At 37.1% G+C, this 57,671-nt stretch carries 52 protein-coding genes and 1 other annotated feature (1 of these 53 cut by a window edge); of the genes, 18 read left to right on the plus strand and 34 right to left on the minus strand.

Features of this window, described 5'->3' with window-relative positions:
• A protein-coding gene (gene ezrA / locus QNH24_RS19580; RefSeq protein ID WP_283869171.1) for a septation ring formation regulator EzrA crosses the window boundary here: on the minus strand, window positions 1-1,201 show its 5' portion. Its footprint begins 500 nt before the window's first position; the window shows 1,201 of its 1,701 coding nt (coding positions 1-1,201); its start codon is at window positions 1,199-1,201; its stop codon lies beyond the left edge, outside the window.
• A 254-nt stretch (window positions 1,202-1,455) separates the two neighbouring features.
• Between ezrA and hisJ the strand changes: the two genes are divergently transcribed.
• Both hisJ and QNH24_RS19590 read left to right on the plus strand, forming a co-directional pair.
• Complete coding sequence (gene hisJ, locus QNH24_RS19585) at window positions 1,456-2,250, plus strand: histidinol-phosphatase HisJ (protein ID WP_283869172.1); 795 nt, start codon at window positions 1,456-1,458, stop codon at window positions 2,248-2,250.
• A 24-nt stretch (window positions 2,251-2,274) separates the two neighbouring features.
• Window positions 2,275-2,754 carry a GAF domain-containing protein gene (locus tag QNH24_RS19590; RefSeq protein ID WP_283869173.1) on the plus strand — a complete coding sequence of 160 codons (480 nt, stop codon included), beginning with the start codon at window positions 2,275-2,277 and terminating at the stop codon, window positions 2,752-2,754.
• A gap of 323 nt (window positions 2,755-3,077) precedes the next feature.
• Here QNH24_RS19590 and QNH24_RS19595 read toward each other — a convergent pair whose 3' ends face one another.
• Window positions 3,078-4,964 (minus strand): sensor domain-containing diguanylate cyclase, encoded by a 1,887-nt coding sequence (locus tag QNH24_RS19595; RefSeq protein WP_283869174.1) that lies wholly within the window; start codon window positions 4,962-4,964, stop codon window positions 3,078-3,080.
• A 468-nt stretch (window positions 4,965-5,432) separates the two neighbouring features.
• Here QNH24_RS19595 and rpsD point away from each other — a divergent pair, with 468 nt between their 5' ends.
• Window positions 5,433-6,035: a 30S ribosomal protein S4 gene (gene rpsD, locus QNH24_RS19600; protein ID WP_054770899.1), complete on the plus strand. Its 603-nt coding sequence runs from the start codon at window positions 5,433-5,435 to the stop codon at window positions 6,033-6,035.
• 649 nt (window positions 6,036-6,684) lie between these two features.
• Here the strand turns inward: rpsD and QNH24_RS19605 are convergent.
• The 3 genes from QNH24_RS19605 to QNH24_RS19615 form a co-directional block, all read right to left on the minus strand.
• Window positions 6,685-7,317, minus strand: a complete 633-nt coding sequence (locus QNH24_RS19605) for a hypothetical protein (protein ID WP_283869175.1) — start codon at window positions 7,315-7,317, stop codon at window positions 6,685-6,687.
• A gap of 83 nt (window positions 7,318-7,400) precedes the next feature.
• Window positions 7,401-7,955, minus strand: coding sequence for a hypothetical protein (locus QNH24_RS19610; RefSeq protein WP_283869176.1), 555 nt, complete (start codon window positions 7,953-7,955; stop codon window positions 7,401-7,403).
• 154 nt (window positions 7,956-8,109) lie between these two features.
• Window positions 8,110-8,853, minus strand: a complete 744-nt coding sequence (locus QNH24_RS19615) for a helix-turn-helix domain-containing protein (protein WP_283869177.1) — start codon at window positions 8,851-8,853, stop codon at window positions 8,110-8,112.
• A 210-nt stretch (window positions 8,854-9,063) separates the two neighbouring features.
• Here QNH24_RS19615 and QNH24_RS19620 point away from each other — a divergent pair, with 210 nt between their 5' ends.
• Window positions 9,064-9,276 carry a helix-turn-helix domain-containing protein gene (locus QNH24_RS19620; RefSeq protein ID WP_008179076.1) on the plus strand — a complete coding sequence of 71 codons (213 nt, stop codon included), beginning with the start codon at window positions 9,064-9,066 and terminating at the stop codon, window positions 9,274-9,276.
• 612 nt (window positions 9,277-9,888) lie between these two features.
• On the opposite strand, the gene QNH24_RS19625 is transcribed toward QNH24_RS19620, so the two are convergent.
• A complete protein-coding gene (locus tag QNH24_RS19625; RefSeq protein WP_283869178.1) occupies window positions 9,889-10,029 on the minus strand; it encodes a hypothetical protein in 141 nt (46 codons plus the stop codon).
• 118 nt (window positions 10,030-10,147) lie between these two features.
• Here QNH24_RS19625 and QNH24_RS19630 point away from each other — a divergent pair, with 118 nt between their 5' ends.
• The 3 genes from QNH24_RS19630 to QNH24_RS19640 all read left to right on the plus strand — a co-directional run bounded on the left by QNH24_RS19630 (window position 10,148) and on the right by QNH24_RS19640 (window position 11,811).
• On the plus strand, window positions 10,148-10,282 hold the full coding sequence (locus tag QNH24_RS19630; RefSeq protein ID WP_283869179.1) for a hypothetical protein: 135 nt from the start codon (window positions 10,148-10,150) through the stop codon (window positions 10,280-10,282).
• 76 nt (window positions 10,283-10,358) lie between these two features.
• Window positions 10,359-11,069, plus strand: coding sequence for a hypothetical protein (locus tag QNH24_RS19635; RefSeq protein ID WP_283869180.1), 711 nt, complete (start codon window positions 10,359-10,361; stop codon window positions 11,067-11,069).
• A 169-nt stretch (window positions 11,070-11,238) separates the two neighbouring features.
• Window positions 11,239-11,811 (plus strand): hypothetical protein, encoded by a 573-nt coding sequence (locus QNH24_RS19640; RefSeq protein WP_283869181.1) that lies wholly within the window; start codon window positions 11,239-11,241, stop codon window positions 11,809-11,811.
• A gap of 415 nt (window positions 11,812-12,226) precedes the next feature.
• Here QNH24_RS19640 and QNH24_RS19645 read toward each other — a convergent pair whose 3' ends face one another.
• From QNH24_RS19645 to QNH24_RS19680, 8 genes are all read right to left on the minus strand, one after another.
• Window positions 12,227-13,099 carry a DUF3775 domain-containing protein gene (locus QNH24_RS19645; protein ID WP_283869182.1) on the minus strand — a complete coding sequence of 291 codons (873 nt, stop codon included), beginning with the start codon at window positions 13,097-13,099 and terminating at the stop codon, window positions 12,227-12,229.
• A 124-nt stretch (window positions 13,100-13,223) separates the two neighbouring features.
• On the minus strand, window positions 13,224-14,486 hold the full coding sequence (gene ltrA / locus QNH24_RS19650; protein WP_283869086.1) for a group II intron reverse transcriptase/maturase: 1,263 nt from the start codon (window positions 14,484-14,486) through the stop codon (window positions 13,224-13,226).
• Window positions 14,487-15,125: 639 nt separating this feature from the next.
• Window positions 15,126-15,629 (minus strand): hypothetical protein, encoded by a 504-nt coding sequence (locus QNH24_RS19655; RefSeq protein ID WP_283869183.1) that lies wholly within the window; start codon window positions 15,627-15,629, stop codon window positions 15,126-15,128.
• A 19-nt stretch (window positions 15,630-15,648) separates the two neighbouring features.
• Window positions 15,649-17,490 (minus strand): hypothetical protein, encoded by a 1,842-nt coding sequence (locus QNH24_RS19660; RefSeq protein ID WP_283869184.1) that lies wholly within the window; start codon window positions 17,488-17,490, stop codon window positions 15,649-15,651.
• A gap of 219 nt (window positions 17,491-17,709) precedes the next feature.
• Window positions 17,710-18,351: a hypothetical protein gene (locus QNH24_RS19665; RefSeq protein ID WP_283869185.1), complete on the minus strand. Its 642-nt coding sequence runs from the start codon at window positions 18,349-18,351 to the stop codon at window positions 17,710-17,712.
• A gap of 11 nt (window positions 18,352-18,362) precedes the next feature.
• Window positions 18,363-18,677 (minus strand): hypothetical protein, encoded by a 315-nt coding sequence (locus QNH24_RS19670; protein WP_283869186.1) that lies wholly within the window; start codon window positions 18,675-18,677, stop codon window positions 18,363-18,365.
• A gap of 91 nt (window positions 18,678-18,768) precedes the next feature.
• Window positions 18,769-19,620 (minus strand): CPBP family intramembrane glutamic endopeptidase, encoded by an 852-nt coding sequence (locus QNH24_RS19675; protein ID WP_283869187.1) that lies wholly within the window; start codon window positions 19,618-19,620, stop codon window positions 18,769-18,771.
• A 2-nt stretch (window positions 19,621-19,622) separates the two neighbouring features.
• Entirely contained in the window at window positions 19,623-20,210 is a 588-nt protein-coding gene (locus QNH24_RS19680) for a TetR/AcrR family transcriptional regulator (protein WP_283869188.1), read from the minus strand.
• 169 nt (window positions 20,211-20,379) lie between these two features.
• Here QNH24_RS19680 and QNH24_RS19685 point away from each other — a divergent pair, with 169 nt between their 5' ends.
• From QNH24_RS19685 to QNH24_RS19695, 3 genes are all read left to right on the plus strand, one after another.
• Window positions 20,380-20,754 carry a hypothetical protein gene (locus QNH24_RS19685; RefSeq protein WP_283869189.1) on the plus strand — a complete coding sequence of 125 codons (375 nt, stop codon included), beginning with the start codon at window positions 20,380-20,382 and terminating at the stop codon, window positions 20,752-20,754.
• Window positions 20,755-21,141: 387 nt separating this feature from the next.
• Window positions 21,142-22,347 (plus strand): iron-containing alcohol dehydrogenase, encoded by a 1,206-nt coding sequence (locus tag QNH24_RS19690; RefSeq protein ID WP_283869190.1) that lies wholly within the window; start codon window positions 21,142-21,144, stop codon window positions 22,345-22,347.
• A gap of 381 nt (window positions 22,348-22,728) precedes the next feature.
• Window positions 22,729-23,538, plus strand: a complete 810-nt coding sequence (locus tag QNH24_RS19695; RefSeq protein WP_283869191.1) for a cobalamin-binding protein — start codon at window positions 22,729-22,731, stop codon at window positions 23,536-23,538.
• Window positions 23,539-23,728: 190 nt separating this feature from the next.
• Here the strand turns inward: QNH24_RS19695 and tyrS are convergent, their stop codons facing one another.
• Window positions 23,729-24,997 carry a tyrosine--tRNA ligase gene (gene tyrS, locus QNH24_RS19700; RefSeq protein WP_283869192.1) on the minus strand — a complete coding sequence of 423 codons (1,269 nt, stop codon included), beginning with the start codon at window positions 24,995-24,997 and terminating at the stop codon, window positions 23,729-23,731.
• Window positions 24,998-25,067: 70 nt separating this feature from the next.
• Window positions 25,068-25,276 (minus strand) — a binding site (T-box leader).
• A gap of 102 nt (window positions 25,277-25,378) precedes the next feature.
• Here tyrS and QNH24_RS19705 point away from each other — a divergent pair.
• Together QNH24_RS19705 and QNH24_RS19710 are read left to right on the plus strand one after the other, a co-directional pair.
• A complete protein-coding gene (locus QNH24_RS19705; protein WP_283869193.1) occupies window positions 25,379-28,453 on the plus strand; it encodes a transglycosylase domain-containing protein in 3,075 nt (1,024 codons plus the stop codon).
• A gap of 171 nt (window positions 28,454-28,624) precedes the next feature.
• On the plus strand, window positions 28,625-29,506 hold the full coding sequence (locus tag QNH24_RS19710) for an NAD-dependent epimerase/dehydratase family protein (protein ID WP_283869194.1): 882 nt from the start codon (window positions 28,625-28,627) through the stop codon (window positions 29,504-29,506).
• Window positions 29,507-29,574: 68 nt separating this feature from the next.
• Here QNH24_RS19710 and argD read toward each other — a convergent pair whose 3' ends face one another.
• The 4 genes from argD to argC form a co-directional block, all read right to left on the minus strand.
• Window positions 29,575-30,705 carry an acetylornithine transaminase gene (argD, locus tag QNH24_RS19715; RefSeq protein ID WP_283869195.1) on the minus strand — a complete coding sequence of 377 codons (1,131 nt, stop codon included), beginning with the start codon at window positions 30,703-30,705 and terminating at the stop codon, window positions 29,575-29,577.
• A gap of 36 nt (window positions 30,706-30,741) precedes the next feature.
• A complete protein-coding gene (gene argB / locus QNH24_RS19720; RefSeq protein WP_283869196.1) occupies window positions 30,742-31,530 on the minus strand; it encodes an acetylglutamate kinase in 789 nt (262 codons plus the stop codon).
• The gene (gene argJ / locus QNH24_RS19725; RefSeq protein WP_283869197.1) at window positions 31,493-32,725 is read right to left on the minus strand and encodes a bifunctional glutamate N-acetyltransferase/amino-acid acetyltransferase ArgJ; all 1,233 of its coding nucleotides are present in this window, start codon (window positions 32,723-32,725) and stop codon (window positions 31,493-31,495) included. The genes argB and argJ overlap by 38 nt, the downstream gene beginning before the upstream one ends.
• A gap of 101 nt (window positions 32,726-32,826) precedes the next feature.
• On the minus strand, window positions 32,827-33,861 hold the full coding sequence (argC, locus tag QNH24_RS19730) for an N-acetyl-gamma-glutamyl-phosphate reductase (RefSeq protein WP_283869198.1): 1,035 nt from the start codon (window positions 33,859-33,861) through the stop codon (window positions 32,827-32,829).
• Window positions 33,862-34,121: 260 nt separating this feature from the next.
• On the opposite strand from argC, the gene QNH24_RS19735 reads away from it, so the two are divergent.
• Window positions 34,122-34,487 carry a hypothetical protein gene (locus QNH24_RS19735; protein WP_054771388.1) on the plus strand — a complete coding sequence of 122 codons (366 nt, stop codon included), beginning with the start codon at window positions 34,122-34,124 and terminating at the stop codon, window positions 34,485-34,487.
• A 71-nt stretch (window positions 34,488-34,558) separates the two neighbouring features.
• Here the strand turns inward: QNH24_RS19735 and acsA are convergent, their stop codons facing one another.
• On the minus strand, window positions 34,559-36,286 hold the full coding sequence (gene acsA, locus QNH24_RS19740) for an acetate--CoA ligase (RefSeq protein WP_430674208.1): 1,728 nt from the start codon (window positions 36,284-36,286) through the stop codon (window positions 34,559-34,561).
• Window positions 36,287-36,632: 346 nt separating this feature from the next.
• On the opposite strand from acsA, the gene QNH24_RS19745 reads away from it, so the two are divergent.
• From QNH24_RS19745 to QNH24_RS19755, 3 genes are read left to right on the plus strand one after another with little or no spacing between them, the layout of a single operon-like run.
• Window positions 36,633-37,265, plus strand: coding sequence for a GNAT family N-acetyltransferase (locus tag QNH24_RS19745; protein WP_283869199.1), 633 nt, complete (start codon window positions 36,633-36,635; stop codon window positions 37,263-37,265).
• Between the two features lie 24 nt (window positions 37,266-37,289).
• Entirely contained in the window at window positions 37,290-37,940 is a 651-nt protein-coding gene (locus QNH24_RS19750) for an acetoin utilization AcuB family protein (RefSeq protein WP_283869200.1), read from the plus strand.
• A complete protein-coding gene (locus QNH24_RS19755) occupies window positions 37,937-39,097 on the plus strand; it encodes an acetoin utilization protein AcuC (protein WP_283869201.1) in 1,161 nt (386 codons plus the stop codon). The genes QNH24_RS19750 and QNH24_RS19755 overlap by 4 nt, the downstream gene beginning before the upstream one ends.
• A gap of 207 nt (window positions 39,098-39,304) precedes the next feature.
• Here the strand turns inward: QNH24_RS19755 and ccpA are convergent, their stop codons facing one another.
• Both ccpA and QNH24_RS19765 read right to left on the minus strand, forming a co-directional pair.
• On the minus strand, window positions 39,305-40,309 hold the full coding sequence (ccpA, locus tag QNH24_RS19760) for a catabolite control protein A (RefSeq protein WP_049667456.1): 1,005 nt from the start codon (window positions 40,307-40,309) through the stop codon (window positions 39,305-39,307).
• 182 nt (window positions 40,310-40,491) lie between these two features.
• The gene (locus QNH24_RS19765; RefSeq protein WP_283869202.1) at window positions 40,492-41,577 is read right to left on the minus strand and encodes a bifunctional 3-deoxy-7-phosphoheptulonate synthase/chorismate mutase; all 1,086 of its coding nucleotides are present in this window, start codon (window positions 41,575-41,577) and stop codon (window positions 40,492-40,494) included.
• A 173-nt stretch (window positions 41,578-41,750) separates the two neighbouring features.
• Between QNH24_RS19765 and QNH24_RS19770 the strand changes: the two genes are divergently transcribed.
• Complete coding sequence (locus QNH24_RS19770; RefSeq protein WP_283869203.1) at window positions 41,751-43,904, plus strand: cell division FtsA domain-containing protein; 2,154 nt, start codon at window positions 41,751-41,753, stop codon at window positions 43,902-43,904.
• A 60-nt stretch (window positions 43,905-43,964) separates the two neighbouring features.
• Here QNH24_RS19770 and QNH24_RS19775 read toward each other — a convergent pair whose 3' ends face one another.
• From QNH24_RS19775 to QNH24_RS19815, 9 genes are all read right to left on the minus strand, one after another.
• Window positions 43,965-44,465 (minus strand): YtxH domain-containing protein, encoded by a 501-nt coding sequence (locus QNH24_RS19775; RefSeq protein WP_283869204.1) that lies wholly within the window; start codon window positions 44,463-44,465, stop codon window positions 43,965-43,967.
• Window positions 44,466-44,597: 132 nt separating this feature from the next.
• Window positions 44,598-45,092 (minus strand): DUF948 domain-containing protein, encoded by a 495-nt coding sequence (locus tag QNH24_RS19780; RefSeq protein ID WP_283869205.1) that lies wholly within the window; start codon window positions 45,090-45,092, stop codon window positions 44,598-44,600.
• 111 nt (window positions 45,093-45,203) lie between these two features.
• Window positions 45,204-46,517, minus strand: a complete 1,314-nt coding sequence (gene murC, locus QNH24_RS19785; protein WP_283869206.1) for a UDP-N-acetylmuramate--L-alanine ligase — start codon at window positions 46,515-46,517, stop codon at window positions 45,204-45,206.
• A gap of 229 nt (window positions 46,518-46,746) precedes the next feature.
• Complete coding sequence (locus QNH24_RS19790; RefSeq protein WP_283869207.1) at window positions 46,747-49,857, minus strand: DNA translocase FtsK; 3,111 nt, start codon at window positions 49,855-49,857, stop codon at window positions 46,747-46,749.
• Window positions 49,858-50,294: 437 nt separating this feature from the next.
• The gene (ytpR, locus tag QNH24_RS19795) at window positions 50,295-50,909 is read right to left on the minus strand and encodes a YtpR family tRNA-binding protein (protein WP_283869208.1); all 615 of its coding nucleotides are present in this window, start codon (window positions 50,907-50,909) and stop codon (window positions 50,295-50,297) included.
• Complete coding sequence (locus QNH24_RS19800; protein ID WP_283869209.1) at window positions 50,906-51,730, minus strand: DUF1444 domain-containing protein; 825 nt, start codon at window positions 51,728-51,730, stop codon at window positions 50,906-50,908. The genes ytpR and QNH24_RS19800 overlap by 4 nt, the downstream gene beginning before the upstream one ends.
• Before the next feature lie 130 nt (window positions 51,731-51,860).
• Window positions 51,861-52,379, minus strand: coding sequence for a hypothetical protein (locus QNH24_RS19805; RefSeq protein WP_283869210.1), 519 nt, complete (start codon window positions 52,377-52,379; stop codon window positions 51,861-51,863).
• 95 nt (window positions 52,380-52,474) lie between these two features.
• Window positions 52,475-52,996, minus strand: coding sequence for a DUF84 family protein (locus tag QNH24_RS19810; RefSeq protein WP_283869211.1), 522 nt, complete (start codon window positions 52,994-52,996; stop codon window positions 52,475-52,477).
• Between the two features lie 61 nt (window positions 52,997-53,057).
• The gene (locus QNH24_RS19815) at window positions 53,058-54,134 is read right to left on the minus strand and encodes a M42 family metallopeptidase (RefSeq protein ID WP_283869212.1); all 1,077 of its coding nucleotides are present in this window, start codon (window positions 54,132-54,134) and stop codon (window positions 53,058-53,060) included.
• A 164-nt stretch (window positions 54,135-54,298) separates the two neighbouring features.
• Between QNH24_RS19815 and QNH24_RS19820 the strand changes: the two genes are divergently transcribed.
• A complete protein-coding gene (locus tag QNH24_RS19820; protein ID WP_283869213.1) occupies window positions 54,299-54,613 on the plus strand; it encodes a hypothetical protein in 315 nt (104 codons plus the stop codon).
• 53 nt (window positions 54,614-54,666) lie between these two features.
• Here the strand turns inward: QNH24_RS19820 and QNH24_RS19825 are convergent, their stop codons facing one another.
• The 3 genes from QNH24_RS19825 to trmB form a co-directional block, all read right to left on the minus strand.
• On the minus strand, window positions 54,667-55,893 hold the full coding sequence (locus QNH24_RS19825; protein WP_283869214.1) for a carboxylate--amine ligase: 1,227 nt from the start codon (window positions 55,891-55,893) through the stop codon (window positions 54,667-54,669).
• A 221-nt stretch (window positions 55,894-56,114) separates the two neighbouring features.
• A complete protein-coding gene (locus QNH24_RS19830; RefSeq protein WP_283869215.1) occupies window positions 56,115-56,978 on the minus strand; it encodes a YtnP family quorum-quenching lactonase in 864 nt (287 codons plus the stop codon).
• A gap of 11 nt (window positions 56,979-56,989) precedes the next feature.
• Complete coding sequence (trmB, locus tag QNH24_RS19835) at window positions 56,990-57,637, minus strand: tRNA (guanosine(46)-N7)-methyltransferase TrmB (protein ID WP_283869216.1); 648 nt, start codon at window positions 57,635-57,637, stop codon at window positions 56,990-56,992.
• Window positions 57,638-57,671: the final 34 nt, after the last annotated feature.

Here is a 57,671-nt window from a genome sequence, read left to right on the forward strand (position 1 = left end):
ATAAATGCCCTTGTTCCTCATGAATTCGTTCAAGCTCATCACTAATTTCAATTAATTCCTCCTGCAAGCTTGAGTAAGCAGACTTCTCCTCTTTCACACGCATTGCAAGTAACTCATAACGTCGCTGTAATGCCTCTAATTGCTTTAAAGCCGCTTTTGGAATCTCAGCATCTTTTTCATTTAAATGATAGCTTTGTTGCACATAAGTCGCTTCATCACTAACCAATCTTGTTGAAGTAATAACATTGGTAATTGAACTTAGTAAGCGATCACAATTTTGGTCAACATAGTTTTTAGCGATAACCTCTTTTTCCAGTAAATCGTAGAATCGATCAATTTCTTCATTTATTTCAGCAACACGCGGCTTAACATCTGTCAAATTAAGCTCCGCTAACTCGTTTTTTAATGTTTTAAATTCTTCTTCAAACTTATTTAGTGCCTCTGCTAGCTCCAAATGCTGTAAATAATAGGATTGATCCTCCATTTCACGCTGACCACTACGCAATTCCTGTACAGCTCCAGGTAGCTTTACTTGCAGCTCTGTTAAAATCGTTGGTACATCATTGATATAGTCAAATGTTTGTTGCGATTCATGGTTTAGGCTAATTACAATCTCCCTTGCCTGCAAATAATTCCCTTCGCTTGTCAGTACATCAAATTCATCAAACTTTTGAACGAATGTCTCCAGTCTATTTTCTAATGCTGGTAAAGCTACACCAAATGAATGTTGATGGGCTAACAAGGTTTTACGCGCAGAGCGATAATATTCTTTTAATTGTTCAATTTCTATACGGTTTTTTTCTTCGCTGCCAATTAATTCATTTAATTCTTCTAAAATTTTATCTTTATCCTGTTCACACTTTTGAATATAATCCTCTATCTCACGTTCAATGAGTGTTGCTTTTTTAAAACGCAGTCTATTTATTTGGTCCTCTGCATCAAATAACAGCGAATCAATTTTTGTCATATGTACATCGATGACTTCATCCCAGCTATTACGCCATCGTTCAAACATCTCTTCTGTTTCACCGTTCATATTCAAAGATTTTACTTTGGAAATTTCCTCGTTTATGGGGTTATTTTGTATTTGTAATTTTTCATTTTCAAGCTTTGCAATGATTGTTGTATGTTTTCGTCGCATCATAAATCCCACTATAGCTAAAATTAATAGTAGGACAACCGGAATGATGATATACTCCATCGTAAGCCTCCTATTCTACAATAAACGAATTGGCTAGTTGTATTTATTATATACTATGTTTTCGCCTTTTGTACTAAAATTTAAGCGTTTTTCGGAAAAGTGTATGACAACGCTCAGGTATAATCAATTTACGCCATAGTATTAATAACGTTCGGATTTTTTCGAGCTCGCTTGAAAAGCTTCTCTTCAAAATCCTTAACATCTGCTGGGGGCTTTAATCTTGATTGATTAAAAACACAGGGAGTGGTAATTTAATGAAACGAGACGGACACATTCATAGTCCTTATTGTCCACATGGTACTACTGATACATTTAAGCAATATATTGAGAAAGCAATTGCTAATTGCTTCACTGATATTACGTTTACGGAGCATGCGCCTTTACCATCAGGTTTTATTGACCCTACACCAGAACAAGATAGTGGTATGAATCCAGAATTTCTAATGTCTTATCTTAACGATCTGCAGTGCCTGCAAAAGCAATATGCACGAGACATTCGTATTCATATTGGATTAGAGGTTGACTACATTCATGGCTTTGAACAAGAAACACGTGAATTTTTGGATACATATGGACATTATTTAAATGACTCTATTTTATCAGTCCACTTTTTATCATGGCAAAATACATTTGAATGTATCGATTATTCTCCAGAAAGCTTTATCGATTTTTCTAAAAAAGTAGGCTCTGTTGAACAGGTTTATCATTTATATTATGATACGGTTCTACAATCCATTAAAGCAGATTTAGGAAAATATAAGCCTAAACGTATCGGACACCCCTCACTTGTTCACAAGTTTCAGCTAGCACATAAAGTAAAAGTTGATGACATTGAGAGGATTCGAGAAGTTTTAGATTGTATGAAGCTAGATGGCTATGAGCTAGATATAAATAGTGCTGGTTTAAGTAAAGCACATTGTCAGGAACCTTATCCACCATTTGCCTTTATTGAATATAGTAAATCTATAGGATTGCCTGCTGTTTTTGGTTCAGATGCGCACAGTGCCAGTGATTTACATCAACACTACCATGTTATATTTCCAAAATAAATAACTTTTAAACGAGGTGCTAGTATGTTTACGAAAATTCATTATGATGGCCCTATCGCTGAACAATATCATTCATTGACTAAACAATTGGATGCCCTACTTACAGGAGAAACAGATCGCATTGCCAATTTAAGCAACGCCTCTGCATTATTGAATCAATTTTTAACTAACATTAACTGGGTTGGTTTTTATATCTTACAAGGAGACGAGTTAGTGCTGGGTCCATTCCAAGGCTTACCTGCCTGCGTTAGAATTCCTACTGGGCGCGGTGTTTGCGGAACAGCTGTAGCTCGAAAGGAAACAATCGTTGTTAAAGATGTACATGAATTTCCAGGACATATTGCCTGTGATGCGGCATCACAATCAGAAATCGTTATCCCTTTAATAAAAAGCGGAGAAGTGATAGGTGTTCTTGACATCGACGGTCCAATTGTTAATCGATTTTCAAAAGATGATCAAGACGGATTAGAGTTATTCGTCCATACGCTACTTCTACATTTATAAAAAGCATCAATTACACCCCAGCGTAAGTATGTCCAGGTTTTTTTATAAAAGCTCCTATTTAAAATTTGTGACTCATCGGGGGCTTTAGGCTACCACGATGGATGTCACTCAGGCGTTTTTACAGGATGTGAAGATTTTAGTTGAGTTCCTCTATTACAACGAATTTACTGTACCTGACGCTTCACTCTCGGTACAAAAATATTTGTGGCTTTCACACAGTAAAGATTTACTGAAATCAAAATAAAAATTGCCCTGAAATGGTTTAACAATTGTCATTTCAGGGCAATTCATTTATATAGAAAGGATGCAATGTGTTATTCCATTTAAACATTGGTTTTTACGGATTCGCGGTCATGAATACAGAAACGATTTTTACCACTATTTTTTGCTTGATATAATGCAGTATCAGCATGTAAAAATACAGATTGAAACGCAGGGCGATATTGTTCATCCCAAGTAATAAGACCTGCCGAAATAGTCACTTTTGGATCTGTAGCTTTGGGAATGACTGCAACAATTGTTGCTGCCAATTCTATGGCGTCTTTTTCATTAATATTTGGCACATAAACGGACATTTCTTCTCCACCCCAGCGCGCACAAATACCTCGCGTGCCAATTGTTTCTTTTAATTGTACCGCAATTTGTATAAGAATCTTATCACCAATTTGATGACCGTACGTATCATTAACACGTTTGAAGTTATCAATATCAATCAGCAAGAACATTCCGGATTTATCGTTCTTAAGCGATTTTTCAACATACTGATCTAAATAACTTCTTGCATATAATTTTGTTAGATGATCCAAATCTACCATTTCTTGAAGTTGATTTCGTAAAATTGAGTTTGCAATTGCTAAAGACGAATGATGAATTAAAGATTGCATTAATTTAAAGCTATCAAATGAAAAGAAATAAGGCTCTTTGTGTAATACAATACTAAAGCCATTTATTTTTTCCTCCATTAAAATTGGGATTGCCATAATTGATCGATATTCAGTTTGACTAGGGGTTAATCTGCTGAAATCAGCAATAAATAGTGGATCATTGGTATGCTCAAAATGTTGTTCAACATGTTTGATATATGTTATACCCTCTTGTGAGTTAAATAATGCTGTACTAGCGCCAGTCACTTCAAAGGTTTCATTATTTTTAAATGCAAAACAGACTTCCATTGGCTGAAAAGATTTCATTAACTGTTTTTGTAGGAAAAGTAACATTTCATGAATGTCAATCCTCATGTTTAATCGATGTGATGTTTCATTGATGAGTTGTAAGTCACTTACGAGGCGGTGCGATTGATGATATAATTTTGCATTTTCGAGTGCATTTCCTGATGCTTGTGCTAGCATACGCACAAAATCCTTTTCGGTCGTTGAAAAAAGATATGTTGTAGGTGCACTTACTTGTAATATGCCATAAATTGCTTGTCTCCCTTTTATAGGAGCATTCAATAATCGACAATTCAAATCGCCTGCAAGTTCCGTTGTCAATTCTCCTGATACAAAAGCCTCAATCGTTGCTGGCCTTTCAGATAAATAATCAAAAAGCTTAATCTCGATAGTCGTATGGCGGTCCTGATCATTCGATAAAATAAGCTCTACATTAAATTCTGGGAAATTATCCTTAATATTCTTCAAGACATTTTCCAAAATTAAATCAATATCCATCGTGGAATGAAACAAATCAGTCATATTATATAATTTTCTATACTGATCTTCATTCACTTTTACTTCTAGATTCTCTCTAATCATCTGTAAAACCTTCGTAAGCGTTTCCACACATTCATCCCCGTAATCCGAGGACATAAAGTCTGTCCAAGCATCTGTTGCCTCAACGAGTAACACCCCAATTGGATTTTTGCCATCTGCTTGAAAAAGCACCATATCTGTCATCATCGCATAGGCTTCTTTTTCTTTTAATATATAAGGAATTTTCACCACTTTTTGTTGATAAAAGCTAGCTTCAATCATTAACCATGACACAGCATTTAGTTTTGTTTCAATCGTCAAAGCAGCCATTTCTTCGACTGGTATTAAGGAATTACCCTCGAAACTGAGAAAAGCTGCATTAGCAATTTGCAAGTGCTTCTTTAGACACTGTTTTAATGGATAAAAGTACTCATTAAAACCGGCTTGTTCTTCCTTCGAACTCACCCAAAAGCTCAAAACATCTGATTTTATATATTTTAGCGTTTGTAAATGGTCTGTCATGAAATCACCTTTTCTATATAACGTCCAAATCAATTACTATTAACTTATAATATATTATACATAATTTGTGTCATTTTGACTATGTAATTCTGTTTTACTTTTACATTTTACATTTCTCACCGTATCTTTAACTATTTTGGGATAGTGTAAAATGTATAGAGAGGAATTTTCTACTATATGACCACTTTAAAAATAGTTTGTCTAATAATTGACGTCAATGCCAATAGCAGTTACAATGTAGGTTGTGTAAAATAAACGCAGCAGTGGTATAAGCTTATACCTGTATTTTATTCCTCTATTAAGTGGTGTATAACTTCTTAGTTCACATAACAACAAAATAGATGGTGTATTGTGTAACCTAACGGCTGCATAGGCGAAAGTACATGAAAATAAAATGCATATAGGAATGGGTACTACTGGTTTTTGTTTTACAACAAAAAAACCAAATTTAAAGGAGGAGACAACATTATGTCTCGTTATACAGGTCCATCTTGGAAATTATCACGTCGTCTTGGTATCTCACTAAGCGGTACAGGTAAAGAAATCGAAAAACGCCCTTACGCACCAGGTCAACACGGTCCTAACCAACGTAAAAAATTATCTGAATACGGTTTACAACTTCAAGAGAAGCAAAAACTTCGTCACATGTATGGCATGAACGAACGTCAATTCCGTACTCTATTTAACCGCGCTGGTAAAATGAAAGGTGTACACGGTGAAAACTTCATGATCCTTCTTGAAACTCGCCTTGATAACCTTGTTTACCGTTTAGGTTTATCACGCACTCGTCGTGGTGCACGTCAATTAGTAAACCACGGTCACATCTTAGTAGATGGCAAACGCGTTGATATCCCATCATACAGCGTAAAACCAGGTCAATCGATTTCTCTTCGTGAAAAATCTCAAAACCTTGCTGTAGTAACAGAAGCAATCGAAGTAAACAACTTCGTACCTGATTACTTAACTTTTGATGCTGACAAAAAAGAAGGTACATTCACTCGCCTTCCAGAACGTTCTGAATTATCAGCTGAAATCAACGAAGCATTCATCGTAGAGTTCTACTCTCGTTAATAAAAATTCGTTGCATTTAGCAACACAAAAAGCCTTAGAAACCTTGTTAATTCAAGGATTCCGAGGCTTTTTTCTTTTATCGTACCTTGCATTAAAACGCATTAAAATTCTTTTCGCTAGGGTTTGATTAGGGTTGAACCCTAACTATAAAAATAAGCTTGGCGGCGCTTGTATAGAAATGTGTGAGTTATTTAGATTGAGGCTAATGCTTCAATCTTTTTTATTTGTCCTTTAGGGAGACAAGACCAAATTGAGCAGAATCCAAAATTGGATTTTGTTCTAGTATAAAAGCCCTCCCCAATAAGCTATGGAAGACAAATTCCCAAGCGTTTGGTAATTTAACAATGAAAATAATGTAGCTCTTCCATAGCCTTGATAAGTTTTTTCTATGAGATGGGCGCAATTTTGAGCTCATCTCTAATTTTCATTTTACTCAAAGCAAAATTGCGTTCACCTCCTAACTCCTCATTTGAGGACTGGGGTAAATTCCCCTCACCTAAATTATTACCCTCACTGTAATATTCTTTTTGTACTAATCGCTAAATCTAAAGACAAATAATGATAGGCTGAATTTTCAGCTCATCTAAATTTCCGATAATCATTCAAAACAAAAAGCACCCACACTCTTTTTTGTGGATGCTCTCATGACCTATTTAACAATATGCAAATGCTGCTTCTTGTTGAGCTTCAACTTGATAGGCTTGCCATGCCTTACATACATTACCTCGCCTTTGCCGTTTCTGAACGTGTTCTCGGTGTCCATGCCCTGTGAAGCCATAAACTCTTCCATCAAGTTTAAATGACCGTCAAAACGCCTCATAGCACTCATGGCTACCATGCCTTGTACAGCAAAATCCATAATGTCACGATTCATATATTCCATGATTAGTTTCAGGATGTTTTCACCTATTTTTTCATGTGGCTTTAGCTTTAATTCGTTGATGGCTTCGATTGTTGAATAGTAGTCCTTCATTTCATATTTAGCACCGTCATACACCTTCTCAATGGGAAATAGATTCATAAACTCATGCAGCGTTAAGAGACCCATGATCCCCTTTAAGCCTGATATAAACTCAAAGCAAGTTTTAGCTTCATCTGCAGTAATTAATTTTGGGTATGTGCCAACTGCCTTCACCCCATAATACACAATCTTTGGTATGTGCTTTGATTGGTCTGCCCCTTCTTCTGTCGGACATGCTTTTAATGAGCGGATATAAGCTTTTATATAAATTCTATGTTTATTCATTTCTTCTATTGATTGTGTTTCTGGCACGTATTGCATGTTTCATCACTCCTGTTTATATGATTTTAAAAATAAGAAGCAGCCACAATAATGGTTGAAGCTGCTCGTTGTTTTTGATATAGTCAATTTGCGATATTTTCTTGAGTCACTGTTCCAGCAGTGGCTTTTTTATTTTCCTCGCCTTTCCACACAACTTTCGCTACTGTTTCAGTAATATACGTTAACACTTCCTCAAAGCTTTCTGGTTCTCTACCAAATTCTTTAGTGAATGTTTTTATGTTGCCTTCCATGGCAAAAGCGTTCCAACCTACCTTACTGTTGATATCAAGTTTATTAGCTGCATCAGTCGATTGCTCTGATTCACTTCTAACCACTATCTGATATAATTCATCTGCATGTATGTTAAGGGTATTAACTTCTTCTGTAATATTTTTGAACAATGGATGGAAAGCCATATCAATTAAACGAACTGTATCTTGAATTTGTAAAATAGACATATAAGCCATTCCCCTATCCTCATGCCAACCGTTTTCCGTTATTTCATCAAGTTTATTTAGTAATTGCGCTACAGCACCTTGTACTACTTCTAATTGAATCATTTGCGCTGATAATCCATAAACACTGTGGCTATTTTCTTGAACAACTGTTTCTAATGTGTGCTGTGTATGTTGCTGCATATTTTCATTCTCCTTTTTCGTCTATGTTTTATTTAGTTGCGACTGCATTCAAAAGTAATTGTTTGTTATGATCAGACATTACACACCATTCTTTAACCGTTACTTTCATTTGCATTCACTTCCTTTCTTATTAAAATAATATTGATGGTCCATCTCATTCAGTTAGCCAGTTATAGAAAGGCACTGGAGGCTCATTTACATGCTTTTGAACTATCTTTGGTGTATGTCTATCTCTACGTTGTAATGCCTTCTTATGAGCCCCTATGAATATGGCTCGTATTGTTTTAGTGACCGTCAGCACACCATCTTTAATATCGTTGGCCATTTTAAAAATGATGTTCTTTGCCTTTATGAATTCTTGAATGCTGCTTACATTAGATGCTAATACCACTTTATGCAGATCATCCTTAAAGTTATCCGGAAGAGGTAACAAATACATAAAGTCATATAACATCACTTGATAATCATTCATAAATTCTTTGCATGCTTTCCTATCAGCATGAACATGGTTATAGACTTCTTGTAATGGAACAACCTCAAAAGGCTCATAATGACTTTCAAATGTTTCAGATTGGACTGGCAAAATAATATAGATGTTTGCGCCTCTACCTCCCTTTTCCTTAGTAGTTGTTTGTTTCTTGATAATACCTAGTGATTCTAATTTCTTGATAGCACGATAAACCGTCTTTGTACTGATCTCTAAGCTCTCAGCAATTGTGGAAGCTTTCAGGTGACACACTCCAGGATAATTAAGAGAGTGTGAAGCAAGCTTGAAAACGATGGCACGTTCCGATTCTGTTAAATCATAGTAGTGTTGCTGGAGATGCTCCTTCACATGCTGGTCCATATCGGCTATTGAATCGAATGTTGTATATTGTGCTAAGTATTTAAATGCCATCGTTATCCCCCCTTTCCCAGCAACCTGTCGGCTATTTCTTGTCCATTCACCGACTAACCTTTGATGGTCTTCCAAACACTTCCTAAACTATAAGTTCAACTTTGTGAACTAATAATACAACTTAATAAACATCAAGTCAACTATTTATGAATAAAAAGTTTAACTTCATGAACTTTTAGTTTATAATATTTACAGAAAGGGGTTTATGTTATGTCATTCGATTACAAACCGTTTTTTAAGACACTTATCGACAAAGAAGTAACAAGAGAACAAATAAAAAAGGATCTTCAATTGTCTCCAGCAACAATGGCTAAGTTAGCAAAAGGAGAAAATGTCTCCATGAGTGTGGTAGACAAATTATGTGATTATTTAGAGTGCGAGGTAGAGGATATAATCTCTCATGTAAAATCGAATAAAGAATAAACAAGAAAACACTTCCGGCTCATCGTGCAGCTGAAAGTGTTTTTCTTTTGTCCAAAATAAAAGCAACCACATTTCTGTAGCTGCTTGATTATATATATTAATTATTAATAGCATGTTTTAAAAGATTAAAAGAAATAATGATTAAGATTTGAATTTGCTTGATTCATACTTACTCACACAAAGGATTTAAGCATTTCAACGGTAAGACATTGCAGTGGGACATTACTAGCATATCAACTATTATTGCCACCCATCACAGAGTGGTCTTTTTTATTTATTCATCTGAAGCCTTCTGTTAATTTAAGTGCAAGGTTTCACAATCTTTTTTATTCAGTGGGTTCCAGCATAGCAGCACGTTAGAGCTAAGATAAAAATAAAAGTTAAGACTGCTCCTAAAACGTTTTGGTTATGAGTACTTTTTCCATTCTTTAAGTTCTTCAATAAAGTAGTAAAATTTAAAAACCATAAAACTCCTAATAAAGGTATGACAAGCAAAAGCATAAATAACATAAATTATTCCTCTCCTTCACATTTACAAAATTTTATTCAACAAACTCGCCCTGTTCGTTTAATAATACCTAATAAAAAAATAATTTGAACAAATATTTCCATTTACCATTCAAGCCAATTTTCTATGTTTGGTCCACTACATATTTCTGAGAAACTATCTCTTTCCTTTAGCCAGTTATAGAAAGGTACTGGACGTTCTTTATAAGGAGTTTCTTCTATATGTGATGATTTACTAGACTTCATATTGGTACGCTCCAAAGCCTTACTATATGCCCCTGTGAATACGACTCTTTTGATATTTCTAGCAAACTTCAATATTATTAATGTTGCAGATAGATAAAATATAAATGGGGATTTCAAAATGAACAAACTAGAACAAACAACTCAAGAATTACTGGAAGCTGGTTATACGATTGAGGAAATTAAAGCAGCTTTTGAGGAAGTTATTGAACAACAGGCTAAACAGTCCAGTACAGATCGTGAGACAGATAACTAATATTGGTTGTCTGTTTTTTTGTATATACTTTTAACTCTCAATTTCCTAAAATGGAAATATAGAGGGGGATGTAAAATTGAAGAAAAAATTAGTATTTAGTGCAGCGTTAGTTTTAAGTTTAGGTTTAGGTGCATGTGGTGAAGAAAAACAAGATAATGATAAGGTAAATGCAGATAGTGAAATAGTAGAAGCATATAGTCGTGAAATTACAGCAGAAGAACAAGAATATATTCAATTAGTTATAAATGACGATTTCGATACTCTAATTACTAAAACAGAAGGAAAAGCAAACGAAATACAACAAGATTATAATAATCTTGGATTAGCATTTGAAAAATTCAATGGTGTAGACGAAAACCTACCGAGGGTATTCACATCTGCAACTCTATTAAAATATGAATACGTACTTAAGAAACTTGAAGAGATAAAATATATACCAGATGAGATTAAAGAAAAAGTTAATGAGTTAATAATTGTTGCAAAAGAGAAAGAGGAAAAGTGGATTAAGAAATCAGAAGAAAATCAAGCTATATACGAAGCAGAAGATGAAAAAAGGGAACTTGAATTTAAAAAAAGCGAACTTGAATTTAAAATTAATAAGAGAACTATGAATCCTAAAGCAGTTTACATTGGAATGACAAAAGAAGAAGTTTTGGTAGACGGATGGGGTAAACCTATAGATATTAACAGAACAACTACTACATATGGTGTAAGTGAACAATGGATTTATGAAGATTATAAATATCTATATTTTGAAGATGGAATTTTAACTACTATTCAAGATTAATCAAAGGAGCACTTGAGAAAATCATGGTAGCCCTGGATGTAAAGAACTTAGGTGAGTTGCTACAAAGTATAGATGAGGAAACAGATAACTAACAAAGTTGTCTGTTTTTTATTATGTTCATTTGGATTCTAATTACCTAAAATGGAAATATAGAGGGAGGAATGAGCTAATGAAAAAATTATTATACATAGGAGCTATGTCAGCATTACTACTTGCTGCTTGTGGTGAGGAAAAAGCTGAAAAAACAGATGCTGCTCAGGAAGAATTAGATAAAGCTAAAGAAAAAGAGGCTGAACAAGCTAAAAAAGATGCTGAGTTAAAGGCGAAAGAAGAGGAAGAACGAAAAGCTAAAGAAGCTGAGGAAAAGGCTCTTGCTGAGCAGAAAGCCAAAGATGAAACTGGAGACAAAGTAAATAAAGAAATTGCTGTAAGTGAAGTGAAAGAAATAGTCGAAGATTGGCTTGGTGAGAATGATAAATTAATTAGTTTAACTATCGAAAATGATGAGATTAAAGCAGTAATAAAATTAGGACCTAATAGATTCAATATACCAGCAGAAAACATGGCTGTAACAAGTTATAGTAGCGTAGCTGATGATTTACTATTAGAGGAAGGTTGGAACACATTAACAATTGAATATGTTGATGTCGGAACGGTATCTATGAATATATCCGAAAAAGAAACGAATGAAATTGGTTCGCCTTATTTCCCTGTAGCAGTTATAACAGAAAGGTTGAAGTAATAATTTTAGTCACTCAAATGAGTGGCTTTTTGTTTGCCATTTCTTTAGTATAAATTTTAATTTGCTATCAGCAAATTAATAACTAAAGTAGCAACACCTCCTCCATTTGTTCAAACATTGTTCATCTCTCCACAATTATTTTCATAGTTGGAATATAATTTACCCTCACCGCACAGAATATTTTTTAACTGAATAAAAAGGTGGTGAGAATATGAAAGTTGAATTAGAGCTCACTTGTTCTGAATTACTTTTGGTTTTCTTCGTACTTGAAAAAATCTTCTTCTAATTAAGAAGGTGACAATGCTAAAAGAAAAGGCATTGTCATACGGTTTAATTAACAAAATACATAAAAGCATTTTTCTTTAATTACAAACACATAATAAAAAGCCACACCATGTAAGATGTAGCTTTAATTTTAGAATGGTAAATCATCTTCATCTACTGTTACAGATGCAGTTTCTTTGATGTTAGATTCTTCTTTTTTCTCGCTTGAAGGATCAACATATATATAGTTGCCATTTTTATTCTTTAATACATTTACATAATTATTTAAAAAATTTACTGTTTCATTTTTGGGGTGATTCCCCAAATAAAACGATTCTTCCCTTAAACCTTGTGGATCTAATCCTTCTTTTTCACACAGTCGCTTCTTAAGTTCTTCAAATAATTCTAATTCCTCATATTTATCTATTATCCCCTTTAAATCAGCGATATAAGAATTGATAGGGTATCCCATATGATATGAAACGGATATCTCTCCATAACTTGATAATTCCCTAGTTGTATCTATAAGTACCCATCCTTTTTCTAAATATGAGTTTACAAATCTCGCGCCAACCACTTCGATTTTATAGTATTGTGACATATAATTAGCCTCCTTTTGGTTGTTTACATGTATTTGTTCATTTTCAATGTTTAAATTGTTATTATCACAACTTAGTTGAGTATCAAGATTTTTTACTATTTCTAAGCCTTTTTGAAGATACTCATCTAAAGGGGTTTTTGCAATAATATGATCAGCTTCTAGCTCTCTTTTACTCCAAGATTTCCTTTCAAGATAACGTTTTTGGCTCTCAAATAATTCCCTATTAGAATATTTCAAACGTTCTTCATCTTTTGTATCTCTTCCTAAATACATTATTGTTTGAATAAACTTTATTTCATCAAATGTTAGTTGATACATATAATTTTCTAATTGTTGAATAGCTTCAACACTGTTACTGGTCTGTCTATTACAAGCGAGTTGATACACTTTTTTTGTGACATTAATAAAATGAGAATAATTCATTTATATCCCTCCCTATCCACTTACTATTATTATATATCAATATCTAACAAATCGAGTAGGAGGGGGTGACTAACCCCCGACCTCTCTCACCACCGTACGTACGGACCCGTATACGGCGGTTCAATTAAGATGAATAACGCAAGATTTCATAACGAGCTTGCAGACTTTTGAGCCCTTGGTTACTCCAATAAGAGTTACCAAGGGTTCTGTGTAATATTGGACTTTTCGAAATACGCCAGTAACTCTTGCGAGTATTGCCCCATTCGTAAGCCTTCCAGTCTGGAACTCCTAAGCGAATGAGGTTGCGCACTTTCGTACGAGGCTTCTTCCAATTCTTCCATAAACACATGCGAAGTCTTCTTCTAATCCATCCATCCAGTGATTCAAATACTGATTTCGTATCCGCTAATGCAAAGTAGCCACACCACCCAATTAAGTATTGATTCAATTGTTGAATTCGGTACTCCATTGGAAATGGCTTCTTTCTAGCTGTTAATTCCCGAATTTTATTCTTCATTCGCTTTATGCTCTCTTTCGCAATTCGAACTTGTGGTTCTTTGCGGGAGGTAAAGCTAAATCCTAGGAATTTACGTTGCCAAGGACGAGCCACTGCGGATTTCTTCTCATTTACTTTCAATCGTAGCGTCTTCTCAATAAAGGTTTTGATACTTGCCATCACTCGTTCTCCTGCTCGTTTTGTTTTCACATAAATATTGCAGTCATCGGCGTAACGGACAAATTTATGACCACGTTTCTCTATCTCTTTGTCTAATTCATCCAGGACAATGTTTGAGAGGAGTGGACTCAGTGGACCCCCTTGGGGTGTTCCTTCATCTGTATCATAAACGACACCATTTATCATGACACCCGATTGTAAGTATCTACGAATCAGCTTGAGTAGAGGTTTATCAGAAATTTTCTTCGCTAATGTACTCATTAGACGGTCGTGGTTTACTTTGTCGAAGAATTTCTCTAAGTCCATATCTATTACCCAGCGGTATCCTTCTTTTATATAGCCTTTGGCTTCTCGGATTGCATCGTGAGCACTTCGTTTTGGTCGAAATCCGTAACTATGATTCGAGAAGTTCAGGTCGTATAGGTTGGATAGCACTTGGGCAATCGCCTGTTGAATGAGTCGGTCTGTCACGGTTGGGATTCCTAATAGTCGCACACCGCCGTCAGGTTTCGGGATTTCGATTCTGCGGACTGGTTGTGGTTGGTAGGTTCCCTCAAGAATTTGCTTCTTAATCGTTAGCCAGTTTTCGACTACATGCTGTCGTAGGAATTTTACGGGCATTTTGTCTACTCCATGACTCCCTTTGTTTCGTTCCACCCGTTTGAGTGCGAGAAGCAGATTCTCCCGTGATAATATTTGATTCATTAACATCTCGTTCGATTCCTCCGTGAATAGCTTGTCTTTTTATAACAGTTTCTACTGCACCCGCTCAATGTCCCTCATGGGATTCACCATTACCTCCATTAAGTCGGTCCTTTTGGATTTTCTGTGTTTATCATAGAAAACTGCATGCCAAGGGCTATTTTCTCCGAATTGTTCGGTCCTTCCCCTTCATTCTAGAAGTGAATGGTACTATGACCTCTGCTGACTTCTGATGGTTCAGCTACCTATCGCTAAGTAGGTTACAAAGTGTACTTTGCGTTTCCATCAGACCTCCCCGGGTAAGCGCATGCACTTTCACACCATCTATCCGCCTCATTTACTCGATATGACCTTCGACAGAAAGGACTTTGTGTTGTTAAGCACACTCATCCAATCATACCTAGCCTTCTATGAGATTCGTGTTCCTCGGACCGGTGTTTTGCCTCCAGCTTCCTTCAGATTCCGCGTCGCCACGGACACCCTTGCTCTTGGCTAACCTCTACTTCTGTCTTCGGGGTTCGGGACTTGCACCCTATAGTTCATACGCATGCCGGGCGCACTTAAAAAAACACCTACCCAAAGGTAAGTGTTTTGATAATGCCTATTTATTGCCACCCATAAGAGTGGTCTTTTTTATTAATCATCACATTATTTCAATGCATCTTTTAATAAATTCTTTTCATGTTCTACTATACTACTAATTATAATGCCACAAACCATTTTATCGTTGTCTATAGCAAATCCTACATTATCATTTTGTACAATTGACATAATTTCATTTTCTGAAAATGATATCAATACTTTATCATCTCCTATATAAACATTCAATTTGCCCTTTTCATCCATATATGTCTTATTAATAGATTCTTCAATTTGAAAAATAGGTAAACCTTCAATATAATTAATATCTTTAAAATTGAAATTTTCCGTATGGTGTACATGCTCACACAAAGTTAGTGTAATGGAACGAATTTTACCTGTATATTTCCCTACTCCTATTTCAACTAAAGATTTCTTAAAATCCCCAGTTCGCCAATATATTGTTGGTTCCTTTGTAATATTCCAAGTACCGAATTCTATATTAATCGGTATATATAAATCAAATTCAATATTTACAGTCTGTCTCTCTTCGTACTCTATTACTTGTAACATAAAACATATCTCCTTCAAGCTACGGCATATAAACGGCATGCTTTATTACTGGTAGTAATCCATCTTCACGTGGCTTACTAAATATTAACTCCCAATTGCCTATATTCATAATTTCTTCATATTTAATGCCTTCCTTAACTGCACCTTTAACAGAATTATGGAAACTGGTCAATAAAGTTTGGCTATTTATCGGCATACCATGTGTAGTTGCATCTCTTGTGATATACTCGACCATATGTTTTGTTCCGTTTGGATGTACCCAGAATTTTTCTCCGTCTGCTTCTAATTCAAATGATTTCGGTATTTTTGTACCATCATAAAATGGTTGAGTAATATTTATATATTCCCATACTGTACCATCTTCAGGCTCCTTAACAACATCTTCACCAAGCTTAACGGATATTAATTTCTCTTTATCCCACACTGATTCAACTTTCAAATCACCATTTGGACCCTTAAGGACAGACGTTCTAACTACTCGACCATTATCTAGTGTCTCTCGAATACTCGTAGGATCATCAAAAGTATTAGATAAATTATCGAGTACAAGTTTCTTGCCTTTTGCATCGTCAAAAATGCCAATGTTATTTAGCTGCAGTTCCATAGCAAGGGAACGATCTATATGGTTTTTATTACCCGTTGCATTCCCGAAAATGAACTCCAGCTTTGAGCCAAAGTAAGGTACGCCCTCACACTGTCCTGAATCCACTTCCATATTATCTGAATCATTACAGCTTGGGTTGCTTGGTTCTGTTGGTTTTTCAGGTTCAGGTTCTTTTTCAACAATAGCTTTTCCAGTTTCAGCATCTTGCCATTTGCCATCTGGTGTTTGAATAACAGCTCGATCATCTATATATTTAACTTCTGGTTTTTCCCATCCTAGCTGACAGGTTACATTGTCTACTTGTGCTGTACCGTCTTTATTAACTACCGTTACTGTACCATCAGAATTCAAGAAGGTGCTACCTGATACAGACATCTGAATCTTAGTGCCATTAGGACACACTAGATAAGGTTTTGGTTGAGGTGTAGCTATCTTGTCTAGTTTTTCATCGACATACTTTTTAAACCTGTCAAAATCGTCATTAGGTTTGTCATCTATTATGACTACACTGTCATCTGTCTCAAAGTGCGCAGATACGCCAAAAAGATTCATAATTGGTATAACTTTACCAAAATCGCCTCTATAGTATTCATAACCTAATTGATTTTGCTCAAAAAAACTATAAGTAGATGGAGAAAAATTAATAGTATCGCCATCATAAAAATACCTACTACCAGCTGTAATGATAAATCTACCAAATCCACTATTATCTGCACGACCAGATACCAAATAATCAAAAGCAACTACACCATCGTCGTAACGAATCTTAGTAGTACCATTAATCACAAGTACATAACCAAACTTAACTCTAAATTCACTGCATCTTGTCATTTGTGACGGACATTTATCACTCACAACTACATATTTACTAAGGTCATTATATATAGGCGGATAATACTTATCACCATAATCCCCAAATGTCTTTTTAAACCAATCACCAATCGTCAAAAAATACCCTCCGCCAGCTGAGACAACATCTTGCAAGCTAGCATGATTTAGCTCTTTAGCTTCTCCCCACCAAAATTTTGCATAGTCCTTTAATTGGTCAACTGATTTGTTGACATATTCTTTATTGTTCGTATATTGCCCTGTTATGTAAGCTGTCTCCTCTACCAATGTCTCATAGATTGCTTGCCCATATCCCTCATACTCCATTAATGCTGCATGGTCATATTCTGTATTTGCCCCTAAAGCCGAAGGTGGCAAAATTAAAGAACAAATTAAACAGAAAATAATTACTAAAGGTAACTTACGCATGATTTCCTCCCTAGATATATTTTTATATACCAAAGTTACCATATAAATACTTTGCAAGAAATATAATCTAAGGAAATATGCCTTAATTAATGTAATTCGAATTGCTTAATTTATAAATTGTGGAAGGCTCCCACACTAAAATAACAAAAGACCACACTCATAATGATTGATCTGACAGTTTATCTGAAAATAAAAAAACACCTACCCAAAGGTAAGTGTCTATATAAACAATTTATTCAATTGCTTCATTGCTCTTTTCTTATTCTTCTTCAGTTGTTGCACCGTTATAGGCTTGGCTTTTGGTGCTGGTCCTTCAATATCATTAGAGATTTCTTTTGAACGTTGCTCCGCTGCTTCTGTGTCTTTATCATAGTATGCCTCAATAAATGTAAGATGCTTTTTCACAACTCCACGTAGTAACTCATAATCAACCTTTTTACGTTCTATAAAGTATTGTTTTAGCACTTCCACATCTTGTGTAGGTAAAACATCCAAGATAGAGCAAAAACGCTTGTATGCCCTCTCTAAGCGGTCTATTTGACGTTTCCTGTTCTCTTTCTCTGCAATAATCATTAAAGCGAGTCGTTCGGTTCCTTTAGTTATACTTACATCGTCATCATAAGAGGTAACACCGTATGAAAACTCATACAATTCCTGAAAGTATTGTTCCGCTGATCGCTCTAAATACTTGGCCAACTCTTTTGACGTAGCATCCTTCCACAAGCAATACATGGTGTTACGGATCCGTGCCTCCATCACTGGAATATCGTTATCCGATTCACTACTTATTTCATACCTTGTTCCAACTGTAATGGCTGCTATTTGCTCTCCAAATTCTTCACTAATCATTGCTAGATTCATAGAACATCACCTCAACTTTCACTGAATTTAATCAATCGCTTTATTTGAGAATACTTATTGTGGATATAGTGTTCGGAGTATCCTAATTCGTGTGCAATTTGTACGAGTGTTTTACTGTTCACATATTTCTCGTAAAGGATTTTTTGCTCTATAGAATCGAATTTAGAAACTAACTTTTCAAATTGTTCTTTCCTGTCTAAACAATATCGTAATTCTCCTTCTGTAGCAGTTCTCTCAGTTGAAGAAAGCTTTTTATCTGTAAGCTTAAACTGTAAATAGGTCAACTTATTTAGAAGAATCGAATAATCTTTTAACCAAAATGACATGACCTCACCACTTCTTATTCGCATTTTTCAACACTTTCACAAAAACACCTACCGAAGTAAGTGTTTTAACTACAACAATGCCTTATCAATTTTAGAAATTAACTGATTGCGCACCATACCCGCTCCTCATTTTTTTTCGTTTCACCCGCAATAACCATCCAACTACGAGATATAGACAAGTAGTTAAAATCCCTGCAGATGGGGAAACGAGAAATTCTTTTCCCTGAGCAAGTTTGATATAGCCATCGAGAATAAGTGGATTAACAAGTGCATCCTCAGTCATATGCATAAGGACAAGCGGCCATATACTCCTTGTCATTAAGTAAATTTCTGTGTACATCACTGTCCAGCAAATCATCGTGACGATACCTATTATTGTAAATAGCCATCTATTGACAGGAAGTACACTGATGATATCACTCTCTGATAAAAACACAAGAAAGTACGGGATATGCCATGCACCCCAAACACCACCAACAATTAGATAGAGCCAAAAATCATTCAACTTTAAATTTGAAAGCTTACTTGTCAGATAACCTCTCCATACGGATTCCTCGAAAAAGTTTTTAACGAATTGAATAAGTAATCCACTAAGAAACACAGATAATACAGTGCTTAGATTAAAGGCTGAAAAGTCCATCCAGTTGAATACATAGCTAATTAAAAGTACTAAAGTTGTGACTGCTGGATAAATGAAAAGTGCAATGACATACCATTTTAAATTGCCCTTAAAATTAGGCAATAAGCCTATATCCCGCCAGCCATCTCCTGCAAAGGAACGTAACAGGATGGTTGCAAGCAGCGGAGATATGAGCCAAATTCCCATACCAAGAGTATCTCCCTGAGGCTGCTCTGGAATCAATTTATCCACTAAAACACCAAACCAACCACACAGTAACACAACAACAATAAAGATCATTATGTTTCTCCGGGATGTTTTCATCTTCAATTAACCTCCTTGTTTTCAAGTATCGAAAGAATCCACATAGGATTAGGACAAGGCGTTTCTGGATGTAACGCAATATATTGAGCAATTCCTTGTATAGAACACCAAAATGACACTGCAAGGGCTTCTGGATTCCCTTGCCTGATTTCACCTAACAATTGTCCCTTTTCAATTAAAGGGATACTCCGTTCTATCAATTTGTCTGCCTCAGAAAGCATTTCCTTTAAATCCTCTGATAAGTGTTCAAGATGCTGGGCATTTTCCATCAATACAAACATTTTTGCAGCAGATGGATTTGTACAAATCATATTAAATAACTCCTCAACAACTACCTTAAACGTGTCCAATGGTGATTCATCAGCAAAGTGAAAATCCATTTTAAGTCGGTCACAGCCTATTCGAATAAGCTCTTCATAAAGTTTTTCCTTAGAGTCGAAATAATGAAAAAGCAATCCTATACTCATATCAGCAGCTTTGGCAATATCGGCAACCTTTGTTTCCCCATATCCCTTCCTTATAAACAAATCCAGTGCAGATGTTAAAATAACGGCCTTTCGTTGCTCCTTCTGTTCATGTCGTAATGACATTGTAAGCACCCCTTCATTAAAAATATATTCATTGAAATAATATTCAATGAATATTTAAAAATCCCTGCAAAAATATCTACTAAACGAAAAATTTTTTAAGAAGCTAATGGAACTTTTTTGTTTGAAATAAGTCAAATGTAGGAAATATTCAAAGTAAAAGGAGGATAATATGAAGCTTGATGAATTAGTTATGCTGATCTTAATTTATAGTGGACTAATGACATTTTTCATTGTTCCATTTGATAGGAATAAACCTTTTGAACATCCCTGCTCTTTTTCAACGCTTTTCAGAGAAAATCTAATGCGGCTCATTTTCCATAAAAAGACGCTATTTGCGGTTATATTTTTGATTCTCCTATTAACAGGTATTTGGTTTGGCTTTAAACAACAGGAATACCATATCAACGCTCATAGTGGAAATCCACCTATTCATACAAATACAACAGCAATTTTTTATATGTGTGGATTATTCCTCTATACAATTGTTCTATATTTACTACTTGCATTGACTACAACTTTTAAAGCTCAAAAAAATAACCATTAATTCATCTAAATAATGACAATTTTATGTACATTAAAATAGTAATTGCATAAGGAAAAACAACTTAAACACTATCATTATAATCAATATAAAATATCAGTTTTTTACTATGTATTCCAGCTTGATTTTAGAACCAATTCCTCAAAAAATATATTTTACTTTTATAAAAAAACATTTAAAAAGTGTATTAAAATCAATATCCCTAGGTAATCCAATTGTACAGCCATCAATAAAATGGTTCATCTTTTTTGTAAAATAACAACTTGGTAAAACGGGGATATTTTAACAAAAATATGAGTTGAACTTTCATAAAAAATAGAATACGATGAATTTCGAAAGATGGTTCACCATCATTCAAGCAATAACAATTTTTTTAAAGGGGTTGGAAATATGTCAGACGTTCTAAAGCAATTTGTAATGCCGAAAACAAACTTATTTGGACCTGGAGCAATTCAAGAAGTTGGTAAACGCTTAAATGATTTAGAAGTGAAAAAGACATTAATCGTAACAGATGAGGGCTTACACAAATTAGGTCTCTCTGAACAAATTGCTAACATCATTACAGCTGCTGGAATTGATGTAGCAATTTTCCCGAAAGCAGAACCAAATCCAACAGATCAGAACATTGAAGATGGTATTGCAGTGTATCATGCAGAAAACTGTGATTCTATTGTTTCTCTTGGAGGAGGAAGTGCCCACGATGCAGCGAAAGGTATCGGACTTATTGCTTCGAATGGTGGACGTATTCATGATTATGAAGGCGTTGACAAATCACAAAACCCACTAGTACCATTAATCGCAATTAATACGACTGCTGGTACAGCTAGTGAGATGACTCGTTTCACGATTATCACGGATACTGCTCGTAAGGTGAAGATGGCGATTGTGGACAAACATGTTACGCCGCTTTTGTCTATTAATGATCCAGAGTTAATGATTGGCTTACCTCCTGCTCTAACTGCAGCAACTGGTTTAGATGCCTTAACACACGCAATCGAATCATTTGTGTCGACAAATGCAACACCAATTACGGATGCATGTGCTGAAAAGGTACTTCAGTTAGTTCCAGAATATTTGCCGCGTGCCTATGCAAATGGTGCGGATTTAGAAGCACGTGAACAGATGGTGTATGCTCAATTTTTAGCGGGTATGGCATTTAACAATGCTTCACTTGGTTACGTACATGCCATTGCACATCAATTAGGCGGCTTCTATAACCTTCCACATGGTGTATGTAATGCCATTTTATTGCCACATGTTTGCCGCTTCAACTTAACAGCTCGTACTGAACGTTTTGCAACAATTGCTGAGTTATTAGGTGAAAATGTTGAGGGACTAAGTAAACGTGATGCTGCTGAAAAGGCGATTGAAGCTATAGAAAAATTATCAAATGATTTAAATATCCCTAGTGGCTTCCGTGAGTTAGGTGCGAAGGACGAAGATATTGAAATTTTAGCGAAAAACGCAATGTTAGATGTTTGCGCTGCAACAAACCCACGTAAAGCAACGTTAGAAGATATTAAACAAATTATTACAAATGCAATGGGTCCAGTAACGAAAAAAGAAGAATCACTGGAAGCTGTTGCACTTTCATAAAAACAATTACTCGGTATGTCTCTTGCAGGCATACCTTTATTTATCTCGATTTAGCATTTACCGTGTGAAAGCGCAGCGACAGCAAAAAATGTTTCTATACTGAAAGCGAAGCATTAGGTACATAATACCCCCACCTCTATAGACAACGAGATAAATACAATTTTTCCCCTATTCAGCAGGATAACAAACGTCCGTTGAAATAGAGAAACTCAGGCAAAGATCATCACATTCTGGAGGGATCGACTGTGTTGACCTAAAGCCACAGCGGATGTTGAAGGGGAGCTTTTCAAGGGAGCTCGAAAAAACCCTGAAGCATTTGCTCATTGTGTGTATCGCCTATACTCGCTATACTTTTCTTAAAAACAATGGGGGTATAGGGATATGCGTTTAATTTCAATTTGTCCTAGTAATACTGAGCTTGTAGCGTATTTAGGTTTGCTGGATCAGCTTGTTGGTGTTGATGATTTTTCTGATTGGCCATTAGCAGTGAAAGACTTGCCCCAGCTCGGACCAGATTTATCGATTAATATGGATGCATTAGAGGCACTACAACCAGATCTTGTACTCGCATCCTTAAGTGTCCCTGGCATGGAAAAGAATATTGAAGCATTACAAGCTAGAAATATACCACATATTGTGTTTAATGCTAATTCCTTAGAGGAAATTGCACAGGATATTCATACTTTAGGCAAAGCATGTGGTGTTGAGGGCCGCGCTAAAAACATAGCTGAGAGTTATTTACAATGTATTGAACACTTACGTTCTATTGCTCAAACAGTTGCTAAAAGACCTACCCTTTATTGGGAATGGTGGCCAAATCCTATTTTTACTGCTGGGAAATTAAACTGGCTAACTGAAATTAGTGCTATTGCTGGTGGTCAAAATTGTTTTCAGGATGTAGCATTAGCTAATGTGCAAACTGATTGGACAGATGTAGTACAACGTAATCCTGACTATATTTTGATGGCTTGGGTAGGTGTAGCCTTTGAGCGAATTCAACCAGCAAATTTATTGAAACGTCCTCATGCGCAGGAGCTACAAGCCGTTCAATTACAACAACTTCATGTGATGGAGGAATGGCTTTATTGTCGCCCATCCCCGCGTCTACTAGAGGGAGCATTAAAGCTAGCTAAATTGCTTCATCCTGAGAATTATGAAGATGTAGAACTTCCAATTTTTTTAAATAATTAAAGCAAAATATCCTTCTGAAGGGCACAGGGAAAACTGGTGTATTACAAAGCTTAAAACGTGACGCTTAAGAATGTACAGTAATTATGAAAAAATAATTAATCCAAATCCTCAACTGAACGATAAAAAAAGGTCGATTTGCATCACATTTCTGTGGCAAATCGACTTTTTCAGGGTTTTGATTATTTTTTAATTAAACAAACTTCACCATATGATATTTTTTCTTCCCACGACGTACAATGCTAAATGCGTCCTCTAAACGATCCTTCCCATCAATTACATAACCTAAATCAGTGACCTTTTCACCGTTCACACTAATTGCTCCATTCGTAACATCCTCACGAGCTTGACGTTTTGAAGGTGAGATAGCCGCTTCCACCAGTAAGTCCACAATGTTTTTATCTTCTTTTGCCATTTCAATAGAAGGAACATCTTTAAAAGCATCCTTCATTTCCTCAGCAGAAAGTGCTTTTAAATCTCCTGAGAATAATGCAGCTGTAATGCGAATGGCTTGATCTAATGCTTCTTGACCATGAATTAAGCGAGTCATTTCTTCAGCTAGTGCTTTTTGTGCCTTACGTAAATGAGGTTCCTCTTCTACAGATACAGCTAATGCTTCAATTTCTTCTCGAGAAAGGAATGTGAAGATTTTTAGGTATTTTACAACGTCAGCATCCGCAGCATTAATCCAGAATTGGTAGAACTCGTATGGAGATGTTTTTTTGCCATCCAACCATACAGCGCCACCTGCTGTTTTACCAAATTTTGTACCATCTGCTTTCGTTACTAAAGGAATTGTTATACCAAAAGCTTTCGTTTCTTCCTCATGTGTTTTACGAATCACTTCTAAACCTGTTGTAATATTCCCCCACTGGTCAGAGCCACCTACTTGAATACGACAGTTGTAATTGTTGTATAAATGATTGTAATCAATACCTTGAATTAAAGTATACGCAAACTCAGTAAATGAAATCCCTGTATCAAGGCGTGATGCAATCGTATCCTTCGCAAGCATGTAGTTAACGTTAATTAATTTCCCGTAATCACGTAAAAATTCAATCGTGTTCATTTCGCCAATCCAGTCACGGTTATTCACTAATTGTGCGCCATTGCCATCTTCAGCAAAATCAAAAATACGCTCTAATTGCCCACGAATACCCTGAACATTTTTATCAATTTGTTCAACCGTTTGCAATTGACGTTCCTCTGAACGACCAGATGGATCACCAATCATACCTGTCGCCCCACCCACTAACAAAATTGGACGGTGACCAGCTTTTTGAAAGCGGCGTAGCGTTAAAAGAGGGACAATATGTCCAATATGCATAGAATCAGCAGTTGGATCAACACCACAGTATAATGAAACCGACTGTTCATCTAAAAGTTTAGCCATTCCTTCAGCATCGGTTTGTTGATATAGCAGCCCACGCCATTCTAGATCTTGCAATAATTCGTTCGTCATTTTTATTCCTCCTAAGTTTTAATATCTCGTGTAGGGAGAACAAAAAAGTCCCTACACGCAAACAATTGCATGCAGGGACGTTAAATTGTAAATTAACGCGGTACCACCCAGCTTGAAGATGTCATCCATCTTCCACTTCATTCAACCGCCTTTATCGCAGGCGCGCACGTCTAAGCTCCAAGCACGTAATTCATCTCTACACTATGACCAGCTTTCACCAACCGCTGGCTCTCTAAACAGGGAATATAGAAACTACTGCAAGCTCTTCTTCACTAGAAAACTATAAGCATTATTCTATACGATTCTTTTTGATTGTCAATAACTATGTTCGAGCCAAATCAATATGTGCTATAATAAACAAGATTTTAGGAGGTCGATACATTGAAAGATTGGATTGAGAAAATCAATGCAAAGATCGATGAATTAATTCAACAAAAATGGATGAAGAGATTACGTATTTCAGGTAGTGTTACCTGGAACTTATTTTTACTATTTTTAGTCTTTGCATTGGTAGGCACTGTATTTGCCGGTTCAGTGGGTGCCGGCTATTTTGCTTCTCTCGTAAAAGAAGAACCTTTACGCTCTAAGAAAGATTTACGAGAGCTTATTTTTAACTATGACTCTACCAGTGAGATTTATTTTGCCAATGATATTTATATCGGGAAATTGCGAACTGATTTAGATCGTCGTGAAACAACACTTAATAATGTGTCACCTGATGTTATTAATGCCGTTCTCGCAACAGAAGATGAATACTTCCGTGAGCATAATGGGATTGTGCCAAAGGCTGTTATTCGAGGATTGCTTCAGGATGTTACAAACTCTGCAACACAAACAGGTGGCTCTACATTAACACAACAACTTATAAAAAACCAAGTATTAACAAATGAAGTATCCTATGAACGTAAAGCAAAAGAACTTTTACTTGCTATGCGATTAGAGCACTTTATGACAAAGGATGAAATTTTAGAGGCCTATTTAAACATTATTCCTTATGGTCGTAATGCGTCAGGGCGAAATATTGCAGGAGTTGAGACGGCAGCTGAAGGTATATTTGGTGTCAAAGCAAAAGATTTAACGCTACCTCAAGCGGCGTACATAGCAGGTATTCCACAAGCACCTTTTGCCTATACACCTTTTACAAATAAAGGTGTACTTAAAAGTGAAGAAGCACTTCAACCTGGCATTGATCGTATGAAAACCGTCCTTTATCGTATGAAGGATGCAGGTTACATTGATGAAGCTCAGTATCAAACAGCACTAAACTATGACATCAAAGCAGACTTCCGTTCACCTGAAATGCGCCCAGAAGACCGCTATCCATGGTTAACATATGAGCTGGAAAGTCGGGCAACAGATATTATTGCTGAAAAACTAGCAGCGGAAGATGGAATTGATCCTGAACGCTTAAAGAATGAAGAAAAATTAAAAGATAAGTACAAGATTCTAGCAGATCGTGATGTCCGCTCTAAAGGCTATCGTATTTATTCAACAATCAATAAAGATATGTACGATGCCATGCAAAAAGCAGCAGAAAACTTTAAATATTATGGTCATACGTATACAGGAAAAGATAAAGATCCTGTAACAGGTGAAGAAATAGATGTAGAAATGCCAGTACAGGTAGGAAGTATTTTAATTGAAAATACTACTGGCCGTATTTTAAGCTTTGTAGGTGGTCGTGACTTTAAAACAACTGAAGTAAACCATGCAACACAGGCATTCCGCCCAAACGGTTCAACAATGAAGCCATTACTTGTTTATGCACCAGCTATTGAATATGGTGTAATTGGCGCAGGTAGTCCATTAGTTGACGTAAAATTCTCTATCGGCAAATGGAGTCCTAAAAACTATATTACAAGTGATGAGCGTGGCTTAATTCCTGCACGTGAAGCGTTAGCAGACTCACAAAACTTGTCAGCCTTACGTTTATACAATGATATTATTAATAAACGTCCTGCTGATTACTTAGCAAAAATGGGCTTTACTAAATTAGCCCCTAATGATTATACAAACCTTTCAACAGGAATTGGCGCATTAGAAATAGGAACAACTGTAGAAGAAAATACAAATGCCTTTGCAACCTTTGCAAATGGTGGTCAGTTCATTGATGCCTACATGATAGATAGAATTGAGGATCAAGAGGGAAATATCGTTTATAAACATGAAGCTGAACCTGTACAAGTTTACAGTCCTGAAACCTCTTATATCGTTACAGATATGCTACGAGATGTTTTAACAAAGGGAACAGGTACAATGGCAAAAAACACGCTAAAATTCTCTGCCGATTTCGCTGCAAAAACAGGTACTACACAAGAGTATAAAGATGTATGGCTAGTTGGCTATAACCCAAATGTATCATTGGGTGTATGGTTGGGCTATGATAAACAAAAAACTTTATATGCATTTAACAATACGTATTTGCAGCCTAGTGTGCGCATAAACAAGCTATGGGGAACATTAATGAATTCGGTCTATGATGTTGATCCGCAATTAATAGCCCCTAAAACAAGATTTAAGCAGCCAAAAAATGTTGTGTCTGCTTCATTCTGTGGTATTTCTGGCTTAGCACCTTCAGCAGCATGTTCGAGCGCTGGACTTGTGCGATCTGACTTGTTTAACGCAAAAGTCTTTTTACCTTCCCAACCTGATGATAGCCTTGCTTCTTCAAGTGTTGTAACGATCAAAGGGAAAACATATAATGCTCTCCCTAGCACACCGCCGGAATTTGTAAAAACAGGTGGCGCAGGTATTAATCAAGCATTTATAAAACGCATGCTTGGACGACTTGGTGGTAACCCTGCTAGTCTACTACCTAAAAATTCGACATTATCGAATTCATCTGTTTCAGCGGTTGACTTCCCAGCAGATGGCAACCCACCAGCAGCAGTAACTGCATCGATTAATGGCAACACATTATCTTGGTCTGGCTCTTCCAATGATGTTGTTGGTTACCGAATATATAATGTGACAAACGGTGGTCATACGCTTGTCAATTCAGTGCTTGAATCAACTCAAAGCATAACAGTTGCAAGTGGACAAGCCTACGTTGTTGTTGCTGTAGATATCACAGGTTTAACCTCTCCACAATCAAATGTGGTTTCAACTGGAGGAAGTGAGGATGAACCTGATCAAGAGGGCGATCAAGAGACAATTCCTCCAATTACGCCACCTGAGGATGGTACTGGCAATAATGGCAATGGCTCTGGGAATGGAACCGGTGGTAATAACGGGAATGGATCTAATAATGGCAATGGTTCCAGCAGTAATGGCAACGGCTCAAACAATGGCAATAATGGCAATAATGGCAATAATGGCAATAACGGCAATGGTACGGGCAATGGAAATAATGGCAACAGCTCAAATAACGGCAATGGCTCTGGAAACAACGGGAATGGAAATAATGGAGGAGACAACGGTAATACAACTCCACCACCTGAGACTCCGACTCAATAATTGCCTTAACTAAGCGCTTTGTCATCTTCTGAAAAATGATGCCAGCGTTCCATCCTTTGAAGCTTTCAAACTAATATTTAAATAAACAGACTTCCTACAAGCACTTTTGCATTGTAGGAAGTCTATTTTTTTGTCATGATAAAGAGGACTACTAATAAGGGGTGGAAAAGTATGAACATATTGGTAATAGGCGGTACACGTTTTTTTGGAAAAAAGCTTGTTGAGCTATGTCTTCAAAATGGACACACTGTTACGATATTAACACGGGGCCAAAGTGGTAATCCTTTTGGGGCACAGGTAAAGCAGTTAATTGTGAATCGTGATGATGCCGAAGCGTTAGCACAGGCGCTTGAAAGTTCCTCATGGGATATCGTCTTTGATAATATTTGTTATGCACCAGATGAAGCTCAAAAACTCTGTGAAATTTTAGAAGGTAAAACAAAAAAACTCGTTTTTACCTCTACTCTATCCACTTACGAGGTAGACGGCAATGTAAAATCGGAAGAGGATTTTAATCCTTATGATTATGAAATTCGTATGGGGAACCGTGAAGATTTTTCCTACGGTGAAGGCAAACGACAAGCTGAAGCACTATTTTTCAAAGAGGCTACCTTCCCTGTTGTTGCTGTGCGTTTTCCAATTGTTATGGGCGAGAACGATTATACACAACGTTTACACTTTCATGTGGAACGAATTCTCAAGGGAGAACCGATTTCTTTACCAAATATTGAAGCAAAGATGAGTTACATCACAGATGAGGAAGCCGCAGCATTTTTATATTTTGCCGGTATTTCTCCAATAGAGGGTCCTTATAATGCTACAGCATCAGGTGCCATTTCTTTAAAGGATTTAATTGGACTAATTGAAGAGGCTAGTGGAAACCATGCTAGAATTTCGCTAATTGGTAGCGATGAGCATTCACAGTCACCCTATGGAGTTCCAGCAGATTGGTATATGTCAAATGCAAAGGCAGAAGCTGCTGGATTTACATTTAGCCAACTCCATCATTGGCTCCCCGACCTAGTAAAGACAGTGGTAAAACAGCTACAATAAACTATGACCAATACAAAGAATCTGCTAGATTTATGCTAGCAGATTCTTCAATGATACAACTTTAATAATTAGGGCAATATTGTTTTTAAAATAGTAATCGCTTCATCAATTTCCTCTTTTGTTACTGTCAAAGGTGGTAATATACGAATAACGTTTGGTCCCGCTCCTACTAATAATAAGCCCTTTTCCTCTGCAGCCGCAATATATGGCGCCACTTCTGCAGTACCACAACCAATTCCAAGCAGTAAACCTTTGCCCTGTACCGTGTAAGTAGAAGGCAGATTCACCTTTAACTGATTCACAAAATAGGCTGATAGCTCCTGTACATTTTGCAAAAATGCGGAATCAAAAACATGGTCAAGTACAGTTTCTGCTACACTCATCGCGAGTGGATTACCACCAAATGTCGTGCCATGGGTTCCAGGACCAAATGTGTCATATAATTCAGCAGTTCCAAGCATACCACCGATAGGGAAGCCGCCACCTAGTCCTTTTGCCAATGTCACAATATGTGGTTTTAAAATTGTTTGCTCAAAGGCATATCTTGTTCCAGTTCGTCCTATTCCTGTTTGAACTTCATCAACGATCAATAGAATTCCTTTTTCTTCACAGATTTTTGCTAATGCAGCGGCAAATTCCGCAGATACACTGTTTACGCCTCCCTCTCCTTGAATCATTTCTAGCATTATGGCTGCTACAGAATCATCGATGGCTGCTTCAAGGGCATTCACATCATTAAAAGGAAGAATTGTAAATTTACCGACAAGTGGTCCAAAGCCATTATGTACCTTGCCCTGACCCGTTGCGGACATTGCGCCAAAAGTTCTCCCATGGAATGACTTTTCAAAGGAAATTATATGATGCTTCCCTGTATGCTTACGGGCCAGTTTAATAGCCGCTTCATTGGCTTCGGCACCACTATTGCAGAAAAATGCATAGGAAAAATGTGTATCGGCTATTAGTTTTTGTGCAACCTTCTCTTGACCTGGTATATCGAATAAATTAGAGATATGCCATAGCCTTTCACTCTGCTCCTGGATCGCTTTCACAATCGCGTGGTGCGCATGACCTAGACTTACTACAGCTATTCCACTAGTAAAATCTAAATATTTTTTTCCAGCAGTATCTTCTACAACTGTTCCTCGTCCTTTGATTATTTGGGCACGGCGCTTGCCATAGTTACCAAATAAAGCACTCATTCTTATCAGCCCCTACTCTACTAAATTTAATCATCCCTACAATGGGGTGAAAACTCTTTTACTATCTAAAATGGTCGTCCCTACTAAAGATTCGCCAACAATTTGGACAGATGGGATTCCTGCATTTAAGCATTCTAAGGCTCCTTGGACTTTAGGAATCATACCACCGTAAATATGTCCTTCTTCAATCCATTGATGGATTAAGTCAGGCGTTGCTTGTGATTGATATGCATCATGAATACGAACACCACTTACATCTGTGACAAGTAATAGACTGTCTGCTTTGATTGCTAATGCGATTTCACTAGCAACTGTATCTCCATTAATATTCAGTGCCTGACCCGATTCATTCGCTCCGATACAAGCAATAACTGGCACAATATTCGCACTTATTAATGCTTCTAGCAAGGATGTATTAACTGTATTGACTTCTCCTACAAATCCATAAACATCTTTGTCAAGATAATCGGCTACCATTAATTTTCCATCGAAACCATTTAATCCTACCGCAGTAATGCCTGCTGATGTTAATTCATGAACTAGATCGGGATTAACTTTTCCAATAAGTGTTGTCTGAACAATGTCAATTGCAGCTTCATTTGTGACACGGATTCCATTTAAGGTATAGGATTCAACCTTTTGAGCCGCGAGTTCACGGTTGATGGCTGGACCACCACCATGCGTAATGATAAGCTCTACCCCGCTTTCTTGAAGCTTTTTAAAATTTTCAAAAAACGACTCATTTAAGCCTTCTAACGTACTGCCGCCAAGCTTAATGACCATACGTTTACGAGCGATATGATGCATTGATTTGAACGTAGTCATAAGTTAAATCACATCCCCATGCATGCCCCTTGCCCTCACCTAAACCAAGTGACACATAAATTTTTACCTCATGCATTTTTAAAATTTGAATCAACTCATCTTCTGAGAAAGGTATTGGCTCACCGTTTTTTACCATTGTTGCCCCACCGATTTGAATCGTAATTTTATCTGGATCAACAGTTGCCCCACTATAGCCTACTGCCGCAATAATACGTCCCCAGTTGGCATCACATCCGAATACGGCTGTTTTTACAAGTGGTGAACCAACTACCGTTTTAGCAATTTTACGTGCTTCTTCATGTGATATGGCTCCTTCCACTTCTACCTCAATTAGCTTTGTTGCTCCTTCACCATCTTTCGCAATCATCTTCGCAAGATCTTGAGCAACTGTTTTCAATGTATAATAAAAGTTTTGCCAATCTGGATGTGCAGGCGTTAAAGCTTCGTTTCCTGCTAAACCATTTGCCATAACCACAACAGTGTCATTTGTTGATGTATCTCCATCCACTGTAATGGCATTAAACGTCAAATTTGTGATATCGGATAATGCACTCTGCAATACTTCCGATTCGATATACGCATCCGTTGTAATAAAACCAAGCATCGTTGCCATATTCGGCTCAATCATACCTGAACCTTTTGCCACTCCAGCAATAATAACCTCCTTATCATCAATTGTTGTACTATAACTTGTGTTTTTCATAACCGTATCAGTTGTCAAAATCGCCTGTGCAAAATCAATAGCACTTTCTAAATCATCCTTCGGTTCTAATTGCGTAATCCCTTTTGTAACTGGCTCCATTTTCATCATTTCACCGATAACACCTGTTGAACAAACCCCCACTAGACTTGCTTCAATACCAAGCTTCTCTGCTGCAAGGGATTGCATTGTTTGTGCATCCTTTACACCTTGCTTTCCTGTACATGCATTCGCATTTCCAGAATTTACAATCATCGCTTGCATTTTTTTAGTTGTATAAACAACTTCCTTTGTTACCTTTAATGGTGCTGCTTGCACGGCGTTGGTAGTAAATACACCCGCAACACTAGCTGGTACTTCACTTACTAATATGGCCAAATCCTTTTTCTTATGTTTTAAACCACAATGTAGACCGGCTGCTTTAAAACCTTTTGGTGAGACAATATTTTTACTTGATAATTTTTTCATAATATTCGTTGATGCTATTAGTGTCATATACTAACTCCTCCTTAAATTTAAAATAAGAGAAGCATACAGTTTCCTGCATGCTATAAAGTGAAGGCTTTCTTCAAGCTAATTTTTATGAGGTTACGATATTAAATAAAGAACGGCACAACGTCTAGCCCTGTTGTTTGCGGTAAATCAAATTGAACGTTCATATTTTGAATGGCTTGCCCTGCCGCCCCTTTGACTAAATTATCGATAACCCCAACAATCGTGGCACGGTTTGTTCGGCTGTCTACTTTCACAAAAATATCACAATAGTTAGAACCTTTTACACGATTTGTTCCTAGACTATTGACATCCGTAACAATTCGAACAAATGGATGTTTGTCATAGGTATTTTTTAAACAAGAAATCAGTTGATCCTCTGTGGCACCAGGCATAGTCGGTGCGTAAGAGGTCGATAAAATTCCTCGTGTCATTGGTACTAAATGCGTATTAAAAGTTATTGTTGTCTGAACATCTGCAAACATTGAAATAGCCTGTTCAATTTCAGGGATATGCTGATGTGAATTTGTTTTATAGATCGAGAAATTTTCATTTGCCTCACTAAAATGTGTTGTCTGTGATGGTTTATTTCCAGCTCCAGAAATCCCGCTTTTTGCATCTATTATTAAAAAGCTCGGGTCGATTAATCGCTCCTTTATTAGCGGTAATACGGATAGTAGAACCGCAGTAGGGTAACAACCAGGATTGGCAATAAGAGCTGCTTGTTGTACATTTTCAGCATTCCATTCAGTTAAGCCATAAACACTTTGCTGAATAATATCCAGCGGTGCTGCTTTCTTGCCATACCATGTTTCATAGCTTGTAGGATCTTTTAACCGAAAGTCACCAGATAAGTCTATTAATTTAGGACCTTTCCCTACTAATGGGGGCAAAAGCTCACTAGTCACCCCAGAAGGTGTACTTGTAAAAACCACATCATATTTCTCTAAAGCTTCATAATCAATTTTTTGTAACGGTGTATCAGCAATTTGAACGAGATGCCCAAACTTAGAAGAAAAAATTACACCTTCCTCAGAAGATGTAAATAACTCAATCTGCTCTACTGCTTTATGATTATGTAAAAATCGAATAAGCTCCAGTCCACCGTAGCCAGTTGCACCAACAATTCCTACTTTCAATACACTCACCTCTGAAATAAGTTAAAATTAGTATACGACTGCATAATTATTAAGTCAATTGAATTTTTATTTATTTGTAAAATTAATAATCTCGATGAATACAAAATACTTACAATCTTGCAGTAATAACCGATATTAGGCATGGTAATGTTTTTTAAATAAATAGATGTAACACCTACTAAACTAATAACGTATAAATAATTAAAATTTTTCAAGAAATCTGTTAACTACATATTTCCAAAATGGGAGGGTATTTTATTTTGAAGCTGTTAATAAGTAACCTCATGTTTTTATTAGTACTAGCAGGGTGTTCATCCGCTATACCAGACAATCCAACTGCAAAATCTATTTTGAAAGAAAACCCACAGGTAGATATCCTTCAATATAATCAACTTATCTATACCAAAGTTACCGAACCGGAATTAATAAAAGATAATTTCATAAAAAGTGATAAATTAGGAGAAATCAAAAAGACGACGACCTCCTCTTTATTTTTTAAAGATTTTTATGCAACTAAATTACCTATAGGAACTGAAATTTTTGCAACAGACGATCAAAACACTTATACCTTGATTATTGAACTAGATGGTGATCAAAGAATATATAAAGCGCTTATAGAAGGATAATTTTAAAGTTTAGCGTAAAAAAAACAGGAATTTTTCGTTGACTGAAAAAATTCCTGTTTGATAACAATCTATTAGTCTTCCATCGTCGACAAATCTCCAGTTGGTAGATTTAACTCCCATGCTTTTAACACACGACGCATAATCTTACCACTGCGTGTTTTTGGTAGCTTATCCTTAAATTCAATTTCACGCGGAGCTGCGTGAGCTGATAAGCCCTTCTTGACAAAATTACGAATATCTTCAATCAAAGTATCTGATGGCTCAACGCCTTCACGTAATGAAACAAAGGCTTTAATTATTTCACCTCGTACAGGGTCTGGCTTACCGATAACACCTGCTTCAATTACATCTGGATGCTCCAATAGCTTGCTTTCAACCTCGAAAGGCCCAACACGCTCACCAGCCGTCATGATCACATCATCTACACGCCCCTGGAACCAGAAGTAACCTTCATCATCCATATAAGCAGAGTCTCCTGACACATACCATTCACCTTTTAAGAAATATGACTCATAACGCTCTGGATTGCCCCAAATTTGACGCATCATGGCTGGCCAGCCTCGACGAACTGCTAGATTCCCCATTGTAAATGGTGGCACTTCATTCCCAGCATCATCCACTATCGTTGCATGAATACCTGGCAATGGTTTCCCCATGGAACCTGGCTTAATATCCATAGAAGGATAGTTACAAATCATATGTGCACCAGTTTCCGTCATCCACCACGTATCATGAATACGATGACCTAGCTCTTCACTACCCCAACGAATTACCTCTGGATTTAACGGCTCACCAACAGATAACACATGACGTAAAGAAGATAAATCATAATTCTCAAGCATGCCACTACCTGCACCCATCAACATTCTGAAAGCTGTTGGCGCACTATACCAAACTGTTACACTATAATCCTCAATAGCTTGATACCAGGCCTGTGGTGAAAACCTTCCACCAACAATAAGCATTGTCACACCGTTTAACCATGGACCAAAAATACCATATGCCGTTCCCGTTACCCATCCTGGATCAGCCGTACACCAATAAATATCATCCTCACGCAAATCTAATACCCATTGTGATGATTGATATTGTTGTAGCATTGCATTATGGACATGTAATACGCCCTTTGGTGCACCAGTTGATCCAGAAGTATAATGCAGAATCATGCCATCTTCTCTATCCATCCATTCAATATCAAATTGAGATGAAGCCTCTTTTAGACGTTTATTAAAATCTAAAATTTGTGAAGTTTCCTCTATATTAGAGCCTACTAAAAAGACGTGCTGTAAATTAGGAAGCTTTTCTAAAGGTACTCGCTCAAGCAACTCAGGTGTCGTCACTAATGCTTTCGCTTCACTGTCTGCTAGTCGGTCGTAAACAGCTCCCTCCATAAATGCCTCAAACAAAGGTCCAACAATAACGCCCATTTTTAATGCACCTAATAATGAAAAATAGAGCTCAGGAGAACGTGGCATGAAAATAAATAAACGATCCCCTTTTTCTAAATTCGTCACCGATTTTAAGACATTTGCGGCCTTATTAGTTTGTTTTTTCATTTCATTAAAAGAATAAGCCTCTTTTCGTTTACCATCAGTGAAATAAAGAGCTACCTTATTCTTACGATGTGTTTCCGTATGTCGATCAATCGCCTCATACGCCATATTCACACGACCTGTTTCGTACCAACTAAATCCCTTCTCTGTCTCTGCCCAATCATGTGTAGCTGCCGCTTCCTCGTAATTAGGTAAATTGTGTTGCCCAGGTATTGCTTTTAACTTCTCCATCATTTTCATCCCCATGAAACTACCCCTTTCTTTGCTATCGCTTTAGTACATTAGTAAGCAAACTTTAAATTATCCTATGAATAACTTTTCCCCCTTTAAAATTTGCCACCTTCTCCAAAGACAATTACGTTATGTAGCAAGTGTTATACAACAGTTTGAGTAGTAAGAAACAAATGAATTCTTATTCACACTACATTTATCTGTTAAATAACAGATGCAATATAAATCTATTTTACACGAATTCACTAGGAATGTCCTAATATTTTTATTTTTCCAAAAATACAGGTATATTTTGCAAAAATAAGCGTTTTTCCGCAAGAAATCAGCTATAATGGAATTATTAAACTCAGGTGGTGTAATTATGGAACATAAAAAAACTTTTTTTTCTGTCACAAAGGAAACAAAGCATGGTACTGTGTATGTGGAAGGACCTGTTCCTCCAGAAAAATTAGCTACATATTCATTCCATGAAGGCTTGGTTGCCTTTAGACCTCCTAAGCAGCAGCAGCAAGCTATTATTGAAATTGCAGGACTTCCTGAAGGGCGAATTATCATTATTCGCCAAGAAGACATTATCGTAGGCTACGTCACCTATCTCTATCCAGACCCTCTTGAACGCTGGGCCGAGGACCGTATTGATAACATGATTGAGCTAGGCGCTATTGAAGTTATACCTGAATATCGTGGTACAGGTGCTGGTAAAGCATTGCTAGCTGTTTCTTTTATGGGAGATGAAATGGAAGACTATCTTGTCATCACTACTGAATATTATTGGCATTGGGACTTAAAAGGAACTGGCTTAAATGTCTGGGATTATCGTAAAATGATGGAGAAAATGATGAGCTCCGCTGGCTTCGAATATTTTGCAACAGATGATCCCGAAATTACTTCTCACCCAGCTAACTGCCTGATGGCACGCGAGGGAAAGCGTGTGCCTCCTGAAACAATGGAAAGATTTGATAAGCTTCGTTTTAGAAATCGCTTCATGTATTAAAACCAACACAAAGGGGATACGTATATGATCGTAGAAGAAATCATGAATGATGAGCCCTACACGCTGGCTCCAACAAATACAGTGCTTGAAGCGCTAAAGTTAATGCGTGAGAAAAAAGTGCGTCATTTACCAGTTGTAGATGCGGAACAGCATGTTCTTGGTGTCATCACAGAACGAGATATTAAAGAAGCGCTTCCTTCTTCATTGCAGGATGAACCCAATTCTCCCGTATTTAATGCAAAAGTGGAAGAAATAATGATTAAAAATCCACTAGTTGGTCATCCGCTTGATTTTGTTGAGGAGGTAGCTCTTACATTTTATGAATCTAAAGTAGGCTGCTTGCCAATTGTCTCTGGTGGCAAACTTGTTGGAATCGTCACAACTACCGATTTACTTTATACTTATATTGAATTAACTGGTGCCACTGAGCCTGGCTCAAAAATTGAAATTCGTGTAACTGACACACCAGGGATTTTATTTGAAATCACAAAGATATTCCACGAACATCATGCAAATGTCCAAAGCGTCTTAGTTTATCCTGACTCTGAAAATACACAAAATAAAATTTTAAGTGTCCGAGTGAAAACTCTGAATCCATTAGCGATGATTGAAGATCTTCGTAAAGAGGGCTTCGATGTACTATGGCCTAATTTACCAGGTGTTTCATTACAATGAAAAAGGCAGTATTTGTATACTCACCAGAGCAGCTCGGATATAAATTTTCAGATACTCACCCCTTTAATCATAAACGCTTGACGCTTACAATGGATTTGCTAAAAAATATTGACGCTCTTGACGACGTGGACATTGTTCCGGCTCGTATAGCAACAGAGGAAGAATTATTACTCGCACATGATCCTAAATATGTTGATATTGTCAAAAAAGCGGGTCATGGTGAGCTTTCCGAGGCACAGGGAGAAAGCTATGGCATAGGCACTGAGGATACACCCATTTTTGAGAATATGCATGAAGCAAGTGCCCAGCTTGTCGGAGGAACGCTAACAGCTGTCGATTATGTTATGGAAGGCAAGGCCGAGCACGCCCTCAATTTAGGTGGTGGGCTACATCATGGCTTCCGTGGCCGTGCATCCGGTTTTTGTATATATAACGACAGTACAGTGGCCATCCGCTATTTGCAGGAAAAATATAATGCTCGTGTACTGTATGTAGATACCGATGCGCATCATGGGGATGGTGTACAATGGAGTTTTTATGAAGATCCAGATGTTTGTACATTGTCTATCCATGAAACAGGACGTTACCTTTTCCCCGGAACTGGTAATATAACAGAACGAGGAAATGGACAGGGCTATGGCACTTCTTTCAATTTTCCAATTGATGCTTTTACAGAGGATGAGAGTTTTTTAGAAATCTATGAAAAATCCATGAGGGAAATTTTTGAATTTTTCAAGCCCGATGTTGTGCTGACGCAAAATGGTGCTGATGCACACTATTTTGATCCATTAACACATTTATATGGTACTATAAATCTCTACAGAGAAATTCCAAAGCTCGCCCATCAATTGGCACATGAATATTGTGGTGGCAAATGGATTGCAGTTGGTGGTGGTGGCTACGATATTTGGCGTGTCGTGCCGCGCGCATGGTCTATGCTATGGCTAGAAATGACCGATCAGCAATTGCCAACAGGTCCTCTTCCACAAGCGTGGTTAGATCGCTGGCAACCTGAAGCGCCTGTACCATTTATTCCAACTTGGGAGGATCCGAATCCCTTGTATGAGCCAATTCCCCGAAAGGCAGAGATTGAAGAAAAAAATGCGCAAATGTTAGCGAAAGCACTACATATTATTCGTAACGAAAAACGCGTTTAACGTATTATATGCCTCACGAGCTCTCGTGGGGCTTTTTTCATTGGTTGTGATGTCACTTAGCACTCTATCCATCACTTTTAGGCCGTTATCCTTCATTACGGCAGTTCTATCCATCATTTTGAGGTTACTATCCGACATACCAGTAGTTCTATCCATCATTCAAAAAAACACGCAAATCCTCAAGGGAATTTACGTGTTTCTTAATGACTATTTACTTTTGACAGATTGTCGATGCTCAATACGATGCGGTAAGATAACCGCTTCATCTTCAACTGGCTCTTTATTCATTAGTTTTGTTAGTAAGCGCATAGCAACAGCTCCAATATCATAAAGCGGCAGCGCAACACTTGTTAGCTGTGGCCGTACCATTCGTGCTAATTTTGAATTTTCAAAACTAATTACTTCGATATCCTCAGGTACATCCTTTCCTGCATCCTGTGCACCATGAATTAGTCCAATTGCTAATTCATCACTGCCAGCAAAATATGCGGTTGGGGGATTTTCCAGTGAGGATAATGTTTCCCAAGCCTCAAGACCCATATCATAGCTTGATTCCTCTGCAGCAATTAGTGATTCATCTATAGGTAAGCCTGCATCTTGCAAAGCTTTTTTATAAGCCTCGAGCTTAAATTTTCCATTAATCGTATAAGTAAGTGGACCTGTTACGAAAGCAATTCGCTTATGTCCATTTTGAATAAGTAATGTGATAGCCTCATAAGCCGCTTGGTAATAGTCAATATTAACAGTTGCAATTGTTTGTGATTCATCTACTGAACCCGCAAGCACAATTGGTACTGGTGAATGATCCATTGTTTGTTGCATTTTTTCAGTCACTTCATCACTCATCATGACAATCCCATCTACCTGTTTGCCCAACATTGTATCCAGTAACTGTAGCTCTTTATCTTCATGTTGATCTGAGTTAGCTAAAATAATATTGTAACGGTACATGGTTGCAATATCCTCTACACCACGTGCCAGCTCCGCATAAACATTGTTTGCAATATCTGGGATAATCACGCCAACTGTTGTTGTTTTCTTACTGGCTAATCCTCGCGCTACTGCGTTTGGACGATATTCTAATCGTTCAATTACTTCTAATACTTTTTTTCGTGTTGCTGGCTTTACGTTTTGATTGCCGTTGACTACACGAGAGACCGTTGCCATTGAAACATTTGCTTCTCTTGCAACATCATAAATTGTAACAGTCATCGTACGTGCCTCCCTTTTTCCTTTTATAGCCTTATCATACGATAATTTTCATATTCTTTTCAAGAAGAAGTACGTACACGATAAGAAAAACCAAGTTCAAATAGTACTATTCTAGACATTATTTCGTCACGATATAGTAAAAACCGCCTGCTGATTTAGCAAGCGGTATATTTTAAAACAATTTAAGCATGAATTTCATAGTTTTTCATGAATTTTTGCAGTGTTTCATAGAATGCGTCAAATGTAGGGATATCCATTTGCTGTTGTGAGTCTGAAAGTGCTACAGATGGATCTGGATGCACTTCAGCCATTACACCATCAGCACCAATTGCAATAGCTGCTTTCGCACATGGTAATAATAAATCACGACGTCCTGTTGAATGTGTAACATCTACGAATACTGGCAAATGTGTTTCTTGTTTTAAAACTGGTACAGCTGAAATATCTAATGTGTTACGTGTAGCTTTCTCATAAGTACGGATACCGCGCTCACACAGGATGATGTTTTCATTCCCTTTAGACATAATGTATTCTGCTGCGTGAATGAATTCATCGATTGTTGCTGCTAAGCCTCGTTTTAATAGGACAGGTTTGTTTGTTGCACCTGCTGCTTTTAATAACTCGAAGTTTTGCATATTACGTGCACCAATTTGGATCACATCGATATAATCTAATGCTTCCTCTAAATGACCTGGTGTAACAATTTCCGTAATGACACCTAAACCGTATTCCTCTGACACACGTTTTAATATTTTAAGACCTTCTAATCCAAGTCCTTGGAAGTCATATGGAGAAGTACGTGGCTTGTATGCACCACCACGAATCAATTTTTCACCTTTTGCTTTAATAGATGCTGCTACTGCTGCAACTTGCTCGTATGATTCTACAGCACAAGGTCCAAATACGAAAGATGGTTTTCCTTGGCCAATTAACTCACCATTGATATTGATCACTGTATCTTCTGATTTTTTCTTACGAGATACAAGCAATTCCTTCTTCTTATCTGCTTCAAGTTGTTTTAAAGCAGTTTTAAAGATTTGTTTAAATATATAATCAACCGTCATTTGGTTTAATGGACCCTGATTGTGTTCTTTAATAAGATCAAGCATGTGTCTTTCACGTAGCGGATCATAGCGATTCACACCTTGTTTTTCTTTAATTTTACCGATTTCATTCACTACAGCTGCACGTTCGTTAATTAGACGAAGAATTTCTAGGTTTAAGTCGTCTATTTGACTACGTAAGCTTTCTAAATCTTTTTGGCTCATGCTTTCTTGCTCCTCTCATCATGACAGACACTTTCAGAACTCTGAAATGTATGTTACATTTTTAGATATTAGCAATATTATAATCAATGTTGATCAGAATGTCACGTATTTTTAATTTAGCGCTTCAACTCGCTAAATTATTTTGCAATATTACAAGAAAGGAAGCGATTACATTGAGTTCAAAACTATTTGCACTTGATATTGGAACACGTTCAGTTGTCGGCATTATCTTAACTGAAAATAATGACCACTTTCACGTCGAAGATATTTTAGTGAAAGAACATAAAGAACGTGCTATGGTCGATGGTCAAATACATAATGTCATGTATGTGGCAGATTTAATTAATGAAATAAAGCATGAGCTTGAGGATAAACATGGTAGCTTAACAAAAGTAAGTGTAGCTGCAGCTGGTCGCTCATTGAAAACAGAACAGGCGAGCGTGACCATTAATATACGAAATCGCCCAATTTTCACTGAGGAGGATATAAGCCGATTAGAACTACAAGCTGTACAACAAGCTCAGCAGCAGCTTTTGCAGCAGAAAGAGGATGCAAAAATAAGTCACTACTATTGTGTAGGCTATTCTGTTCTATATTATCGATTAGATGGTGAGGAAATTGGTAGCTTACTTGATCAACAAGGAGATGAGGCGCAAATTGAAGTGATTGCCACGTTTCTACCCCGAGTAGTCGTAGAATCACTTATTGCTGCACTAAAACGTGCTGATTTAGAAATGGACGCACTTACTTTAGAGCCAATTGCAGCTATTAACGTGCTTATTCCTCCAACAATGCGCCGTTTAAATGTTGCACTTGTTGATATCGGCGCAGGAACATCAGATATTGCCATCACTGATAAAAGCACAGTCGTTGCCTATGGGATGGTACCTACAGCTGGAGATGAAATTACGGAGGCATTGAGCGATCACTATTTACTTGACTTCCCAGTAGCTGAAAAAGCAAAAAGACAATTACAAACAGAAGAGGAAATTTTAATTCAGGATATCTTAGGCTTTGATCAATATTTCTCAAAAGAAGAAGTTCTTAAAGCAATTGATCCAGCTGTCAAACAACTTGCTAAAGCCATAGGAGAAGAAATATTACGACTTAATAATCGCACCGCTCCTAAGGCTGTCATGCTTGTTGGGGGTGGAAGCTTAACACCAAACCTAACAACTGAACTTGGGGCAGTATTAGACTTACCAGAAAATCGTATTGCCGTTCGAGGAATAGATGCCATACAAAATCTAACGAAGGAAGATCATATTAAAGCATCACCTGAATTGGTGACGCCAATTGGTATTGCCATTGCGGCAAAAAAAATGCCGATTCAATATATGAGCCTTACTGTGAATGATCAAGTGGTTCGTCTTTTTGAATTAAAAGAAATGACCGTTGCTGATGCTTTTTTAGCTGCAAATATTCGTGCAAAACAATTGTATGGAAAGCCAGGGCTTGGATTGTCAGTTAGCGTAAATGGACAAGATATTTTCATCCCTGGTGGTCACGGACAGCCTGCGGAAATTTTAGTAAATGGACAGCAAGCTTCTACTAAAACAATGATTAAAACTGGGGACGCTATCCAACTAATTGAAGGTCAAGACGGGCAGCCAGCAGTAGCAACTGTAAGAGATATTGTTGACAATGCAGCTATCAAAACGATAATGATTCAACATACAAAATATGTCATTGAACCAAAAATTACAGTAAATGGTTCCCCTGCCTCACTCGATAGTGCGTTAAAGGATCGGGATGTTGTTGCTTTTGAAATCGCAGATACAGTTGAAGAAATATTTAAGCTAACAAATAATTGGGCTTTATTAAAGCAATTTGAATCCTTTTATATTCAAGTAGATGGAAAACCACTTTACCTACCTGAGTTTTCCGCACAGCTAATGATAAACGATAAGCCAGCTAAACTGTCATATGCAGTACAGGATGAAGACAGCATTACTTTTCAGCAGCAAGCATTACCAACCGTACAACGAATAGCTGATCAAATGAATATTTTACTAGAGGATAACATCATCATTCATTTCCAGAACGAGATGCTGGAGCTGAAAAAGATGGCTAATGAGGTGCTCGTCAACAATAGCGTTGTTTCACCACTGTCAACGGTGCCAAATGGAGCGACAGTTTCATTTATAGAGAAGGATCGAAGCCGTTGGATCTACCAAGATGTCTTCCGTTTCTCTAACTGGCAGCTACCCACAACATTTAAAGGAAACTTCACCATTTTACGAAATGGACAACCTGCTAACTTTGATATGGAAATCTTCGGTGGGGATAAATTAGAAATTTTATTGGAGGAGGCAACTATCTTCTAAGAAATTAAAAAGGGAAACGATATGTCCTTTAAGAACATATCGTTTCCCTTTTTTTAAGCTTTAAGCTCGAACCTCTTCATTTTTTTCTTCGGCTTGTTCCTTTGTTTCAGCTGCCTCTTCTGCTTGAGGCTCTTCATTAGGAGCATAATCCTCTAACGGTTCCTCACCCTCGAATGAAACAGTTCCGTCGTCAAATACAGTCGGCGCTTTTGCAGTTTTTAACGTTTTTACTTTCTCTACTAAATGTGTAGATTGCTCTTGTATTTGTTTCGACAATTGAACCGTTTTATCTTTTGCTGTCGTTGAAAAATCCGCACTCTTATCTTTTAAATTTACAGCTTGTACAGCTACATCACTCCGTAAATCCTTTCCTGATTTTGGAGCTAGTAGTAAGCCGGCAGCTGCACCAACTATACCCCCAACTAATGCGCCAATAACAAAATCTTTCATGTTCACACGCTCCTCTTCATAAATAGATTCTTGCGGATGATAAAGCTGTGGCAATGAACTTTCAAGCTGTTGTTCCTTCACTTCGTTAAAATTTGGCTTTTGAGTTGACATGCAACAATTCCTCCCCATCTTATATTCATGTGCCTAGACTGGTTGTCCATCTACTTTTGTTGATGCATCTTCAACTTATGTCTAAGACTTTATTTTTATTCAGATGACACAAAAATGTCTACTGAATAATAATCACTTTTTACGACCCCATTTTCTTTTAGGCTTGTCTGATTGCTCGGCTTCAAAAACATAGCTTTCTTCTTGAACCTGCTCAATTACTTTACGCTTCTTCCATTTATCAGCAATACCCATTGCAACATTACTCCATTGAACAACCTGTGCAATTTTTTCCTCATTTTGTTCTACACTTTTTGAAATAGAGGAAGTAATATGCTGTACAGACGTATTTAAACCGTTCACGGAGTCACCAATTCCTTTGACTGCATGAACAACAGAATTTAACTGTTCTGATTTTTGCTGAATATCCTCTGCCAAACTATTCGTTTTGGTTAATAAGGAAGTCGTTTCACGTGTAATACCTTCCATTTGTCCTTCAATACCTGATAAAGTTCCTGCTAAGCTGTTTAGAATGGATTTAAGCGAGAATAGCGTCATGCCGACACTCACACATAAAATTAAAAAACCGATTGCTGCTATAATCGCCGCAATATACAAAATGACTTCCATAAAAAGACCTCCTGCTAGTAAAATTCTCTTTACTATTACTTTCCCTATCTTCGACAAAAAAAACTGAATTCCTTCTCAATTTTTGAGAAAAAACAGCTTATTCCTTACGGACTAAGCTGTTTCGTTGTTTTTTAACACGTTTTCAAAAGCATCTTGGAATTTGTGAACATCGCCTGCGCCCATAAATAAAAATACTGCGCCCTCATGTTTTGTTAAGATTCCAATTCCTTCAGTGGTAATCACTGCACTGCCTTCAATTAACGACGCCAAATCATGGATGGATAGCGCGCCTTGTGTTTCTCTTGCAGAGCCAAATATATCACATAAATATGCTGTATCTGCAAGACTTAGACTATCCGCGAAATCCTGTAAAAAAGCTTGTGTACGTGTAAATGTATGTGGTTGGAAAACAGCTACTAGCTCACGCTCCGGAAATTTTTGACGAGCTGATTGAATCGTTGCACGGATTTCCGTTGGATGGTGGGCATAGTCATCTATTAAAACATTATTGCCAATATCCGTTTCTGTAAAACGTCTTTTTACACCTTTGTAACTATTTAAACGTTCCTGGATAATGTCTGGTGAGATACCTTCATACTGGCAAAGTGTAATAACAGCTAATGTATTTAAAACTGCATGATCCCCAAACAATGGGATAAAGAATGTACTGTAAAATTCATTGCGCACGAAAACATCAAATTTAGTACCCTCTGTTGTTTTATCCACATTACGTGCTTCAAAATCATTCTCTTCTCCAAAGCCATAATAAACAACAGGTACCTTTGCTTGAATACGTTGTAAATGTTCATCATCACCACAAGCAATAATTGCTTTTTTCACCTGTAAAGCCAATGATTGAAAGGCAGAATAAACATCCTCTATATTAGCAAAATAATCTGGATGGTCAAAATCGATATTAGTCATGACAGCGTAATCTGGATTATATGCTAAGAAGTGACGGCGGTATTCACACGCTTCCATCACAAAGAATTCTGCATTTTCATGCCCAGCTCCTGTTCCATCACCGATTAAATAAGAAGTGGGTTTATATCCTCCGACAACATGTGACATTAAGCCAGTTGTTGAAGTTTTACCATGTGCACCTGTAATGGCAATTGATGTATAATTTCCAATGTATTCCCCTAGGAACTTATGATAGCGAATAATCTCTACACCAATTTCTCGTGCTCGCACTAATTCAGGATGATCATCAGGAAAAGCATTTCCTGCAATAATTGTCATACCTTCTTTAATATTATCTGGATTAAATGTAAAAATTGGAATATTACGTTCACGTAACGGCTGTTCTGTGAAGAAATATTTATCAACATCTGAGCCCTGTACTTGTTCACCAGCATCAAATAAGATTTGTGCAAGTGAACTCATGCCAGAACCTTTAATGCCTGTGAAATGAAAAACTGTCATTAATTAAACCCCCCGGGAATATCAATATCCCATCTATCATCTATTAGGTGTACCGTATTATTTCACCAATTGTTAGGTATTAATACCTTTAAACGTGCTAAAAAATACGTACTTGTCATCACATCTTGTCTATTATAGCACTATTTATGCACAAGGATAAATGTGTAACTTTTCTAAAAATACTAATTTGGACGTAAATAAGATAATCTATACGAAATCCATGCAATTCTTATTCAAACATAGTAATTAAATCTTCTTCTGTAATATAACTTTCACGTGGTTTGCTGCCTCTCGCCTCAGACACAAATCCATGAGATTCTAACATATCAATTAATCGGGCAGCACGATTATAGCCAATGTGATATTTGCGCTGGATTAAGGACGTAGAAGCTCCCCCCTGTTCAAACACAAATCGGCAAACTTCCTCGAATAAATCATCCTGCTCTGCAGAAATCTCCGTTTTCTTCAAAAGCTCCTCCTGATCAAAAATATAATCAGGCTCACCCTGCTCACGGACATGTTCAATAATGGACTCGATTTCATCATCAGTCACAAATGTCCCCTGTAACCGAACTGGTGCGGACATACCGTTCCCTAAATATAGCATATCGCCTCGTCCAAGTAATCTTTCTGCTCCTTGCCCATCTAAAATTGTGCGAGAATCTATTTGTGAAGATACTGCAAAGGCAATACGTGTAGGAATATTTGATTTAATTAGACCTGTAATCACGTCAACAGACGGTCTTTGTGTTGCAACAATTAAATGGATACCACATGCACGTGCCTTTTGTGCAATACGACAAATCGCTTCCTCAACATCAGCTGGAGACATCATCATTAAATCAGCTAACTCATCAATGACAATAAGCATGTAAGGCAATTTAAGGCTATGTTCATTATTTTTATCTGCTAAAGCATTATACCGTGTAATATCACGTGCACCTGCATGAGCAAATAACTGATAGCGTCGCTCCATCTCCTCTACTGCCCATTTTAATGCAGCTGTAGCTGCCTTAACATCTGTAATAACAGGGCTAACTAGATGAGGAATATGATTAAACGGAGCCAGCTCTACCATTTTAGGGTCAATCAGCATTAGCTTTAATTCATGAGGAGCAGCTTTATATAACAAACTAACCAAAATCGAATTTATACAAACTGATTTTCCTGAACCTGTTGCCCCTGCAATTAAACCATGGGGCATTTTACGTAAATCGATTGTTACGGGTTTCCCAGTTAAATCCAGACCCAAAGCAGCTTCTAATGGTGATTCTGATTCAAGGAAGGAGGCACTATTTGTTACTTCTGATAATCGAACAGCGCGAGAGACACGGTTCGGAATCTCAATTCCAATAGAACTCTTTCCAGGGATAGGCGCTTGAATTCGAATATCCTTCGCTGCTAATGCTAGCTTTAAATCATCAGCCAAATTACGGATCTTACTAACCTTTGTTCCATGGCTTACTGTTATTTCAAATTGCGTGACAGCAGGTCCTTGCATGATGGACTCAATTTGAGCAGATACTTGGAAATATGAAAGTGCTTCAACTAAGGTATCTCCCTGCTGCTCCATCCACTCCGTGTCTTGTGTTTTTTCCTCAGGTGGCTCTAAATATTCATCTGTCGGCTTTTGATACACATGAACAGGCTTTGAAGGATTTTTCTTCTCTCGAATTCCTTCGAGAATTTCGTTTGATGACTGCTCTTGATCGTCTTTTTTAACAGGCTCTTCCTTTAGCAACCCAACATTTTCACTGAGATATTTATGTTCGATGATTGATGTTGCCTCCATATCAGTAGTTGCTGAAATTTCATGTCGACTATCTAATTCTGGAGCTGTCTTTTCTAAGGTTGATACGCTAGCCATTGTTGCTACTGGTGCCATTGTAATGACAGAGACACTATCTGACGAAGCATTGATTGGAGAATTTTGAATAGATGACTCTATTTTCTCCACCTGTTGAGCTGTTACTCCGCCTTCCTCTTCCTCTACCTCTAATCCAATAATCTGAGTAGAAACTGGGTGTTTTATTTCTTCTTGTATGGATGGTACTAATGGATGCTCGTCATCAATGCTTATCGGTTCAGAAGACTCGTTTTGCGCAACTTGCTTTTTATCAGCAACTGTAGATGGCTTTATTTTTTTAGATTGTTGTTGAATTCGCCATTTCTCTTTATCCGTTTTTAACATTAATACATTAAAAGGAATACGACTTTTATCTTGCTTAGGGACAGCCTCTAATGATTGATCTTCTAACATTTCCTGCTCAATAACTTCATTTACTGGTGGTTGAACTACTGTTACTTCACCAATATGAATTGTAGAATTTTCAATTTGAACCTGCTCCACAATAACTTCCTTCACATGAATTTCTGATTGGTCCGCAGTAAGTTGCTCGACATCCAATTCATGCTGAACAGCTTCTTTTACTTGATTCTCAAACGCAACAGCAAAAGAGGTTGTTTGTGGAAGGGGTAATTCTGCTTCTGCTTGCATTACATCGTTAGAATCGCTTATTTCTTGTGAAAAATCTTCATCAAACATAATCGGTTGCTTCGTTGATGCTTCAAAGGATTCTGGCATTTCAAATCGTTCAGAGACCTCTTGCTGTACTGGGCGAATTGGCTCTTTTTCTTCTAGTATATTTTCGAAAGCCTCATTTGTTGTCGTTTCTTTTAAAACCCTAGGCTCTGTAGGTATTGAAAACTCCTTTTTGTCGAGTTCTTCCTTGCGTTTATCCAATAATTGTTCGATAGGACTAGGCTTGGCAAATCCATAAACTGGCGAAGGTACATCACTCGGTACAAAACGTTTTCGATTAACAGGCATACTATTTTCTATCGTTTTTTCTGGTGAGCTATTATTCTCTTTTGGTTTAGGTGTTGGTGGCTCATTTTGCGCATCCCGAAAAACTAGACTTGCTTTTGAACGGTACCCCTGCTCAGGTTGATTTTTTGTCATGGTTGTTCTGCCAGTTCGCTTTGAACGATTAGCTAATAATTCCTGAATACCAGAAACCTCCACATCATAAACACTTGAATCTACAATATGTTTATTTAAATGCTTTGGCAGTGATAAGTCTTCGATTTGTCCATAATAATCATCTTCCATTTGATTGAATGCATCTTTTGGTTGCGATGTAGATGTTGGAGAAGGTGAGATTTCCATATCCTCAATTAACGGGAAACGAAAAGTTTTTTGTTTTGATGCAGGTGATTCTTTCACATGTTGCTGCTCAGTCTGTTCATCGTAGTTTTCATACATGTCTTCATATTCGTATTCGTATTCGTTGTCATCTTTATTTATAAATTTATTAATTTGTTTTTTAAACCAATTCACTCTATTTCACTCATTTCTTATACACTTCATTTATAGCATTGTCTATATCAATTACGCCCTAGCGTAATTACGTCCGGATTTTTTTCAAGCTAGCTCGAAAAGCTCCTCTTCAAAATCCCTGACATCCGCCAGGGGCTTTATCTTGATTCAGCGGGCGGTTACTGAATAGGAAAAAACCGCATTCATCTCGACACCTAAAGAGGTGGGAGTCTTCTGTATCTGCCGCTACGCTTATGCGCATAAAATAACTGCCGCTATGCTTGCGATACAAAAACATTTACTGAATGAAGATAAAGATAAACTAACACAATGTCTATATCAAAAAGCATACCATAAAAATGGTATAGAAACTTGCATTTAGAGGCTCACCATACAAAAAAATCGTTATGCTACTAGCATTTTAGTAGCGTAACGATTTTACAAATACATCTTTTATTTTAACGTGTTGGTGCCTCAAACGCACTACCAATTTCTGCATCTTTTGGTAACACTAAAATCCCTTTTTCTGAAGGCGCATTTGGTATAGCAAGTTCGCGCGCTGAGCACAGCATTCCATGTGAATCAACACCACGTAAATTTCCTTCTTTAATAAGCATTCCAGAAGGCATTACTGCACCAATTTTCGCCACAACAACCTTTTGACCTGCTTCGACATTCGGTGCTCCACAAACAATTTGTAATATCTCCTCACCAACATTTACAGTACAAACGCTTAACTTGTCAGCATTTGGATGTTTATCCTTTGTCTCTACAAGACCCACTACGAATTTTGGCGTAAAATCTACATCTAAGCTAATAGTAGCTCCATTTTTAGCAATAGCAGCTTCTAATTGCCCTACTAATTCGGGTGTTACTTCCACAAGTCCCTTTGCATCTGTTTTTACGTAGCTGCTTGCATTAAATAAATTAAATGCTTTTATTTCGCCTGTCTGAGCCTCCTTTAAAATGGCAATATCACCAGCACGCTCTACTTCTGTTTTTACAATGGCCTCCGTTGCTAACTGGACTAGCAATACATCGCCAACATACTCTTTGTTGTAAAATACGTTCATTGTTTTTCTTGCTCCTTTTTCACTCGGTTTTTTGCTAATATAAAAATTGGTTCTAGTTCCCCATCTTCATAGATAAAAGATAATGAGGTAATCGGGACAGTTCCGACTGTAAAGAAATGCATTGTCATCTGTGCTAATACATCATACCCTGTTTCATTCCGAATATCACCTATAATTAGGACATCCTGATGTGGCACAGATAATGTCATATCCCCCTCAATTATCGTACTCATTTCTTTTAAAAAGCTCTCATTTAAAATACGGCTTGCATCATATCCGTCATTCGCATTGACAAAGTAGAAAATATTCCCTGCTACTTCATCCTTCTTATAGACAGTTGGTAGTGTCTTCACAGAAAAACGTGCCATTTCACGTATTTGTTCTTCTGTTAATTGTAAGACCTCTAACATGGATTCATCTAGAAAACGGTAGGTTTTTCCTAAATCCAGCGCATAAAAAATACGTGTCTCAGCTGTATGCTCCGTAGTAATGAATGCATGTCCTTCTTTTGAGGCTTTGGGGTAGGATGTAGAGCGAATGACAGGATAAATTTGAGTAGATGCTTGGAAACCTTGTTCCTTTTCTTGCTCCATCGCCTGAAAGGTTTGCTCAATTGTATAAACTACCTCTTCAACTGCAGCTTCCTGCTTTTCATTATACTTTGCTAAAATACCCGGAAGTGATAGCTCCATCCCTTTACCAGTTTTTTTATGATTCAAGCGCAATTTATCATGCTTCTTATCAAATTCAAAATTAAATTTTTCTTCATTTAAACGTTGTTTCAATAGAGAGACAAGTTGCTCTGATTTAATCTGTTTCACCTTGCTCACATCCTTTCTTTACAATTTATTTGGTGTACTTGCTAAAGTCGACCAATAAAAAAATTTGGATATCGAAATGAAGAGAAAACGGTTCACCCGTTTGTGAACCGTACTGTTCAAAACTATCTAATTATTTAATCTTAACCGAATGTACAATTTTCGTCATCTCTGATAAATTCTCTTCTATACGTTTTGCCTGTGAAATGGTCGTCATTTTTATACCACCACTGCTTACAATTAGCTCGAATTCATTCTCATTGTCAGTTTTGGAAACAGCTGAGAAACCGAAAATGCCATTCTTTTCATAGGTATTTTCTTTAATAATTTTTTTCGAACTATCCTCTTTTAATAGATTATAATAAAGTTTACTATCTGCGTCTTCACGGTCATTAATGAACAGAATAAAACTCTCTTTTCCCTTTGCAATTAATATATTATATGCATCCGTGCTATCTTCTATTTTAAAATGAGAGGGTAAATATAATTCTACATTCCCAATTTTATCTGTATGCTCTGCAGGCTCTTCTGCGAAAACTGTTTCTGTTAGTTGAAGGCCATTACTAATTTGGTCATCTACAGACTGATTGCAGCCAGAAAGTCCCAATAGCACAACCATTAATCCTGCTGCACGTAGCCATGTATGAGACATGTCTCTCTTCCTTTCATTGCTAACTTTTTCTCTATTTTAAAAAAATTTTTGTAAGGTTGCAACTTCACTATTTCATTATCACTAATTCTATCATACTATTCATGTGCTAATGTGAACAAATATTGACCAACTAAAAGAGAGACAATATGCTCAAACATCACCTGACGACTTACTAAGCCTTGAGTGAAAATACCCACAGCACCTGCACCCTGACGAATATCCTTTTGCTGAGTGTATTGCTCCATCACAGGTCCTAGCTCCCTACCAGCTCTAATTTCCTGGGCAATTGATTCTGGTAATAGTATTTGTGCACCAGCAGCCGTATAGGTAGTGCCATTTGCTACAACGAGAGCTCCCCAATTGCAAACATACATTAAACCATCAATCTCTGTTACACCACCCTCTAAGCCAAATGATAATTGTGCGCCAGTTTCAATCATCGCATTTTTAGCACGGTTGATAGCACCTAATCTTGTTTCCTTATGAGTCATGGGTTGATTAGATACTTGTGATGCGGCCTTGATATATATAAAACTTGGATTATCTAAATGTTTGCTAACAATGATTTCAACAGCTTCTATTTTTGCTTTATTTGTTGTTCCAATAGCGATTTTCATGTCTACTACCTCTTCCTTTACATAGAAAAAGATGCCCTTTAAGGCACCTTTTCATCCTACTTTATACATTAGCGCGTATCGTCTCTAATGTCGAACGATTTGCTTTTTTCACTAATTCTACAATCAAAGCTTTTGCAGCGGCATAGTCATCAATATGAATAATAGAAGCAGAAGTGTGAATATAGCGTGAGCAAATACCAATAACTGCACTTGGCACTCCGTCATTTGCTGTGTGCACACGACCCGCATCTGTGCCTCCTTGTGACACAAAATACTGATAAGGAATATGGTTTGATTCAGCTGTATCTAAGATGAATTCACGCATTCCTCGATGTGTAACCATTGTACGATCAAGAATACGTAATAAAGTTCCTTTACCTAATTGACCAAATTGATTTTTTTCTCCTGACATATCATTCGCTGGAGAAGCATCTAAAGCAAAGAACAGATCAGGTTTAATCATGTTTGCAGATACTTGAGCACCACGTAAACCAACCTCTTCCATTACGTTTGCGCCAGAATATAAATGGACACCAAGTTTTTCATGTTGGACTTCCTTCATTAACTCTATTGCCAATCCGCATCCATAGCGATTATCCCATGCCTTTGCCATTATTTTTTTTGGATTAGCCATTGGTGTAAATGGACAAATAGGAATAATAGATTGTCCTGGACGAACACCTAGAGCAATCGCATCTTCCTTATTATCAGCACCAACATCTATTAGCATGTTTTTAATTTCCATTGGCTTTGAACGCTCAGCATCTGTTAATAAATGTGGAGGAATCGATGAAATTACACCAGGTATGGCTCCATTTTTCGTAAATACTTCAACACGCTGTGCCAGCATTACCTGATTCCACCATCCGCCTAGTGTTTGAAAGCGAATCATGCCATTGTCAGTAATTGATGTAACCATAAATGCTACTTCATCCATATGACCAGCTACCAATACTTTTGGTGCATCAGCAATTTCGCTATGCTTTACACCAAATATACCCCCCAAATTGTCCTGAACGATTTCATCCGAGTATTTTTCTAACTCAGTACGCATGAAAGCACGAACAGCATGCTCATTCCCTGGAGCACCTGGCAATTCTGTTAATGTTTTAAATAAATTCTTTGTTTCCTCATTCATGATGACTCTCTCCCCACGAAGTAGAATATTCTTCCTGCCTATTGTATCATATTTATTTCCGATTTCGAAATATTGATACATTTCCTGAAACTGCTAAAGTGTGAACGTGCATTCACTCCCCTTACTATGCTAAAATGAAGATATAGAAAAAGGAGGAAAGAAGCATGAAATTACGTGATTTTTTAATTGGTGTCGCAACTGGTCTAGCTGCCGCAGTCATTATTAAAGAAGCAAGTGAAAAAGTTTCTCCATATGTACCTGCAGGACAAGTACTCGAAAACATAAAAAAGGAATTTAAAAAGGATGCACCCATTGACGGGTCTTGGATTTATATGAAAACAGACGATTTCACAAATGGCATTATGACAATTCCAGTATATCGTGGAGGTATCTCTCGTATGCATGCGGGAGAAATGCAAACATTTGAATTTGCCGCAGATGCTCGCTCTGGTGTAGTGGTAGAGCTAATAGAAGTATAGACAGTTTCCTTAAAACAAGAAGCCATCTCATGTAGCTGAGATGGCTTCTTTGTTTACTCGGATAATCCTTTATTATTAAAGTATTTTTTATATTTTCGATAATAATTTAAATTATTTAATGTTAGCTTGACCCAACGCTTGGCATTCATATCCTCATTAAAATAAAGAGAATTTGTATATTTCCCTTCACGGATTAATTTTTTTGCTTCTAGTTTAAGCTTTTCATTGGATGCATACTTGAATAATACACCTTTAGGAATAATCATCCATAAATGCTTATCCTGTACATATGTTAGATCTTGCTCAATATCTAGCATATGGTCGTCAGCTACATACTTCATTAAATTATGACCACTTGCTGTTACATAATAACTTGAGCGGCCATTGCGTAAGTTAATTTCAAAAAGCTTATACTGTTTATCACGAATATCGTATTTCATATCGAAGTTTGCAAAGCCTGTATAACCAATATCCTCTAAGAAGTTGCGTACCTGATCCAGCAATTCTTTATCATATGTGGTAACAATAGCTGCGTAACTACCAATGCCTTCAGGAGAATGCTCTTCTAAAATTGGATTCCCTAAACACATAAGCTTAACTTTACCGTCTTTGCCAACATACGCATTTAATACACGCATATATGAATCATCGCCTGGTATAAATTCTTGAATGATCATTGTATCTTGATAGCTTGAGCTATAGATTGCTTTTAATATGGCTGTTTTTTCAGCTTCATCATGTGCAACGAAAACTTTTTTCTTACCAGGGAATTTACATGCCCAGTATTCAACCGAATTCGAAGCCTTTAGGATAATTGGGTAATCGAAAGGAGGAGTAAAATTTTCGTAATTATCGGCCGTCACAGTCGTTGTACCAGGGTACTTAAAATTATACTTATCACACATTTTATAGAAATTTTCTTTTAACAAAATTTCATCCATCAGTGATTCATCAATATAAGGAACTGTAAAATGCTCCTGTAATGCTGGCTTATTTTTGATAATTAGCTTTGCGTAATCATCTCCACAGGCTAATAGTAGTAATTTTTTATCAGCATATTTTTTTGCCACCTGTGCAAGGGCAGGCGCAAATACATCCTGTTCGTTTAAGCGATCGATCTCCTGGAAATCTAAAATATGACTATCTTGTGTAGCTGTTAAATGTGAACGTCCTAAAACAAGTGGCTTTATGCCATATGCTTCATAAAATCCTCGTGCCATACCGTATGCATTCATATCTGATCCTAATAGTATCGGTAAAAATGGTTGCTCAGTTGCCATGTAATTTCAACTCTCTTTTATATTTTAGTATCGTTTTTAAGTGTATCATATTTTCCAAAATGTTCACGGAAAAAGGTCAAAAAAAGCAAGGTATCCACATTTAATCACCAAATACTTCGAAGTAGCGAATCTCCCATTGTTTATTCACTTTATAAGTCGAATCTATTTGGACAAAACCTAAAAAACGTGCAAACGGTTTATGTTTGCACGCCCTTTCCCCATTAGAATGTAATGACAGCTTGTCTGCTGCGCTCAAGCTTATCCACTATTTCCTTACCTGTTTCATCCCATTTAATCATACGATAGTATGCATCATGATAGAAAATAAATCCATAGCCATTTGCTAGTGCTTCTTTCATAATACGTTCCTTTGCAAAAACACTTGTCATCGGGTAATCATCATAGGCTAAAACCCATAATGGATTTTGATGAGCATGTGTTGGCATAATATCAGCCATATGCAACAGCACTTCATCGTTTTGAGTTAATTTAATGATGGCATGTCCATCACTATGACCACCAGTATGAATCATTTCTATACCAGGAACTACCTCCAGTGAACCTTCATACGTTTCAACTAAATGCTGTACAGGCTCCCAGTTTTCTTTCCAATACGTATTTTTTGAGCGAATATTTGGCTCACGCATCTCATCCCATTCAATTTTCGTCACGAAGATTTTGGCATTCGGGAAAGTTGGTACAAGCACATCATCTTCCCATTGCGTTAAACCACCAGCGTGATCAAAATGCAAATGCGTCATTAATATTGCATCAATATCTGCCGTTGTTAATCCTAGCTCCTCTAGGCTATCCGCTAAAGTTGATTCTTCAGTAACGCCAAAATTACGAAGCTGCTTTTCATTTAATTTGTTAAAGCCAACACCTGTATCAACGAGGTAATTTTTTCCTTCAAATTGAATTAAAATTGGCTCGGTTGGTAACTCGATTTGATTCTTTTCGTTTACAGGATATTTACGTGACCAAAGTGGTTTTGGCACGACTCCAAACATAGCACCACCGTCAAGGCAAGTGACACCCCCATTTAGCCATGATAATGACATATTGTGAAACTGTAACTGATCCATCCATACTCCCCCTATTTAGTAATGAATTGCGATTCTAGACGATAAATTGGCTGTCCTTTAGCAGAAAATTTCTGCTCATACTCAGTCATTACATTATCCTCAGGCATATTTGCATGTAGGTCGAGTGATACATACTTTAGTAACATACCATATTCAGACATACTAATTAATGAATACTCAAACAAACCGCGGTTGTCCGTTTTAAAATGGATTTCCCCATTATCCACTAAAATCGACTCATATAATTTCAAAAAATCCCCGTGCGTTAAACGTCGCTTCGCATGGCGTGTTTTTGGCCAAGGATCTGAGAAATTCAAATACACACGATCTACATCGTTTTTTGCAAAATATTTATATAAATCTGCGCCATTTACTTTTAATAATCGTAAATTCGCTGGAGATTTAGCCTCTAAAATTTTTTCCAATGCACATACAATGACACTGTCATAAAGCTCGATACCAATATAATTAATATCAGGATTTTGTAGGGCCATGCCAGTAACAAATTGTCCTTTCCCAGTACCTACCTCAATATGGATTGGATTATCGTTGCCGAAAGCAGCCTCCCAGTTTCCTTTAAAGTCTTCAGGATTTGGAACAATCACCTCTGGATGACTCGTAATCATTTCCTCCGCCCAAGGCTTATTTCTTAATCTCAATTTTTTTCCTCATTTCTTTCATGTAAAATTATTG

This window comes from Lysinibacillus pakistanensis (assembly GCF_030123245.1).
Classification (GTDB): domain Bacteria; phylum Bacillota; class Bacilli; order Bacillales_A; family Planococcaceae; genus Lysinibacillus; species Lysinibacillus pakistanensis.

What these genes read in the sequence shown, in the direction of transcription:
- hisJ (WP_283869172.1), top strand. Translation starts at nt 1,456, where the DNA reads ATGAAACGAGACGGACACATTCATAGTCCTTATTGTCCACATGGTACT.
- QNH24_RS19590 (WP_283869173.1), top strand. Translation starts at nt 2,275, where the DNA reads ATGTTTACGAAAATTCATTATGATGGCCCTATCGCTGAACAATATCAT.
- QNH24_RS19595 (WP_283869174.1), bottom strand. Translation starts at nt 4,964, where the DNA reads ATGACAGACCATTTACAAACGCTAAAATATATAAAATCAGATGTTTTG.
- rpsD (WP_054770899.1), top strand. Translation starts at nt 5,433, where the DNA reads ATGTCTCGTTATACAGGTCCATCTTGGAAATTATCACGTCGTCTTGGT.
- QNH24_RS19605 (WP_283869175.1), bottom strand. Translation starts at nt 7,317, where the DNA reads ATGCAATACGTGCCAGAAACACAATCAATAGAAGAAATGAATAAACAT.
- QNH24_RS19610 (WP_283869176.1), bottom strand. Translation starts at nt 7,955, where the DNA reads ATGCAGCAACATACACAGCACACATTAGAAACAGTTGTTCAAGAAAAT.
- QNH24_RS19615 (WP_283869177.1), bottom strand. Translation starts at nt 8,853, where the DNA reads ATGGCATTTAAATACTTAGCACAATATACAACATTCGATTCAATAGCC.
- QNH24_RS19620 (WP_008179076.1), top strand. Translation starts at nt 9,064, where the DNA reads ATGTCATTCGATTACAAACCGTTTTTTAAGACACTTATCGACAAAGAA.
- QNH24_RS19625 (WP_283869178.1), bottom strand. Translation starts at nt 10,029, where the DNA reads ATGAAGTCTAGTAAATCATCACATATAGAAGAAACTCCTTATAAAGAA.
- QNH24_RS19630 (WP_283869179.1), top strand. Translation starts at nt 10,148, where the DNA reads ATGAACAAACTAGAACAAACAACTCAAGAATTACTGGAAGCTGGTTAT.
- QNH24_RS19640 (WP_283869181.1), top strand. Translation starts at nt 11,239, where the DNA reads ATGAAAAAATTATTATACATAGGAGCTATGTCAGCATTACTACTTGCT.
- QNH24_RS19645 (WP_283869182.1), bottom strand. Translation starts at nt 13,099, where the DNA reads ATGAATTATTCTCATTTTATTAATGTCACAAAAAAAGTGTATCAACTC.
- ltrA (WP_283869086.1), bottom strand. Translation starts at nt 14,486, where the DNA reads ATGTTAATGAATCAAATATTATCACGGGAGAATCTGCTTCTCGCACTC.
- QNH24_RS19655 (WP_283869183.1), bottom strand. Translation starts at nt 15,629, where the DNA reads ATGTTACAAGTAATAGAGTACGAAGAGAGACAGACTGTAAATATTGAA.
- QNH24_RS19660 (WP_283869184.1), bottom strand. Translation starts at nt 17,490, where the DNA reads ATGCGTAAGTTACCTTTAGTAATTATTTTCTGTTTAATTTGTTCTTTA.
- QNH24_RS19665 (WP_283869185.1), bottom strand. Translation starts at nt 18,351, where the DNA reads ATGAATCTAGCAATGATTAGTGAAGAATTTGGAGAGCAAATAGCAGCC.
- QNH24_RS19670 (WP_283869186.1), bottom strand. Translation starts at nt 18,677, where the DNA reads ATGTCATTTTGGTTAAAAGATTATTCGATTCTTCTAAATAAGTTGACC.
- QNH24_RS19675 (WP_283869187.1), bottom strand. Translation starts at nt 19,620, where the DNA reads ATGAAAACATCCCGGAGAAACATAATGATCTTTATTGTTGTTGTGTTA.
- QNH24_RS19680 (WP_283869188.1), bottom strand. Translation starts at nt 20,210, where the DNA reads ATGTCATTACGACATGAACAGAAGGAGCAACGAAAGGCCGTTATTTTA.
- QNH24_RS19685 (WP_283869189.1), top strand. Translation starts at nt 20,380, where the DNA reads ATGAAGCTTGATGAATTAGTTATGCTGATCTTAATTTATAGTGGACTA.
- QNH24_RS19690 (WP_283869190.1), top strand. Translation starts at nt 21,142, where the DNA reads ATGTCAGACGTTCTAAAGCAATTTGTAATGCCGAAAACAAACTTATTT.
- QNH24_RS19695 (WP_283869191.1), top strand. Translation starts at nt 22,729, where the DNA reads ATGCGTTTAATTTCAATTTGTCCTAGTAATACTGAGCTTGTAGCGTAT.
- tyrS (WP_283869192.1), bottom strand. Translation starts at nt 24,997, where the DNA reads ATGACGAACGAATTATTGCAAGATCTAGAATGGCGTGGGCTGCTATAT.
- QNH24_RS19710 (WP_283869194.1), top strand. Translation starts at nt 28,625, where the DNA reads ATGAACATATTGGTAATAGGCGGTACACGTTTTTTTGGAAAAAAGCTT.
- argD (WP_283869195.1), bottom strand. Translation starts at nt 30,705, where the DNA reads ATGAGTGCTTTATTTGGTAACTATGGCAAGCGCCGTGCCCAAATAATC.
- argB (WP_283869196.1), bottom strand. Translation starts at nt 31,530, where the DNA reads ATGACTACGTTCAAATCAATGCATCATATCGCTCGTAAACGTATGGTC.
- argJ (WP_283869197.1), bottom strand. Translation starts at nt 32,725, where the DNA reads ATGACACTAATAGCATCAACGAATATTATGAAAAAATTATCAAGTAAA.
- acsA (WP_430674208.1), bottom strand. Translation starts at nt 36,286, where the DNA reads ATGGGGATGAAAATGATGGAGAAGTTAAAAGCAATACCTGGGCAACAC.
- QNH24_RS19745 (WP_283869199.1), top strand. Translation starts at nt 36,633, where the DNA reads ATGGAACATAAAAAAACTTTTTTTTCTGTCACAAAGGAAACAAAGCAT.
- QNH24_RS19750 (WP_283869200.1), top strand. Translation starts at nt 37,290, where the DNA reads ATGATCGTAGAAGAAATCATGAATGATGAGCCCTACACGCTGGCTCCA.
- QNH24_RS19755 (WP_283869201.1), top strand. Translation starts at nt 37,937, where the DNA reads ATGAAAAAGGCAGTATTTGTATACTCACCAGAGCAGCTCGGATATAAA.
- ccpA (WP_049667456.1), bottom strand. Translation starts at nt 40,309, where the DNA reads ATGACTGTTACAATTTATGATGTTGCAAGAGAAGCAAATGTTTCAATG.
- QNH24_RS19765 (WP_283869202.1), bottom strand. Translation starts at nt 41,577, where the DNA reads ATGAGCCAAAAAGATTTAGAAAGCTTACGTAGTCAAATAGACGACTTA.
- QNH24_RS19775 (WP_283869204.1), bottom strand. Translation starts at nt 44,465, where the DNA reads ATGTCAACTCAAAAGCCAAATTTTAACGAAGTGAAGGAACAACAGCTT.
- QNH24_RS19780 (WP_283869205.1), bottom strand. Translation starts at nt 45,092, where the DNA reads ATGGAAGTCATTTTGTATATTGCGGCGATTATAGCAGCAATCGGTTTT.
- murC (WP_283869206.1), bottom strand. Translation starts at nt 46,517, where the DNA reads ATGACAGTTTTTCATTTCACAGGCATTAAAGGTTCTGGCATGAGTTCA.
- ytpR (WP_283869208.1), bottom strand. Translation starts at nt 50,909, where the DNA reads ATGAACGTATTTTACAACAAAGAGTATGTTGGCGATGTATTGCTAGTC.
- QNH24_RS19805 (WP_283869210.1), bottom strand. Translation starts at nt 52,379, where the DNA reads ATGTCTCATACATGGCTACGTGCAGCAGGATTAATGGTTGTGCTATTG.
- QNH24_RS19810 (WP_283869211.1), bottom strand. Translation starts at nt 52,996, where the DNA reads ATGAAAATCGCTATTGGAACAACAAATAAAGCAAAAATAGAAGCTGTT.
- QNH24_RS19815 (WP_283869212.1), bottom strand. Translation starts at nt 54,134, where the DNA reads ATGAATGAGGAAACAAAGAATTTATTTAAAACATTAACAGAATTGCCA.
- QNH24_RS19820 (WP_283869213.1), top strand. Translation starts at nt 54,299, where the DNA reads ATGAAATTACGTGATTTTTTAATTGGTGTCGCAACTGGTCTAGCTGCC.
- QNH24_RS19825 (WP_283869214.1), bottom strand. Translation starts at nt 55,893, where the DNA reads ATGGCAACTGAGCAACCATTTTTACCGATACTATTAGGATCAGATATG.
- QNH24_RS19830 (WP_283869215.1), bottom strand. Translation starts at nt 56,978, where the DNA reads ATGGATCAGTTACAGTTTCACAATATGTCATTATCATGGCTAAATGGG.